Genomic DNA, 57,671 nt, shown 5'->3' with positions numbered 1-57,671 from the left:
TACGTGAAACTTTACTGAAGTGACGGCACTCCGGCAGCTTCTGCTTTCGCGGATCCGGGTCTAGAGTGAAGTCGCACTATGTGTCCGGTTTTCACAAGAGGCCGGCCTGAGGTCCCGAACAAGAGATGCAGCATGGAATGCGCACAACCTACGCCAGCTGAAGGCAACTCAATCCTTTTAATTGTTGATGATTACCCCGAAAACCTGATCAGCATGCGCGCGTTGTTGCAGCGCCAGGACTGGCAGGTCATCACCGCGGCTTCCGGCTTTGAAGCGCTCAACCTGTTGCTCGAACACGACGTCGACCTGGTGCTGCTGGATGTGCAGATGCCGGGTATGGACGGTTTCGAAGTGGCGCGCTTGATGCGTGGCAGCCAGCGAACCCGCCTCACGCCGATCATTTTCCTTACCGCCAACGAACAATCCCAGGACGCCGTAATCAAGGGCTACGCCAGTGGCGCGGTGGATTACCTGTTCAAACCGTTCGACCCGCAAATTCTCAAACCCAAAGTCCAGGCCCTGCTCGAGCATCAGCGTAATCGCCGTGACTTGCAGCGGTTGAGCCATGACCTGGAAGTCGCCCGGGCCTTCAATGCCTCGGTGCTGGATAACGCCGCCGAAGGCATTCTGGTGGTGGGCGAGGACGGACTGATTCGCTTTGCCAACCCGGCGATGTCCCGCCTGCTCAATGCCCCGGTGCATGAGCTGCAAGGCAAAGAGTTTCTGGATTTTCTGCAAAAACCGCACATCCCGATCTGGGCCGACTCCGAATTGCTTACCGGCTACAAACGCGGAGAAACCCTGCGCCTGCACGATGCATTGCTGCGTACCGCGCCTGGTCAGCAAGTGCCAGTGGCGTTGTCCTGCGCGCCTTTGCCCGCCGAGCAACAGGCCATGGTGGTGACAGTGCTGGACATGTCGGTGGTGCGCCATCTGCATCAGCAGCTGGAATTCCAGGCGGTGACCGATCCGCTGACCGGGCTGCTCAATCGCCGGGGTTTCTACCAGACCGTTGAAAACCTGCTGTTGCGCGGCGAACGCTCCGACAGCACCTGGGTGCTGTTGTACCTGGACCTCGACGGCTTCAAGCGGGTCAATGATTCCCTCGGCCACGATGCCGGCGACCGGGTGCTGCGTTGGGTGTCCGAGCAGTTGAAGGCGTGTCTGCGGCCCTTCGATATTCTGGCGCGGATGGGTGGCGATGAGTTCACCGCGCTGCTGGATCTTGAGCTCCCCGAGCAAGCGGCAAAGATTGCCGAGAAGCTCATCGAGCGGGTGTCGATCTGTCAGCAAATCGAAGGCATGGACATCGCCTTGGGCGCCAGCATTGGCATTGCCACTTACCCCGACTGCGGGGCTAATCTCGACGGGTTAATGCGCGCGTCCGACATCGCCATGTACGAAGCCAAGCGTGCCGGGCGTCAGCAATATCGCTTCTACGATCACGAAATGAATGGTCGGGCGCGCTCGCGGCTGATGCTCGAAGAGAGCGTGCGCACGGCCATCGAGAACCGCGATTTCAACCTGGTGTATCAACCTCAGGTGGCCATTGCCGACGGGCAGATTCGCGGGTTCGAGGCGTTGCTGCGCTGGCAGCATCCGAGTGTCGGCGATGTACCACCGGGGCTGTTTTTACCATTGCTGGAAGAGGCGCGGTTGATCAGTCGCCTTGGTAGCTGGATTTACCATCGTGGGGCCAAGCAGCGAAAAGCCTGGGAAACCTTGTTTGCCGAAGACCTGGTGCTGGGCGTCAGTTTGAGCAGCACGCAGTTCGGTTTGCCCAACCTGGTCACCGAGCTGCGCCAGGTGCTGGAGCGCCATGGTTTGAAGCCGCGGCAGCTGGAGGTCGAGGTCACGGAAGAGGCCTTGATGCTTAACCCCGACGAAACCCGCAAGCAACTGCGTTTGCTGCGCAATCTGGGGGTGCGGGTGGCGCTGGACGATTTTGGCTCCGGGGCTTGTTCGCTGGCGCACTTGCGAGACCTGGAGCTGGACACGCTCAAACTCGACCGGCATTTGATCGCCCGGTTGCCGGGATCCGAACGGGATGCGGCGCTGGCTCGCAGCGTCATCGATTTGTGCAAACAGTTTGGTCTGTTAGTCATCGCTGAAGGGGTGGAGACGGTGGCGCAATATGAATGGCTGCAAGCCAACGGTTGCCAGTATGTGCAGGGGTTTCTGGTGGCGCGGCCATTGATGGCCGAGGACACCCCTCACTTTGTTGAACCGTTCGACTGGAGCGCGCTGACGAGTTGAATTCGTTACACTGGTGACCTTTTCGTGACTCGTGTTGCCGCCCCAATGACCGCGTTGAAATACCTCCAGGCCTATCCCGCTACGTTGCAGGACCAGGTGCGCCAGTTGATCGCCGAAGGTCGGCTGGGCGACTACCTGAGCCAGCGATATCCGGAAAAGCACGGGGTGCAGAGCGACAAGGCGCTATACACCTATGCCTTGGACCTCAAGCAGGAATACCTGCGTAACGCCCCGGCGATCGACAAGGTGTTATTCGACAACCGTCTGGACCTGACCCACCGCGCGCTTGGCTTGCACACTGCGATTTCCCGGGTGCAGGGCGGCAAGCTCAAGGCCAAGAAAGAAATTCGTGTGGCCTCGTTGTTCAAGGAAGCGCCCTCCGAGTTTCTGAAAATGATCGTGGTGCATGAGCTGGCGCACTTCAAGGAGTCGGATCACAACAAGGCGTTCTACAAACTGTGCGAACACATGTTGCCGGGGTATCACCAGGTGGAGTTCGATTTACGGGTGTACCTGACGTGGCGGGATATGCAATAGAAGAAGGAAGCATGGATGGACGTGAGCAAGACCAAAAGCAGCTTCTACCGCCGGTTATACGTGGCGTACCTGATCGATAGCGGGCTGGCCAGCAGCGTCCCGGCGTTGACCGAAGTCACCGGCATGCCCCGGCGCACGGCGCAGGACACCATCGCGGCATTGGCAGATCTGGATATCGTTTGTGAATTCGAGCAGGAAGAGGGCGCGCGCAACCATGCGGGGCGCTATCGGATTCGCGAGTGGGGGGCGATTGATCGGGGGTGGATCGAGCGTAATCTGCGGCAGATTAAAGCGGTGTTGGAATATCCCTGAATTCCCGACTCCGATCGTTCCCACGTNCTATCGGATTCGCGAGTGGGGGGCGATTGATCGGGGGTGGATCGAGCGTAATCTGCGGCAGATTAAAGCGGTGTTGGAATATCCCTGAATTCCCGACTCCGATCGTTCCCACGTTCTGCGTGGGAATGCAGCCCGGGACGCTCCGCGTCCCAAGAGCGGACGCAGAGTGTCCATTGAGGCATTCCCACGCAGAGCGTGGGAACGATCATTGCGGACGACGCATCCCGATATGCGGAATGTCATCCTCCAGATATTCCTCACCCACCACCACAAACCCGTACCGCCCGTAGTACCCCTGCAAATGCGCCTGAGCCGAGAGGTAGATCGGTACATCAGGCCAGCGTTTGGCGGCCTGTTTCAACGCCTGGCTCATCATTTCATGCCCAAGCCCGGTGCCGCGTGCAGCGGGAGCAATGACCACCCGGCCAATCACCACGTCACCGCCCTGTAGCTCCGGATCGAGCAAGCGCAGATAGGCCACCAGACGGTCTCCGTCCCAGCCCATCAAATGACAGGTGTCACCTTCCAGGTCCTGGCCATCGATGTCCTGATAAGCGCATTTCTGCTCGACAACGAACACCTCGGCGCGCAGCTGCAGAATGGCATACAGCTGCTCTTTACCCAGATCGCTGTGGTGTTTGCAGACCCAATCAATTGTCATCTTTCAGATTCCTTGAACAACGTTGCTCCGATACTAGGCGTCCTGACGCGGGATGTCTTTATGGCAGGTAAATCTGTGACAAAGTCCAAAATGCCATCATTCATTTCTCGCGAGATTGTCTTCTTTGTGTAATCTGCGATGAAGCGCTGTGCAATGTCGTCGATAAGCTAATGTTAGGACCTGGGTTTCGCCGGTAAAGGGGCCTTGGAGTTTTGGCTGAAAAACACGTCGGGCAGCCCGCCCGCTAAGGATTTTCTGGCATGCCGCGATTGTATCGAGCGTTTGCTTTGATTGTATTGCTGTTGCTGACACAGAGTGCGGCAGCGCAAAAGCTGCGCCTGGTAGCCGATGCATGGCCACCCTTTACCGACGCCACGCTGGTCAATGGTGGATTGGCCACGGACATCGTCAGCACTGCGCTGGCCCGGGCTGGTTATGCCAGTGATTTCGAACAGGTGCCGTGGGCGCGAGCCTTGTTTGGGGTAGGCGAGGGGCGTTACGACGTGCTGGTCAACGCCTGGTACACCGACGAGCGCATGAAACTGGGGCAGTTTTCCGGCGAGTACCTGCTCAACCGCGTGCGTTTTCTCAAGCGCAAAGACACGCCGATCGAATTCAAAAACCTGCAACAACTGCACACTTACCCGATAGCGGTGGTACGCGGTTACGCCTATTCGCAAGCATTCGACGACGATGTGTCGCTACAGAAGGTCCCCGTGCATAGTTTTGCCATGGCGGTGCGCATGGTCGCGGCCGATCGGGTCAAGCTGACCCTGGAAGACGAGTTCGTCGCCCGGTATTACCTCGCTCGGGAATCATCCAAGGTACGCAATGCCGTGGAGTTTTTGCCCAAGCCGTTGAGCGAGAACAGTCTGCATATTCTGGTGAGCCTGAAGAACCCGCAGCATGAACAGATCGTTGCCGGTTTCGACCGTGAGATTGCGGCGATGAAGGCTGATGGGAGTTATGAGAAGTTGCTCAAGCAGCATGGGATGTAATGGGATTGATCCGGGTTTTGTGGTGAAGCGGATGGCCTCTTCGCGAGCAAGCCCACTCCCACAAAACCTCAAGCCTCGCTCGTACCCTTGATCAAATGCGCCGCCAACGTCCGCAACGGCCCCAGCTGCCGGCAGATCAACGCCAGTTGCGTCTGCACCAACCGCTGCCCTTCATCGATTTCATCCGGCATCTGCTCAAGCCCATTGGCCAGCGCTTCTTCCTCATCACTCTGAATCGCAATCGGCTGTTTGCTCGCCAGGCCTTGGGCGATTTCGTCGAGGCTGGTGGCCAGGCTCTCGCCGGCTCCATCGATCAAATGCTCGCGTACGTCCGACGGTAGTTGGGTTTCGCGGTGTGCCCCCAGCCCCGACAAATAGCTGAGCAAGGTGTGCGACAGCACCAGGAAGCGGAACCCGACATCCGCTTCCTTACGGAAGTGCCCCGGCTCCATCAGCATGTTGGCCAGCGTGGTCGACAGCGCGGCATCGGCGTTGTGCGCATTGCGTCGGGCCAGGCGATAAGCCAGGTCGTCGCTTTTGCCGGCGGCGTATTGCTGCATGATCTGGCGCAGGTAAATGCTGTTGCAGGTGAGGGTGTTGGCCAGCACTTTGTTCAGGCGTCGACCCTGCCAGTCCGGCAGGAACAGGAATACCGCCAGCCCGGCGATCAGACTGCCGAGCAACGTATCGAACAGTCGCGGCAGAAGCAGCCCATAACCATCACCCACCTGGTTGAAGCAGAACAGCACCAGAAGCGTGATCGCGGCAGTCGCCAGTGTGTAGCGAGTGGTGCGGTTGGTAAAGAACACCACCCCGGCAAGGATGGCGAAGCTCGACTGGATCAACGGGTTCGGGAACAGATCGAACAACGCCCAGGCCACAGTCAGGCCGATGGCGGTGCCGATGATCCGTTGCCCGAGTTTGCGGCGAGTGGCGCCGTAGTTAGGCTGACAGACAAACAGCGTGGTGAGGATGATCCAGTAACCTTGCGACGGGTGGATCAAATGCACCATGCCGTAGCCGATGCTCAATGCCAAGGGCAGGCGCAGGGCGTGGCGGAACAGCAATGAGGTCGGCGTCAGCTGCGTGCGCAAGCGTATCCAGACATCCTTGAGGCTGCGTGGCGAACGGTCGAGCAGGCTGCTGTCGGTGGCGTCTGCCAGCGCATCGGGGTTGCTGGCGTCGCTGAGCAAACGGTCGAGGGTGCCGAGGTTGGCGGCCAGCGCGCGCAACGAACGCAGCAGCCCACGCCAGGCCGGGTTGCTTTGGATACGCAAGTGTTCGAGGGAGGCGTGCAGGTCGTTCAGGGCTTCGGCGAAGCTTGCGTCATAGGTGAACGGCTGGCGCATCTGGATCGACTCGGCCAGCGCGCGGCAAGCCTTGCCTTGCTGGCGCAGCAGGCGCTGACAGCGGAACAGCACGTCGCTGTGGAAGAACGCTTCGGCCAGTGCGTTGTAGGGGTAGTGTGAGGAACTGGCGCGCTCGTGGATGTCCTGGGCGAGGAAGTACAGCTTCAGATAACGGCTGACTTTCACGCCCGGCCGACCGTCGCCGACCCGATGCAGAATGATTTCCTTGGCAGCGTTCAGGGCCGCCACCACCCGACCGTTCTGTTGCGCCAGTTCCAGCCGCTGCGCTTCCACGTCCAGCTGCCGGATTGGTTCGAACAGCGACGATTTCAGCTTCAGGTAATAACCCAGTTCACGGAAGAGCCGCGCCAGGCTTTGCTGCACCGGCTGGTTGGAAAACAGCGCCTGCCACAGCACCGAGAGCAAGCCATACCAGGCCGCACCGGCCACCAGCAGCACCGGTTCATGCCAGAAATCAGTAACCGCGCCACCGCGCTGGTCTACGCCGATCATGGTGTAGACCGACAGAATCAGTGTTGCTGAAGCAATCGCGCCATACCGTTCGCCCAGCGCGCCGAGCATGGTCAGGCAAAAGCTGGCCAGTGCAAAGGCGATAATGAAGAGGATGGGGTAGGGGAAGAGGAGTTCGACGGAGAGGGCGGCGACCATAAAACACACTAGCGTCACCGCGAGCGCGTTGAGGCGACCCTGCCAACTGTCGTCGGTTTCGGCCAGGGCGCTGGCGATGATCCCCAGGAACAACGGGATCAGCAGCCCCATCTCATCCAGGTACCAACACAGCGCCATGCTGCCGGTCAGGGCGATGAATACCCGCACGCTATAACTGAATTTATCCAGCGCCCAGAGGCGACGCAGAGACTGCCGAAATGTGGTCGATGACATGAAGTGCGAAGGCCTTCCGAGGCAATGACGCTAAATTGAGCCACTAATGACGTCGACGCAATGGCGCCGATCACATCTGACAGCAAAATCTGTTCCTGCTGCGTTTTGTGTTGCCTGTCGGGACGCCTTCGCGGTTGATCAGACGAATTGCGCGGCGGCGTAACCTGAGGCCCAGGCCCACTGGAAATTGAAGCCGCCCAGATGCCCGGTGACATCGAGCACTTCGCCGATGAAATACAGGCCGGGGCTTTTCAGCGATTCCATGGTCTTGGACGACACTTCGCGCGTGTCGACGCCGCCGAGGGTCACTTCGGCAGTGCGGTAGCCTTCAGTGCCGGCCGGCACGACTTTCCAGCTCGCCAGTTTTTCGGCGATGTCCGCCAGTTCGGCGTGGGTGTACTGCTTCATCGGTTTGGAGACGAACCAGTTGTCCGCCAGCAGATTGGCCATCTTCTTGGTGAAGATTTCACCGAGCAGAGTTTTCAACTCGCTATTCGGGCGTTCGGCCTGCTGCTGTTGCAGCCAGCTAGGCACGTCGTGATCTGGCATCAGGTTGATTTCCACCGTGTCGCCGGATTCCCAGAACGACGAAATCTGCAAGATTGCCGGCCCGCTGAGGCCGCGGTGGGTGAACAGGATGTTCTCGCGGAAACTCTGATCGTTGCAGCTCACCAGGCAATCCACCGACGTGCCCGACAGTTCGGTGCAAAGCTCCTTGAGCTGATCGGTGATGGTGAACGGCACGAGACCGGCGCGGGTTGGCAGCAGGTCGTGACCGAACTGCCTGGCCACTTGATAACCGAAACCGGTGGCGCCGAGGGTCGGAATCGACAGGCCGCCGGTGGCGATCACCAGGGATTCACATGTGATCTGGTCGAGGGTGGTTTGCAGCAGATAGCCGCTTTCCATTTTTTCGATGTGCTGGATCGAGGTGTCCAGGTGCAGGCTGACGCCGACCTGATCGCACTCGTCGAGCAGCATTTGGAGGATGTCGCTGGATTTGTTATCGCAGAACAGCTGACCGAGTTTCTTCTCGTGGTACGGCACGCCATGTTTGGCGACCATGCCGATGAAGTCCCACTGGGTGTAACGCGCCAGTGCGGATTTGCAGAAGTGTTCGTTCTGCGAGAGGAAATTGCCCGGTTCGGTGTACATGTTGGTGAAGTTGCAGCGGCCACCGCCCGACATCAGGATTTTCTTGCCGGCCTTGTTCGCATGGTCGAGCAACATCACTTTGCGCCCGCGCCCGGCGGCGGTCAGCGCACACATCAACCCTGCGGCGCCAGCGCCAATGATCACGACTTCGGTAGAGCGCAAAACGGTGTCCTCACACAATGATCGTTCCCACGCTCTGCGTGGGAATGCCGCCATGGACGCTCTGCGTCCGCCGTTATGTGACGCAGAGCGTCACGGGATGCATTCCCACGCAGAGCGTGGGAACGATCAGGTTCAGAGGATGCGCACGCGCAACGAACGGCCTTTGATTTTACCGTCGTTCAGGCGCTGCAAGGCTTGCTTGGCGATCCCGCGTTCCACGGCCACATAGGCCTGGAAGTCGAAAATCGCAATCTTGCCGACCTGGGCGCCCGGGATGCCGGCATCGCCAGTCAGTGCACCGAGAATGTCACCCGGACGTACTTTGTCTTTACGGCCCGCACCAATGCACAACGTGCTCATCACCGGCAGCAGCGGTGCACCACCCTGGGATTTGAGGTTGTCCAGCTGATCCCAGCTCAACGGCGACTTCTGCAGTTGCTCGATGGCCTGGGCGCGGTGGGCTTCGGACGGGGCGACCAGGCTGATCGCAATGCCTTTCTCGCCCGCACGGCCGGTACGCCCGACACGGTGAATGTGGATTTCCGAGTCACGGGCCAGTTCGACGTTGATCACCATGTCCAGCGCATCGATGTCCAGACCGCGCGCGGCGACGTCGGTGGCAACCAGCACCGAAGTGCTGCGGTTGGCGAACATGGCCAATACCTGATCTCGGTCACGCTGTTCCAGATCACCCTGCAGACCGACGGCGGAGATGCCTTTGGAGGTCAGGTGATCAACGGTTTCCTGAACCTGCTGCTTGGTGAAGCAGAAGGCCACGCAGGATGCCGGACGGAAATGCGCGAGGACTTTGACCACCGCGTCCATACGCTCTTCCGGAGAGATTTCGTAGAAGCGCTGCTCGATCTGCGTATCGTCGTGGAACGCCTCGGCCTTCACGATCTGAGGGGTGCGCATGAATTTCGACGCCAGTTGCTTGATGCCCACCGGGTACGTGGCGGAGAACAGCAGGGTCTGGCGGCGCTCCGGGGTCTGGGCGATGATTTCTTCGATGGAATCGTAGAAACCCATGTCGAGCATGCGGTCGGCTTCGTCGAGGATCAGCGTGTTCAGGCCATGAAGCACCAGCGAACCCTTGCGCAGGTGCTGCTGGATACGCCCCGGGGTACCGACGATGATGTGCGCGCCGTGCTCCAGAGAGCCGATCTGCGGGCCGAAGGACACGCCGCCACACAGGGTCAACACTTTGATGTTGTCTTCGGCACGGGCCAGACGACGGATTTCCTTGGCAACCTGGTCAGCCAGCTCGCGAGTCGGGCAAATGACCAGCGCTTGGCAACCGAAGAAGCGCGGATTGATCGGGTTCAGCAGGCCGATACCGAAGGCGGCGGTTTTGCCGCTGCCGGTCTTGGCCTGGGCGATCAGGTCCATCCCCTTGAGGATCACCGGCAAGCTTTGCGCCTGGATCGGCGTCATCTGGGCATAACCGAGGGAGTCGAGGTTAGCCAGCATGGCGGCGGACAGCGGCAAAGTATTAAAAGCGGTGGCGATGGTGGTCACGGGACTGGCCTGCAAAACAAAATGTCGCGCAGTGTATCAGTCCCATGGCCATTCGCCCTAAGGCTCTATGTGCTCTTCCGGATGCCTGACGCGCCGTCCGTCAGTTCTGGACAGCTGCGAGAAGATCGTTGCCGCCAGCATCGCCATGATTCCCACCGTCACAAACGTCAGCTGGAACGCGCCCAGAACCGTGCTCACGCCGTCATTGCCGATCTCTGCCGTGAAGCCGCCGAGCAGGGCGCCGGCGCAGGCTACACCGAGGCTCAGGGACAATTGCGCGACCACCGACAGCAAACTGTTGCCGCTGCTGGCGCTGGCGTCGTCGAGGTCGATCAGCGTGACGGTGTTCATCGCGGTGAACTGCAAGGAGTTGATCGCCCCCAGAACCGCCAACTGAGCCAGCAGCAGCCAATACGGCGTCTGCTCGCTGACCAGGCCCATGCTTGCCAGCATGATCCCCAGCGCCAGTGTGTTGCCGGTCAGCACGGTGCGGTAGCCGAACCGTTCGATCAACGGTCGCGCCACCGACTTGGCAACCATCGCGGCCGCGGCCAGGGGCAGCATGCTCATCCCGGCCTGTGATGGCGAATAACCCAGTGCCACTTGCAGCAGCAACGGCACCAGGAACGGTAACGCGCCGCTGCCGAGGCGAGCGAACAGGTTGCCGAGGATGCCCACGGCAAACGTTCGGGTTTTGAACAACGACGGTGCAAACAGCGGATTGTCGATGTGCCCGGCCCGCAGCCAATACGCCGCCAGACAGGCCATGCCGCCAAACAGCAGCAACATCACCCGCAAGTGCGGCAGATGCAGTTCGCCGAGGCCTTCCATGGCGATGGTGATCAGCACCATCGCCGCACCGAACAGCAAGAAGCCCAGGCTATCGAAGCGGGTGCGCTCGCTGCCGCGCAGGTCGGGAATGAATTTCCATACCGCGTAGCAACCGAGGACACCCACCGGCAGGTTGATCAGGAAGATCCAGTGCCAAGTCAGGTATTGCACCATCCAGCCGCCCATGGTCGGGCCGATCAGCGGGCCGAGCAGGCCGGGAATGGTAATGAACCCCATGATCCGCACCAGCTCCGAGCGCGGATACGCGCGCAGCACCACCAATCGACCGACCGGCAACATCAGCGCGCCACCGAGGCCCTGAATCACCCGGGCGCCGATGAGCATGCTCAGGGTGTTGGACAAGGCGCAGAGCAATGAGCCGAAGCTGAACAGGAGGATCGCGCCAAAGAAGATTTTCCGGGTGCCGAAACGGTCGGCGATCCAGCCGGAGGCGGGGATCAGTAAGGCGACGGTGAGCATGTAGGCAATGATTACGCCTTGCATGCGCAACGGGTCTTCGGCCAGGTCTCGGGCCATGGCGGGGAGGGCGGTGTTGAGGATCGTCCCGTCGAGGGACTGCATGAAGAAGGCAATGGCCACAACCCACGGTACCCAGCGGGCGGTGACAGCGTCGAGAGGTGGGCGGTTGGGCATGGGACCTCTTGTGGGTTGGTCAGGTAACCGTTGATCGTTCCCACGCTCCGCGTGGGAATGCATCCTGTGACGCTCTGCGTCACGCCTGCAATGGGGCGCGGAGCGTCCCGGGCGGCGTTCCCACGCAGAGCGTGGGAACGATCTGTGTCAGAGCGTCAACGTAAGTCGGCTGACGAGCGCACCCGGCAATAACGCCGAAGCAGTTGCCCGCTGACTGTAGGTACTGGCTGACAACAACAGTTCGCGTTCCTCGGTCAACGCTTCGAGCTGCGAACCCAGCAGGCTGTAGACGCTGTCATCGAAACGCATGGTGCTGACCGGCGCTTGAATCTCGCCGTTCTCGACCCAAAAGGTCGCAAACCGCGTCATGCCGGTCAGGCGCGCCGCCGGTTGGTCCGAGTAGTTCAGGTACCACAGGTTGCTGATGTAGAGCCCGGTGCCGAGGCGCTTGAGGATGTCCGCCTGTTCCAGATTGCCGCCTTGCATGACCAGCGCCGTCGGGTATTCATGGCTGCTGGCGCCGTTGGCAGTGAGGTCGTATTCAGCGGCGCTGCGGGAATTGATCAGTCGGGCATTGGCCATGCCTTTGGCGATCAACCCCAGATCATCGCGAGGATAACCTTCGTCGGAAAACGCCGGGCTCAACGAGCCGCTGACCTGCTCACTCAACCATACGTCGGGGCTGAAGCAGGTTTCGCTGGCGTAGAACTTCTGCAACGGGCTCTGTTTGCTGGCAATCGCCTGGGCCGAAAACCCGCCCCAGCTCAACATGCCCATGATTTCTTCCAGCGCTGCCGGCGCCAGATAGGCGCGGTATTCGCCGGGCGGCAACGTGCGCAATGGCCGACCCAGAAATGCCAACTGCTCGCGGGCTTGCGCAAAGCGCCTGGCAAACCCTTCGCTGTTCCAGTCGTGCCCGGCATAGCTGGCTTTCACCGCCTGACCGTTTTCATGGAACAGGCTGAAATCGAAGTTGAAGCTGTTGGCCTGATGCCAGCCGAACGCGCCCGAAGAGCTGGCGAAACCGCGACTGATCGGCCCGGCGGCATAGAAACCGACCAGGTCCAGACCCTCGGCAGCTTGAGTGATTTCAGCGACCACTTGTTCGGTGTCTGGTAACGGATGCTCCTGCACGTTGTTGCTCTGCCAGTCGTTCTGGTTAAGCAGCAGGTACGGGTCCTGCGGCAGCAGCGGCAGGGTTTCGCGCAACTGTTGCAGGCCTTCGGCCAGACGCTGAAGATCGCCTTCGGGGTCGCCCGACAGCGTGATATTCAGATCGGCATGACGGCCATCGTTAATCAGTTTGAAGCCGACACTCGCTTGCTGCACCTGCCCGGCCTGACGGACTTTGGCATGGTTGAAGCGCACGAAAGCCGACGACTCGGCGGCGTAGCTGAGGGTGAATTGCTCCGGCCCACCAATTGCGTCGCGCAGCCAATTGACCAGCTCCTTGAATGACTCGGCCTGGCTATTTGAAGTGCTCGTGGCAGTACTCATCAGGCATCTCCCCCAAACACATCAACGTTGCTGAACACACAGGCCGGCGACGCATGGCCGACGCGGATCACCTGGTTCGGTTCGCCCTTGCCGCAGTTCGGCGTGCCTAGCACTTTGACGGTGTTGGCATCGCCGACAGCGCTGAGGCTTTTCCAGAATTGTGCGGAAATCGCCCGGTAGTTCGGGTTCTTCACCACACCCTTGAGCTCGCCGTTTTCGATCAACTGGCCCCATTCGCAGCCGAACTGGAACTTGTTGCGCGCATCGTCGATGGACCACGAACGGTTGGTGCTCATCAAAATGCCGTGCTCGATGTTGCCGATCAGTTGCTCCAGCGGCTGATCGCCGGGCTCGATGTTGAGGTTGGCCATGCGGTCGATCGGCGGACGGTTCCAGCCGCAGGCGCGGCTGTTGGCGACGCCGTCGAGTCCGGCGCGAAATTGCGACAGCGCACCACCGAGCGGGCGCAGCAGCAAACCTTCTTTAATCAGAAACTGTTTGCTGGCAGCGCTGCCGTCGTCGTCATGCCCGTAGCTGGCGAGCTGTTCGGGAATGTCCGGGTCGAACGTTACGTTGAGCAGTTCGGAACCGTATTGCAGGCTGCCGAAATCTTCTGCCTTGACGAAACTGGTGCCGGCGTAATTGCGCTCATCGCCGAGGATGCGGTCCAACTCCAGCGGGTGACCGATGGACTCGTGGATTTGCAGCATCATCTGATCAGGCATCAGCAACAAATCGCGCGGGCCTTGCGGAGTGTTCGGCGCCAGCAGCAATTGCAGCGCCTGGTCGGCGACTTTCGGGCCGGCACCGATCAGGCCGCAACGGCTGATCACATCAAAGCCGCCCTGCTGGCCGAAGTTCTCGCGGCCAAGACTGCGAGTCTGGCTGTCGCTGCCGTCGTAGGCGGTGACGTCCACGCTCGGGTAGACGAAGCGCTGGGCCTGACGCAGTTCGGCGCCGGCGCTGTTGAGGTAGATTTGCTCGACGTTGGTGATGCCGATGCTCGCCTGCCAGTTCACCAGTCGCTCGTCCTTGGGCACGGCGGCGGATTCGGCGCCGAGCAGTTGGTAGCAATCGCTCAGGGACGGGAAGGGCTGGTCGAAGTTGGGCGAGAAATAGTCGGCGCGATCGCTGGAGACGGCTTGCTCACGCAGGTCGAGCAGGGCGTGAGGCTTGAGTCTACGGGCGTGTTGCTCGGCTTTCTCCAGCGCGGCTTGCAGGCCGGATTGGGACAGGTCGTTGGTGGCGGCATAGGCTTCAACGCCGTTGACCCGAACGGTCAGCATCGCGCCTTCGTCGCGGCTCAGGCTCGGCGGTTCGGCGACGTTCTTGCGCACCGACAGGTACTGGCCGGACTCGCGCACATAACGCAGCGAAAAGAATTCAGCGCCCGTGCGCAAGGCAGCGAAGCGCTGCTTGAGCTGGGGGTGGAAATCGAACATTCGGGAACCTCCTTGGTATGGAGTTGCGATGTGTCGGTATTGCGAGGGGGTGAAGCGTTTGCGTGGCGCTAGATTAGGCCTGGGCGGGGGGTAGATCAAGGGCGGAGCGGTGTAGGAAGGGATTGCCAGGATGTGTCAGATCGAGATGTGTCGGTTGGTCGGGCCCCTTCGCGGGCAAGCCTCGCTCCTACAGGGGGAATGCGGTTCCCTGTAGGAGCGAGGCTTGCCCGCGAAGGTCGCGCCTCGGTATTACGACTTACTGAGCAGTCAGGCTCACATCCCGCAACGGCTTGCCACGCACCGGTGCATCACCGGCCACATAGTATTTGGCCGTGCTACGCGGCAATGGCTTGCGACCGCGGATCTTGTCGGCGATTTTCTCGGCCATCATGATCGTCGGTGCGTTCAGGTTGCCGGTGGTGATGATCGGCATGATCGAGGCATCGACCACGCGCAGGGCTTGCATGCCGTGCACACGACCTTCGCCATCGACCACGGCCATCTCGTCGGTGCCCATCTTGCACGAGCAGGATGGGTGGAACGCGGTTTCGGCGTGCTCGCGGATGAACTTATCGAGCTGCTCATCGGTTTGCACGTCGATGCCCGGGCTGATTTCGCGGCCACGGAAGGCGTCCAGCGCAGGCTGTTGCATGATTTCACGGGTCAGGCGGATGCCGTCGCGGAATTCCTGCCAGTCCTGCTCGGTGGCCATGTAGTTGAACAGGATGCTCGGGTACTCGCGCGGATCCTTCGACTTGGCCTGGATGCGACCACGGCTTGGCGAACGCATGGAGCCCATGTGCGCCTGGAAACCGTGCTCTTTCACACCGTTGCTGCCGTTGTAGTTAATCGCCACCGGCAGGAAGTGGTACTGAATGTTCGGCCAATCGAATTCCGGACGGGTGCGGATGAAACCACCTGCCTCGAACTGGTTGCTGGCGCCGATGCCGGTGCCGTTGAACAGCCACTCGGCACCAATGGCCGGCTGGTTGTGCAGCAGCAGCGAGGGGTACAGCGAGACCGGTTGGGTGCAGGCGTATTGCAGGTACAGCTCAAGGTGATCCTGCAGGTTTTCACCCACGCCCGGCAGGTCGTGGACCACCGGGATGTCGAGCTTCTTCAGCAGTTCGGCCGGGCCGACACCGGAGCGTTGCAGAATCTGTGGCGAAGCGATGGCGCCGGAGCACAGCAGCACTTCCTTGCGGGCGCGGGCTTCAACGCGCTCTTCAGCGGCGCCGATCAGATAACGCACGCCGACCGCACGCTTGCCTTCGAACAGAATCTTGTCGGTCAGGGCGTGGGTGACGATGGTCAGGGTCGAGCGCTTCTTGGCGATATCCAGGTAACCGCGAGCGGTGCTGGCGCGACGGCCGTTCGGCGTCACCGTGCGGTCCATCGGGCCGAAACCTTCCTGCTGATAACCATTCAGGTCTTCGGTCCGTGGGTAACCGGCCTGCACTCCTGCTTCAACCATCGCGTGGAACAGCGGGTTGTTGCCGGCTTTCGGCGTGGTCACGCTGACCGGGCCGTCGCCACCGTGGTAGTCGTTCGGGCCGATGTCGCGGGTTTCCGCCTTGCGGAAGTACGGCAGGCAGTCGAGGTAGGTCCAGTCTTCCAGACCTGGCAGCTTCGACCAGTTGTCGTAATCCATCGCGTTGCCGCGGATGTAGCACATGCCGTTGATCAGCGAAGAACCACCCAGGCCCTTGCCGCGACCGCATTCCATCCGGCGACCGTCCATGTGTGGCTCTGGATCGGTTTCGTACGCCCAGTTATAGCGACGGCCTTGCAGCGGGAACGCCAAAGCGGCCGGCATTTGCGTGCGGAAGTCGAGACGGTAATCCGGGCCGCCCGCTTCGAGCAGCAGGACGGTGACGCCTTCGTCTTCAGTCAGACGGGTCGCCAGGGTGTTACCGGCCGAGCCGGCACCGATGATGATGTAATCGAATTCTTGGGACATTGAATGCACCCTCTTTGAAGTTGGTCAGGTCGGCGAGTGCTTCGCACTCGATCGCGGGCAAGCCACGCTCCCACAGGGATCGGGGTTACCGCAGATTTGGCGAGCGACGCCAAACCTGTGGGAGCGGGCTTGCCTGCGATAGCGATCTCGCAGGCGAAGCAAATACCGCCTTAGAAAACCGAGGCGTAATCGCCCAGTTCGACCTGTACCGATTTGATGCGTGTGAAGTTGTTCAGCGAGCTGATGCCGTTCTCACGACCCACGCCCGACTGCTTGTAGCCGCCGACCGGCATCTTGGCGTCGGACTCGCCCCAGGCGTTGATCCAGCAGATACCGGCTTCCAGTTGATGGATCACACGGTGAGCGCGGTTCAGGTCTTTGGTGACAACGCCAGCCGCCAAACCGAACTCGGTGTCGTTGGCACGACGGATCACTTCTTCTTCGGTTTCGTAGGTCAGGATGCTCATCACCGGGCCGAAGATTTCTTCGCGAACGATGGTCATCTCGTCGGTGCAATCGGTGAACACGGTCGGTGCCACGAATGCGCCTTTGGCGAATTCGCCGTCGGTCAGACGATCGCCGCCGCACAGGACGCGAGCGCCTTCTTCCTTACCTTTGGCGATGTAACCCAGCACGCTTTCCATGTGGGCGAAGCTGACCAGCGGGCCGAAGTTGGTGTTTTCGTCTTCCGGGTTGCCGACGCGAATGCGCGCAACGCGCTCAACGATCTTGGCTTCGAACGCGGCTTTCAGGTGGCTCGGTACGAACACGCGAGTGCCGTTGGTGCAGACCTGACCGGAGCTGTAGAAGTTGGCCATCATCGCGGTGTCGGCGGCGCGATCCAGGTCGGCGTCGTCGAAAATGATCAGCGGGGATTTGCCGCCCAGTTCCATGGTCACGTCTTTCAGCGACGAGGCGGAAGCGCTGGCCATGACCTTCTTGCCGGTGTCGGTGCCGCCGGTGAAGGAGATTTTTTCGATGCGTGGGTGTTCGGTCAGCCAGGTGCCGACTTCACGGCCACTGCCGGTCAGAACGTTGAACACGCCAGCCGGAACGCCAGCTTCGGTGTAGATCTCGGCCAGTTTCAGGGTGGTCAGGGAGGTGACTTCGCTTGGCTTGAAGATCATCGCGTTACCGGCCGCCAGGGCCGGTGCGGACTTCCACAAAGCGATCTGGATCGGGTAGTTCCACGCGCCGATACCAGCCACGACGCCCAATGGCTCGCGACGGGTGTAAACGAAAGACGTGGTGCGCAGCGGGATCTGCTCGCCTTCGATGGCCGGCACCAGGCCTGCGTAGTATTCCAGCACGTCAGCACCGGTGACGATGTCGACGTAACGGGTTTCGGAGTACGCCTTGCCGGTGTCCAGGGTTTCCAGGGCGGCCAGTTCATCGTTGCGCTCGCGCAGGATGTCGACGGCACGACGCAGGATGCGCGAACGCTCCATGGCCGTCATCGCAGCCCAGATTTTCTGGCCCTTTTCGGCGCTGACTACCGCGCGCTCAACGTCTTCCTTGGTCGCACGCTGTACGGTTGCGAGGACTTCACCGTTAGCCGGGTTGATGGCTTCGAAAGTGGCGTCGCTGCTGGCGTCACTGTAGCCGCCATCGATGTAGAGTTTTTGCAGTTCGAAACGGGCCATAAAGTCCTCGCAAGAGCATTAAGTTGGTTGGCGTTAACCACTGGAGCGTGCCGTGTAGCGTTGGCGACGCTGATCAGTAGCGGTTCAGGGGTTGAGCGATTATGTGTGCTCTAACTCACCTGCTTGGCCAGTTGGAAATCCATGTATTCGTAAGCGATCTGGTGCGCCTGCTCGGTGTCGAAAGCATCTCCCGACAGCGCGCCGCGCAACCACAAACCGTCAATGAGGGCTGCCAGGCCGCGGGCGGCGCTGCGCGCTTGATCAAGCGGCAACACACGGCGGAACTGGCAGCACAGGTTGGAATACAGACGGTGATCGTTGATCCGCTGCAACCTGTGCAATGACGGGTGGTGCATGCTGGTGGCCCAGAAGGCCAGCCAGGTTTTCATTGCCGGGCCATTAACCTGGCTGGCGTCGAAGTTGCCTTCGATAATCACCTGGAGGTGAGCCCGTGGGCTGGTGTCCTCCAACGCCTGACGGCGCGCGGTGACGTTCTCGCTGAGGACACTCATCAGGTACTGCGCCGTGGCGGCGATCAGGCCGTTCTTGTCCTTAAAGTAGTGACTGATGATGCCATTCGAGACACCGGCCAAACGGGCGATCAGCGCAATGCTGGCGTCCCCCATGCCGACCTGATCGACGGCCTGCATCGTGGCATCGATCAACTGCTGACGGCGGATGGGTTGCATACCGACCTTGGGCATCTTGCACATCTCCTTAGGCCTTCCGGTGGACGAAATACGGCTACCGGATTGAGGGCCAGTCTATTTTGTTTTGATTGAACGTTCAATCAACAAAGAATAAGATCTGCGACAAATCGTCGCTGTTTACAGATTTTTCCTACGTGTAAATGGCGATAAACCGACATCCAAAAACGCTCGAAACCCATACGCGCAGGCGTTCCAAGGGTTTCGGGCTTTTTTCGGGGTGTCTTTATATCACCCGCCGGTCGGCTGCCAACTAACCGATTGGTCGGGTACCGCGTTGCCTTGTGTTCTTCTCTCGCACTGCCTGGAGCATCTGTGCCATGAGTTCTGCCTCTCTAATAAAGACCCCACCCGAGAAGGTGACGGTCAACGGTTGGGTGTTCTACACCTCTACCGCGCTGATCCTGCTGTTGACCGCCATTCTGATCATCGCCCCGCAAGAGGCCGGCAAAATGCTCGGCATTGCCCAGGCCTGGTTGTCCCGCAGCTTCGGCTGGTACTACATGGTGGTGATCGCCGCTTATCTGGTTTTTGTGGTTGGCCTGGCGTTTTCGTCTTACGGCAAACTCAAACTGGGCAGCAAGGACGACACCCCGGATTTCAGCTACGGCGCCTGGGCGGGGATGCTGTTCTCGTCGGGTATCGGCATCTCGTTGCTGTACTTCGGTGCTTCCGAACCACTGGACCATTACTTCAATCCGCCGGAAGGCGTGGCCGGCAGCAACCTTGCGGCCCGTCAGGCGGTACAACTGACATTCCTGCATTGGGGCCTGCATGGCTGGGCGATCTACGCACTGGTCGGCCTGGCCGTGGCGTACTTTGCCTACCGTCATAACCAGCCGCTGGCGTTGCGTTCAGCGCTGTATCCGCTGGTCGGCGAGCGTTGGGTCAAAGGTGCGGCCGGTCATGCGGTGGACGGCTTCGGCATGTTCGTGACCCTGCTGGGGCTGGTGACGAACCTGGGGATCGGTTCGCTGCAAGTGTCGTCGGGGCTGGAAAACCTGTTCGGCATGGAACACAGCAACACCAACCTGCTGATCGTGATCATTGTGATGAGCACCGTGGCGACCATCGCCGCTGTGTCCGGCGTGGAAAACGGTATTCGCCGTCTGTCCAACCTGAACATCGTGCTGTTCAGCGGTCTGCTGATTTTCGTGCTGCTGTTCGGTCCGACCCTGCACCTGCTAAACGGCTTTGTGCAGAACATCGGTGATTACCTGAACGGTGTGGTGCTGAAGACCTTCGACCTCTATGTGTATGAAGGCGACAGTGAGAAGTCCGACCGCTGGTTGGGCCTGTGGACCCTGTTCTACTGGGCCTGGTGGATTTCCTGGGCGCCATTCGTAGGCATGTTCATCGCGCGTATTTCCCGTGGTCGTACGGTGCGTGAACTGGTGGCCGGCGTGCTGCTGATTCCGCTGGGCTTCACCCTGGCGTGGCTGTCGATCTTCGGCAACTCGGCCCTGGACCTGGTGATGAACCATGGAGCGGTGGAGCTCGGGAAGACGGCGCTGGAACAGCCGTCGATGGCGATCTACCAGTTGCTTGAGCATTACCCGGCGTCGAAGATCGTGATCGGCGTGTCGATTTTTGTCGGCTTCGTGCTGTTCCTGACCCCGGCGGATTCCGGCGCGGTGATGATGGCCAACCTTTCCTGCAAGGGCGGCAACGTTGACGAAGATGCGCCGCACTGGCTGCGGATCTTCTGGTCGGTGGTGATCACCCTGGTGACTATCGGTCTGCTGTTTGCCGGTAACTTCGAAGCCATGCAAACCATGGTGGTGCTGGCGGGGCTGCCGTTCTCGGTGGTGCTGGTGTTCTTCATGTTCGGCTTGCACAAGGCCATGCGCCAGGACGTGCAAATCGAACAGGAGCAAGCGGAACTGGCGGCGCGTGGTCGTCGTGGTTTCAGCGAGCGTCTGACTCAGCTGGACCTGCAACCGAACCAGTCGATCGTTCAGCGTTTCATGGACAAGCGCGTCAGCCCGGCGCTGGAAGATGCAGCTGTGCAATTGCGGGCTCAGGGCCTGGATGTGCAGACGTTGCTAGGCAAGGCCAAGCGTTGCATGGGCGTGCGGATCGAGATGGAAGAGGGCAACCCTTTTGTCTACGAAGTGAGCCTGGACGGCTATCTGGCGGCGGCGAGTGACACGGTGTCGGCTGAAAGCGCCGATGAACCGCGCGCACGTTACTACCGCGCCGAGGTGTACCTGCACAACGGCAGCCAGGACTACGACCTGATGGGTTTCACTCAGGATCAGATCACCCGTGACGTGCTCGATCAGTTTGAAAGCCATCGCCAGCTTCTTGGCCGGGTTTATAGCTGAGTAGCGATATGATCGTTCCTGCGCTCTGCGTGGGAACGCCAAGGGGCTCAAGTTGAGCCCCTTTTTTGTGCCTGATCGTTCCCACGCTCTGCGTGGGAATGCCTCAACGGACGCTCCGCGTTCGGCCTTTTGGGACGCGGAGCGTCCCGGGCTGCATTCCCACGCGGAGCGTGGGAACGATCAACAAAAACGCCGCGATCATCTCGCGGCGTTTTTGTGTCTGCTGCCTTGCTTACCCCAGGTTCTTGCCGAGCAGCGCGTGGTACAGCTCGCTGTCACCAAGAATCCCGACAACCTTGTTGTTGTCATGCAGCACCAGCTTATTGCCGGTCTGGTAACGAATCTGCAGCGCATCGCGCATGCCGATGTTGGAGTCCACCAGCGTTGGCCGACGCCCCAGACCTTCAACCGCTTGCCCCGGTATCCAGTTCTGCAAGTCCAGGCTCGAGCCGTTCTGGCGCGCGCCTTTGATGGTGTTGCCTTCGGCCAGATCCAGCCACGAATCGCCACCCGGATCCAGGCACACCGAACCGTTGATGCGTTTGCAGTTGTCCAGCGTGCGCATCAGGCTGCGACCGCACAATACGTTCAGCGGGTTGGTGTGGGCGACGAAGGTGCGCACGTAATCGTCCGCAGGGTTCAGGACGATTTCTTCAGGCTTGCTGTACTGGATGATCCGGCCGTCTTTCATGATGGCGATACGGCTGCCGAGCTTCAGGGCTTCATCGAGGTCGTGGCTCACGAAGACGATGGTCTTGCTCAGTTTGCGTTGCAGTTCCAGCAGTTCGTCTTGCAGGCCTTGACGGATCAGCGGGTCGAGGGCCGAGAACGGTTCGTCCATCAGCAGAATGTCGGCATCCATCGCCAGTGCGCGGGCCAGGCCCACACGCTGTTGCATACCGCCGGAAAGCTCATCGGGTTTCTTGTTGCGCCATTGGGTCAGGCCTACCAGTTCGAGTTTTTCATCGACCAGTTTTTTCCGTTCCTTCTCCGGGCGCCCCTGCATTTCCAGACCGAAGCTGATGTTTTCGCGCACCGTCAGCCAAGGCATCAGGGCGAACTTCTGGAACACCATCGCGATGCGCTTGGTGCGCATCATTTTCAGTTCCGCCGGGGTGCAGGAGGCGATGTCGATCTGCTTGCCTTCGTGCTCGACGAACAACTTGCCACGGCTGACGGTGTTGAGGCCGTTGATGCAGCGCAACAGGCTGGATTTGCCGGAGCCGGACAGGCCCATCAGCACGCAGATTTCACCTTTTTCGATATCCAGGCTGGCTTTTTCGACACCGACGATTTGCCCGGTCTTTTTCAGGATCTGATCACGGGTCATGCCCTGGTCGAGAAGTTTTAGCGCCTCGCGCGGGTCTTTGGAGAAGATCACGTCCACGTCTTCGAAGCGAATAATGCTCATGCGTCACCCCCTACTTTAGCGTCGGGTTGTTTGCAGATACGGTCGAGCATGATCGCCAGCAGTACGATCGCCAGGCCTGCTTCGAAGCCCAGTGCGATATCAGCAGTGTTCAGTGCGTTGACCACGGGTTTGCCCAGGCCGTCGGCGCCCACCAGTGCCGCAATCACCACCATCGACAACGACAGCATGATGCACTGGGTGATACCGGCCGCGATGCTTGGCATGGCGTGGGGCAGTTCAATCCGTGAAAGCAGTTGACGGCGCGAGCAGCCGAAGGCTTTGCCGGCGTCCATCAATTCCTGCGGAACATCGCGAATACCCAGGTAGGTCAGGCGGATAGGCGCGGCAATCGCGAACACTACCGTCGAGATCAGACCCGGGACCACACCCAGACCGAAGAGGGTCAGGGTAGGAATGAGGTACACGAAGGTCGGCACGGTCTGCATCAGATCGAGCACCGGCCGCATCACTGTGTAGAACATCGGTTTGTGCGCGGCGACGATGCCCAATGGCACGCCGATCAGCACGCACACCAGGGTGGCGAACAACACCTGGGCGAGGGTTTCCATGGTTTCCTGCCAGTACCCCAGGTTGAGGATCAGCAGAAAGGAGGCAATGACGAAAACGGTCAGGCCCCATTTGCGTTGGATGAAGTGTGCCAGTAGCGCGATGAGGCCGATCAATGCCAGCGGGTTGAACCAGGTCAGCGCAAAAGTCACGCCGTGGATCATCGTTTCCAGCGACACGGCGATTGCGTCGAAGGTGTTGGCGCCGTGTTGCGTCAACCATTCAACGAAGCCCGCGATGTACTGGCCTAAGGGTATTTTCTGATCAATCAGCATGGTAGTGAACGTCCGCATGCAAGGAAATAAACAGCCCGGGCGAGCGAACTCGCCCGGCGTAAGCGATGCTTCCTAAATCAAGGCTGCGCCAATTTGGCTTTCACGGCCTCCAGGCCTGGTTTACCGTCAATGGTGGTCACGCCAGCGAGCCAGGTATCGAGCACCTGTGGATTCTTTTTAAGCCAGGCCTTGGCGGCCGCGTCAGGCTTCATTTTGTCGTCCAGGACGTTGCCCATCAGCGTGCTTTCCATGTCGAGGGTAAACACCAGGTTTTTCAGCAACTGACCCACGTTGCTGCATTCCTGCGCGTAACCCTTGCGGGTGTTCGTATAGATGGTCGCCTGGCCGAAGTTCGGGCCGAAGTATTCGTCGCCGCCGGTCAGGTACTTCATCTTGAATCGAGTGTTCATCGGGTGCGGTTCCCAGCCCAGGAACACCACGGCGGTGTTGCGGCGCTGGGCGCGATCGACTTGCGAGAGCATGCCTGCCTCGCTGGACTCGACCACCTTGAAGCCGGCGTCTTTCAGGCCAAAGGCGTTCTTGTCGATCATGCTCTGGATCAGGCGGTTGCCGTCGTTACCCGGTTCAATGCCATAGATCTTGCCGTCGAGTTCTTTCTTGAACTTGGCGATGTCGGCGAAATCTTTCAGACCTTTGTTATACAACTCTTCGGGGACCGCGAGTGTGTATTTTGCGTTTTCCAGATTAGCGCGCACCGTGTCAACGGTGCCGGCATCGCGGTAGGCCTTGATGTCGTTTTCCATGGTCGGCATCCAGTTGCCGAGGAACACGTCCATGTTCTTGCCGTCGGCGAGGGACTTGTAGGTCACCGGCACGGAAATCATTGTGGTCTTGGTCTTGTAGCCCAGGGCGTCGAGAACGACGCTGGTGGTGGCGGTGGTGACGGTAATGTCCGTCCAGCCGACATCGGAGAAGTTTACGGTGCTGCATTGGGCCGGTTCTGCGGCTTGAGCCAGAAACGGCAGACTCAGCATGGCGGCCAACAACAACGACGGGGAACCTTTCATAAGGGGGGACTCCTTGGTGTTTTTTTTGGCAGTGTTCCGACTGGACCACCGCACTTATCTGTTGCGGTTGGATGGCGTTTTGGAGACAGCTCTACCACGGCGCCTTGCAATCGAGTCGATACGATCATGTACCAGTGAAAATCTGACGCCTACAGGGTGCGTCGTAACCAGTACAGGGATGGTCGCATCCAGTGTCGGTGACGTCGTTTACAGCTTTTTTCAGCCCGTTTTGCCCTTCTGATCCGCAAAAAAACGGCGAAAACACAGCGTAAGCGGCCTGCGGCGCTAGCGGACATGAGTGCGTCGGTGTGAGACGTTGAACGACATGACAAAAGCCTGATGATGCGGCCATCTCGGCGGATTGCAGCTTGAGCGTAGCAGCTCCGTCACTGGGCGCTTTTGCGCCTGGAGCAGGCACATCCAGGAGTTCAGCAGTAATGGCTATCAGCGTTTTCGACCTGTTCAAAATCGGCATCGGCCCTTCCAGTTCGCACACCGTGGGGCCTATGCGCGCCGCGGCGCTGTTCGTGCAAGGTTTGCGTGAACAGGGACTTTTGGAGCAGGTGCAGCGCGTCGAAGTTCAGCTTTATGGCTCGCTTTCGGCCACCGGCATCGGTCACGGCAGCGACAACGCGGTGATCATGGGGCTGATGGGCGAGTGGCCGGACGCGATCGATCCGTCGCAAATCGGCATCCGCATCGAAGCCCTGCGTGAAACCAACACGCTATTGCTCGACGGTCGCTTGTCGGTTCCGTTCATCTGGGCCCGGGACATGCGCCTGATCGACGAGAACCTGCCGTTCCATCCCAACGCCATGACCCTGGTTGCCGAAGGCGATCACGGTGAACTGCATCGCGACACCTACTATTCCATCGGTGGCGGTTTTGTCGTCGATGAAGCACAGGCTTCCAGCGGCGTGGTGGATCTGGATCGCACCGTGCTGCCTTACGACTTCTCCAGTGCCGTCGAGTTACTCAGTCTGTGCAAGCAGCACAACCTGCGCGTTGCAGAGCTGATGATGGCCAACGAAAAAGTCTGGCGCAGCGAAGAGGAAATTCGCGCCGGCCTGATGAAGCTCTGGCGCGCGATGCAAGATTGCGTGGAGCAAGGCCTCAAGCACGAAGGCATCCTGCCTGGCGGCCTGAATGTGCGTCGTCGAGCTGCCAAACTGCACCGCAGCCTGCAAGAACTGAACAAGCCCAACGTGATTGGCTCGACCTTGAGCGCCATGGAGTGGGTGAACCTGTTCGCCTTGGCGGTCAACGAGGAAAACGCTGCCGGCGGGCGCATGGTTACGGCACCGACCAACGGCGCGGCGGGGATCATTCCGGCGGTACTGCACTACTTCATGAAGTTCAGCGAGGCGGTGACCGACGCCAATGTGGTTGATTACTTCCTCAGTGCCGCGGCGGTGGGGATTCTGTGCAAGAAGAACGCCTCGATCTCCGGTGCTGAAGTCGGTTGCCAGGGTGAAGTCGGTTCGGCCTGCGCCATGGCGGCGGCCGGGTTGGCGGAGATTCTCGGGGCCACGCCGGAGCAGCTGTGTAACGCGGCGGAAATCGGCCTGGAACACAACCTCGGCCTGACCTGCGATCCCGTGGGCGGACTGGTGCAAGTGCCGTGCATCGAGCGCAATGCGATTGCCGCGGTGAAAGCGATTAACGCGGCGCAGATGGCTCTGCGGGGCGACGGTCAGCACTTTATCTCGCTGGACCGGGTGATCCGCACCATGCGTGATACCGGCGCTGACATGCATGACAAATATAAAGAGACATCGCGTGGTGGATTGGCTGTCAGTGCAGTTGAGTGTTGAGACCGGGTTGACCCTATCGCGGGCTTGCCCGCGATAGGGCCAGACCAGTCAAAACTGCGCACCAAGTGAGCATCCGATTCAAAACGCGCCACCTTTTAGCGCGTCGTAAACAGACAAGCCTGTCTTCCCCAGTCAGGGATCCAATTCGAGCCTGACCGTCCGTCACCTGTGCTTGCGGTGACACTCTCCTCTGGAGCGTCGCAGCCCTGTTCCCACAAGTGCTACCGATTTGCTCACACGCAACGGGGTAGCGGGTTTGCGGCCTCTAATGGCACTTATGACCTCTTATCTCTGCGCGCCATATCTAGACGCATCGCGACGTCGTTTTCAGGAGTTATTGAACGCGTATTCAATTTAGGCATGGCAATTGCTCTGTCATTACAAAGCCCGTCTCCCGCGCGAGAACGATGGCAATAAAAAGAGCCTCCGCCTGAGGCCATCACCCGCTTTGTGTGAGGAGATACCGCGATGACGACGTTCAACTCCGGGGCCCAACCCCAGAACCGTGCGCCTCAATCCATCGGCTTTTTGCTGCTGGACAATTTCACGCTTATTTCTCTGGCCTCCGCAGTAGAGCCTCTGCGCATGGCCAACCAATTGTCCGGCCGCGAGCTGTATCGCTGGAGCACACTCACCGTCGATGGGGGTCAGGTCTGGGCCAGTGACGGTCTGCAGATCACCCCCGACGCCTCCATGCACAAAGCGCCTCCCATGGACACCATCATCGTCTGCGGCGGTATCGGCATTCAGCGCACCGTAACCCGCGAGCACGTGTCGTGGCTGCAAAGCCAGGCGCGTCAATCCCGTCGTCTCGGCGCGGTCTGCACCGGCAGCTGGGCCCTGGCGTGCGCCGGTCTGCTGGACGGTTTCGATTGCAGCGTGCACTGGGAATGCCTGGCGGCGATGCAGGAAGCTTTCCCGCGGGTAGCCATGAGCACCCGGCTGTTCACCCTCGACCGCAACCGTTTCACCAGCTCCGGCGGCACCGCGCCGCTGGACATGATGCTGCACCTGATCAGCCGCGATCATGGCCGTGAGCTGTCGGCCGCGATCTCGGAAATGTTCGTCTACGAGCGTATCCGCAACGAGCAGGATCACCAGCGCGTGCCGCTCAAGCACATGCTCGGCACCAACCAGCCGAAGTTGCAGGAAATCGTGGCACTGATGGAAGCCAACCTCGAAGAGCCGATCGACCTCGACGAACTGGCGGTGTACGTCGCTGTTTCGCGTCGTCAGCTGGAGCGGTTGTTCCAGAAATACCTGCACTGCTCGCCGTCGCGTTACTACCTGAAACTGCGCCTGATCCGCGCTCGGCAGCTGCTCAAGCAAACGCCGATGTCGATCATCGAAGTGGCGTCGGTATGTGGTTTCGTGTCTACGCCGCACTTCTCCAAGTGCTACCGCGAATACTTCGGCATTCCGCCACGCGACGAGCGCGTGGGTTCCAACACCACACAGCAAGTGGCAATGATGCCGCTGCCGCAAGCGCTGGTGCTGTCGCCGTTGTCCGGACCGCTGTCGGCGTTGAGTCAGGCGCGCAATGAGTCGACTTTTGCCAGCGTAAGGCTCTAATGCTCTGATCGTTCCCACGCTCTGCGTGGGAATGCCTCAATGGACGCTCTGCGTCCGCTTCGGCAGGGACGCGGAGCGTCCCGGGCTGCATTCCCACGCAGAGCGTGGGAACGATCATGGCGAGGCGGTACTCAGGCGCTACGGCTTTGCTGATACTCCGCCAACGCGGGCAGCAATTGTTTGTCGATCGCCTGGCGCACGGCCGGCAGGATGGTCGCGCTGCTAGTGTACATCTGCTTGACCATGGTCCGCAGCGTCATCGCCCGCTCATCGTTCAAGCCTCGCACTGCACACTCGCAAGCCTGCTCGGCTGTAGAGCCATTCGGTACTTGAAAACCCAACGATTTCAGCTGGCCCAACAGGTCTTCCTGGTCAATCAAATCGGCGTGCATCATGACGCAATCCTTCTTCAGGGAACGGTGTCGTGGATCGATTCTGGTAGGGGCTGTGGATGTCGGCAAGGACGATTTGTCGCAATGGCCGCTATACCTATGAACAGGTCGTTTTCGGCTAACTTGCGAACGATGGGAGTGGGCACACTGGACTCAGCTGGCTTCACGAAGGTTTGGTCACCCTCGCGCAACGGCTCCTCAACAGTACCCACCTCTGCCCCGATCCTGTCACGGCTTGATCGGGGTTTTTTTTGGCTGTGAATCAGTGGATTTTGTGTTGCCTGTGCGGACGCCATCGCGGTCTAGCGTTGCAACACCAAAATCCGCGACAACAACTCATCCCGATCAACATAACAACCCTGGAAATGCCGGGCACCCGTAGCGGGATCGAAAGCGTTGCGGGCGTGCAGGGTGCGACGGTTATCAAAGCACCACAGCTCGCCGGGATTGAGCCTTTGCATCAGCCTGAACCGCCCCTCGCGGGTCATCGCAATGAAGCGACGGTAAGCGCGATACAGCCTGGGCATTTGCTCGACTGAAGCATCGAACGGCCCCCGCAAAAAGTTCGCCATGCGGATTTCCGACACTTGCCCGAACGCATCCAGGGCGATGATTGGCGCCAGACAGCGGTAGTCGCTGTGGCGGTCCTTGTTGCGGAACTCCACGGGGATTTCACACAAGGCCTGAAACGCCTCGGGATCTTCCCGACGCAAGGCTTCAGCGATGGCAAAACCGTCGACGAAAATACTCTCGCCACCGTCGGCGTCATTGACCAGGCAATGCAGAAATTGCAGCCCCGGTTGCAACTCTCGGGTCGGCAGGTCGCTGTGCAGCGGCAGGTTGAAGGCGGTGTAGGCATTGCTGTCGGCGTCGGCCTTGGATTGCACGTTGAACAGCACACCGAAATTGCTCTCGCGGATGAAGGAGATCCGCTGTGCGATCAGCTTCAGCGAGCCCGGCTCCGTCGGTACGCCGCGAACCTGGGTCAGGCCGATGTCGCGCACGGCCAGCAGCCATTGCAGCAAGGCATCGTTGTCGTCCATCAACGCCTGATAGTCGAACACCGGCAACTTCAGCTGGGCGCCCCACAGCTTGCTTTTCGGTTTGGTGGCCCGGCGTTCGGCGCGGGATTCGTCGTCATAGGCGTGGGCTCGCAGCCATCCCGGGTCGAAGCGGCTGCGGTGGCCGTCCTGCCAATCGACACACAGGCAACCATCGGCATCGATTCGCGCACTGTCGGGGATCAGATTCTCCGCGACATCGACGATTTCCAGTACTTGCTCGCGGGTCACCGTGTAGACGCACTGCGGGCACGGGCAGTTGTCCCGTAGCCATTGATGATGAAAAGGGCTGACCCGACCGTCCGCCCACTGCACTTGAATTCGGTCCGCCAGGGTGTGCGCGGCGGTCAACGCGCTGATCAACGGGTAGGTGCGGAAATCGGCAAAAGCGGCGGCAGTGTTCATGGCGAGCTCCTTGTTATTTTTCGGGCGGTAAGGCGATTACCCGGCCGATGAAGGCGGGGGCGGGCAGGTCGGCTTGCTCGGCGACAATGGCTTGCAGCTTGCTCAAGGTTTCTTCGCCGAACGGAGCGGATCGCGGTCCGGCGAGGTCGACGTGCAGCAGCATTTGTTCATTGCCCGCCAGCTCTTTGTCACCGCCCACCAGATGCAGGCTGTGGTAGAGGTGCAGGCGCTTGCGGTCATGGCCGATGATCTGGGTGTGCACTTCGACATCGGCATCGAGCTTCACTTCGTGCAGGTAGTTGAGGTGCAGCTCGAGGGTGAACAGCGAGTTACCGCTGGCTTCGCGGTTGCTGCTGTCCATGCCCAGCCGATCCATCAGCGCGTCGGTGGCGTAGCTGAAAATCAGCAGATAGAAGGCATCGCGCAGGTGGCCGTTGTAGTCGACCCAGTCGGGGATGATTTTGGTTTGGTAGGTGGTGAGGGTGGGCATGATTGGTGCTCCAAGCAGGTGGATGATCGTTCCCACGCAGAGCGTGGGAACGACCAGTGGGAAGGGTTACTCGCAAAACGCCATCCCATGCTTCTCTTTGGTGGTCTTCACCGCCTCCAGCACTGCCAGCAAGCAATCATCACGATAGCGCTCCAGCGCCGAGATGCTGTGCTTGCCCAATTGCTCGCTGGTGCCGTCCACCACGTCATCGATCAATTTGTCGGTCAGCTCCGGTGCCGGCAGATACGTCCAGGGCAGCTGCAACGCCGGCCCGAATTGCGCCATGAAGTGCCGCATGCCTGCGTCGCCGCCCGCCAGGGTGTAAGTCAGGAAGGTGCCCATGAACGACCAGCGCAGGCCCGCGCCAAATCGAATCGCGTCGTCGATTTCGCCAGTGGTCGCCACGCCATCGTTGACCAGATGCAGCGCCTCACGCCACAGCGCTTCGAGCAGCCGGTCGGCGATAAACCCGGGTACTTCCTTGCGCACATGCAGCGGGCGCATGCCTAAGGATTCATAGACTTTCATTGCCGCTTGCACCGCTTCTGGCGCAGTGTTTTTGCCGCCGACCACTTCCACCAATGGCAGCAGGTAAACCGGGTTGAACGGGTGCCCGACCACGCAGCGTTCCGGGTGGGTCGAACCCTCGTAGAACTCGCTCGGCAACAGCCCCGAGGTACTGGAGCCGATCAAGGCATCGGGCTTGGCCGCCGCGCTGATTTTGCTGTGCAATTCCAGTTTCAGGTCCAGTCGTTCTGGAGCACTTTCCTGAATGAAATCCGCGTCGCGAACGCATTCTTCGATGGTGGCGACAAAGCGCAGCCGATCCTGCGACGCGCCGGGTGCCAGGCCTTGTTTTTCCAGCGCGCCCCAGGCATTGGCAACGCGTTTGCGCAGCGTCGCTTCGGCACCGGGCGCCGGGTCCCAGGCCACCACGTCGAGGCCGTGGGCGAGGGCGCGGGACACCCAGCCGCTGCCGATGACACCGCTGCCTAGCGCGGCGAAGGTTTTGATTTCAGTGATAAAGCTCATGGCGACGTCCTGAAGAATTCGATGATCCCTGTGGGAGAGGGCAAGCCCGCTCCCACAGGGTTAGGTGTACGTTTGGTTAACCGCGTTTGGTCAGGCCCATTTTTGCCCGGCCCTCGGCCGGCGTCAGAACGCGGGCGCCGAGGCGGCTGAGGATTTCCGAGGCGCGCTCGACCAGTTGGCCGTTGGTCGCCAAAACACCCTTGTCCAGCCACAAATTGTCTTCCAGACCGACCCGCACATTGCCGCCGAGCAGCACCGCTTGCGCCGCCATTGGCATCTGCATGCGACCGATGCCGAACCCGGCCCAGACCGCATCGGCCGGCAGGTTGTCGACCATGGCTTTCATGGTGGTGGTGTCGGCCGGCGCGCCCCACGGGATGCCCAGGCACAACTGGAACAACGGGTTGTCCAGCAAGCCTTCCTTGATCATCTGCTTGGCGAACCACAGGTGGCCGGTGTCGAAGATTTCCAGCTCAGGCTTAACGCCCAGCTCTTGAATGCGTTTGGCGCCAGCACGTAGCTGCGCCGGGGTAGACACGTAAATGGTGTCGCCGTCGCCGAAGTTCAGGGTGCCGCAATCCAGGGTGCAGATCTCCGGCAGCAGTTCTTCGACGTGGGCCAGACGGGTCAGCGGGCCGACCAGGTCGGTGTTCGGGCCAAACTCCATCGGATTCTCGCCCGCGCCGATTTCCAGGTCGCCCCCCATACCGGCCGTGAGGTTGACGATGATGTCGACGTCAGCCTCGCGGATGCGCTCCATCACTTCGCGATACAGCGCCACGTCACGGCTGAACTTGCCGGTTTGCGGGTCGCGAACGTGGCAGTGGACCACGGTGGCGCCAGCCTTGGCGGCTTCCACGGCGGCCGCGGCGATTTGTTTCGGGGTGACCGGCACGTGTGGGCTTCTGGCGGTCGTGTCGCCAGCACCGGTGAGTGCGCAGGTGATGATGACGTCGTGGTTCATGAGGCGGTTCCTTCAGGCGTGATTTTTAGGTGTGGCTCAGGGCGTGACGATGCCGTTCGCAGCCCGCATCGGGCTGCGAATCGGTGGTTCATTTCGGTTCTATTTACTGGTCAGTTTCAGGTTTTCAGCCGCCGGTTTGCCATCGAAGGTGGTCACGCCTTCGAGCCAGCGTTGCTTGTCTTGCGGGTGATCCTTGAGCCATTGCTTGGCCGATTCGAAAGCGTCTTTGTGATCGAGCAGCGGCTGCATCATCCGGCTCTCGTCTTCGGCGGTGTAGGTCAGGTTGCTCAGCAAACGACCAATGTTCGGGCATTGCTCGGCGTATTTCGGCGCGGTGACCGTCCACACGGTGGCCATGCCTTCGTTCGGGCCGAGAGCGTCTTCGCTGCCGGTGAGGTAAGTCATTTGCACGTTGACATTCATCGGGTGCGGCGCCCAGCCGAAGAACACCACGGCCTCCTTGCGCCGCACGGCGCGATCCACCGCCGCAAGCATGCCGGCTTCGCTGGACTCGACCAGCTGGAACTTGCCCAGGCCAAACTGGTTCTTGGCGATCATCGCCTTGATCTGGGTGTTGGCGCCCGAACCTGGCTCGATGCCATAGATTTTGCCGCCCAGTTCTTTTTCGAATTTGGCGATGTCGGCGAAGGTTTTCAGGCCTTTGTCGGCGAGATAAGTCGGCACGGCGAGGGTGGCGCGAGCATCCTTGAGGCTCGGCGCTTCAAGCACTTCGACCTGCTTGGCCTCGACAAACGGCGTGATGGTCTGCGTCATCAGCGGGTTCCAGTAACCGAGGAACAAGTCCAGGCGCTGGTCGCGAATCCCGGCGAAGATTATTTGCTGGGAGGCGCTGGTCTGTTTGGTGTTGTAGCCGAGGCCGTCGAGCAATACTTGGGTCATGGCGCTGGTGGCGATCACATCGGTCCAGTTCACTACACCCATGCGCACGTTCTGGCACGACGCGGGTTCGGCCGCCATGACGCTGGCGCTCAAGAAAGCGGTACCGCTGAGTGCAAGAACACAGCTGCTGATCAGTCGTTTCATGTCGGGTTCCTCGGCAGGTCGTTGTTGTGGGTTCCGGTGTCTGATGCGCCGGTGATCTCAAGTTACGCAGCAAAGCCCCCGTAAAAACGCACTGCGGCGACCAGCTCTTGCACTGCAGCGACCTGCGCGCTTGAATGCCGGTTGCAAGTGGCGTATCAACGTCCACACGCTTCCCGCCCTCTCGTTACCTGCCAGTCGAGTGCGCTCCATGTCCCAGGATTTCTACTTCTTGTTGATGCCGGGTTTTTCGGCGATCGGTTTCATCTCGGCCATCGAGCCGTTGCGGGTCGCCAATCGCTTTCGCGGCGAGCTGTACCGCTGGCATGTGTTGAGCGCCGATGGTGGGGCGGTGTTGGCCAGTAACGGCATGTCGGTCAACGCCGATGCGGCGCTGGAACCCCTGAAGAAAGGCGCGACCTTGTTGGTGGTCGCCGGTTTCGAGCCGTTGAAATTCACCACCCCGGCGCTGGAGCACTGGCTGCGCCGCTTGGACAACGAAGGCGTGACCCTTGGCGCCATCGACACCGGCAGCTTTGTCCTCGCCGAAGCCGGCCTGCTCGACGGCCATCGCCTGACCCTGCATTGGGAAGCCATCGACGCCTTCAAGGAGTCTTATCCACAGCTGAGCGTCACTCAGGAGTTGTTCGAGATCGACCGCCGCCGCATCACCTCCGCCGGCGGCACGGCCTCTATCGATTTGATGCTCGACCTCATCGGCCAGGCCCACGGCCCGGAACTGGCGATTCAGGTCAGCGAACAGTTCGTACTCGGGCGCATCCGCCCGCGCAAAGACCACCAGCGCATGGAAGTCGCCACGCGGTATGGCATCAGCAACAAGAAACTGGTGCAGGTGATCGGGGAGATGGAGCAGCACAGCGAACCGCCGCTGAGTACGTTGGAATTGGCGGAATCGATCAAGGTGACGCGACGGCAACTGGAGCGATTGTTTCGGCTCCACTTGAACGACACGCCGAGCAATTTCTACCTGAGATTACGGCTGGAAAAGGCGCGGCAGTTGCTGCGGCAGACGAACATGAGTGTGCTGGAAGTGAGCATCGCGTGCGGGTTCGAATCTCCGTCGTATTTCACTCGCAGCTATCGGGCGCGGTTTGAACGGTGCCCGCGGGAAGACCGGCGTACCGCCCAGGCATGATCATTCCCACGCTCTGCGTGGGAATGCCGCCATGGACGCTCCGCGTCCGCTTCGAAGTGGCGCGGAGCGTCACCGGATGCGTTCCCACGCAGAGCGTGAGAACGATCAATGGAGGATGTTACTTTTTCATTAAGGCCGAACACGCTGTTTTGTAGGCTTCATGCTGATACTTGTTCAGCGTCGCCGGCAGTTCGAAATTGTGTTTTTTTGCCTGCGCATTAATCGTCTGCGGCGACAGCAACGTCACCTCGCAACTCTCCAGCAACTGAAAAATGCCCTCGATCTTGAACGTGGTCGGCCCACCGGCAAACTCACCTTTCTTGCTGCGCTTCTTGATCGCGATCCGGTCGATGGAATTCTCACGCACAAACGACGCGACCTGAGCGGCAAAGACTTTGACGTTTGCGGCTTCGTCGTCATCGTCGAGGGCGATTTTTTTGGTGGCCAGAGCGACGTGGCTAAGCGTCTGTCCGTCCAGGGAGGCCACGGCGATGATCGCTTCGCTGCCTTTGATTTCGATGCCGCAGATATTCATGAATTTATGCCCCTATGGGCGAACCGGATAGCGTTGATGTTGACGTAATTGAGGCGTGAAGTCATCTCGTCGAGTGGCGGCAGGCAGACCTCGACCGTTGGTCGGCAAACCGCTTTTACCTGTTATTTCTGACAGTAGACGTCGATCGGTGCCATGCCTATGTTTATCCCACATCCGGCCTGTTGAGGGCCGTCAGCTCTGTTAATCACTCAAGGACCGGGTCAGATGAAACTTCGGAAAAATGTTCGTTCGTTGACCGTTGCTGAGAAACAGAAATTTGTCGCCGCTTGTCTCCAGCTCAAGGCGACAGGCCGATACGATCAGTATGTGCATCAGCATCATCACGTGATGGTGCCCACTGTTCTACCTCACGAACCGCGCGATCCCAACTACCGAAACGGCGCGCATCGGGGACCTTCATTCCTGCCCTGGCATCGAGAGTTCCTGCTTCAGTTTGAAGCTGATCTGCAAGCCATTGACCCGTCGATCACCATCCCCTACTGGAACTGGACAGAAGACGCTGCCGATCCGCAGAACTCGCCGGTGTGGGCAGATAACTTCATGGGCGGCAATGGCGTGGAGAACGACGAATGGCGAGTGGCGAGCGGTCCTTTTGCCTTCAAGTTCGGGAAGTGGCCCGTTCCGTCATACCCTGATGATGGTCTGCCGGGGGCGGGATTGAAGCGTCAGTTCGCTCTAGTGGTGAACTCACTGCCAACCCCTGAAGATCTGCAGATGGCAATGCGCGAAAGTTTGTATGACACACCGCCATATGACTCCAGTCATTGCGTACGCGGTTTCAGAAACCGTCTGGAGGGCTGGATCACCCAACGCGGTGACCCTCAGGTGAAGACCTCGAGTTCCCAGTTACATAATCGGGTGCATCTTTGGGTGGGTGGCAACATGCTGCCGATGACTTCTCCCGATGACCCGGTGTTCTTTCTTCATCACTGTTTCATCGACAAAGTCTGGGCTGACTGGCAGGCCCGGATGGCGCAAGACAACGGTCAATGGGGGCCGCACTACGCGCCACTGACAAACGGCCCCGAGGGCCACAACTACAATGACGTACTCAGACCCTGGACGCGGCAGATCAGCGAGGTAATGGACATTGCAGCGTTGGGTTATGAGTACGAGCAGGTACCAAGCTTGATGGCAGAGCCTCAGCGATTTAATAAATCGCCATTCCTGGAGTGATGGGGGCTAAGTCAGTAAATCGATGGAAAGATCGCAGCCTGCGGCAGCTCCTCGGTGAATATTCCGGTGGAGCTGCCCAGGCTGCGATCTTGTTGGTTGTTTCTTACAGCTCAAGCTGGTTGGCATTGATGCCAAATGCCGCGGCAATTTTCTCCCGTGTCGCCTTGCGGGGCTTGGCGACAGTCTCCTGCTGGGCGAAAGCCGGTTGCGAAATGCCCATGCGCTTGGCAACTTCATCCTGCGTAAGGTTCAGGTGTTCGCGCCAGGCGCGAATAGGGAGGCTCCATCGACGATGCGGCTCACTACTTCATGGGGGATCAAATAATTCTCCATTCTTATGTTTTTACTCCTGCCCAATCGACTCCAAAAACTCCGACCGCTCGTCACTCATGCGCGCCATGCAATCGTTCTGCGCAATGGTGAACGCCTTGCTACCGCTCGTCGCCGGGAACGCTTCCACCGCGCAATCGGCATCTCGGGTTTTCAGCCATTGCTGCTGTGCGGTTTTGATTTTGGCGGTGATGTCGGTCAGTTGCGCCTTGTTGTTGCCGTAAAGCGTTTGCATGCGCTCGGTCAGGCTTTGGTAGTTGTCGCTCAGCAGCTGTTCGGCGGTGGTTCTGCTATAGGCCGAGCATTCCAGGGTCTGGATTTCGTTTTCGACGGCGTCGCAGGGGTTGTCGTCGGCCTCTTCAGCTGCTTGTACGCCAGTCGCTATCAGTGCCAAAGCCAGGAAGATCGATTTCATTGCGCCGCCGCCCCTTAATCCAGTCATGCATTCAGTAGAACATCCAGTGATGCGGCGAATTCTGGCCCAAGCGGGCGACGTTGGATAGGTAGGCAATGACGCCTGTTGACGACCCTTTGTCGCGGATTGACGCTTTCGGCAATTCCCCTGTCGTTTTTGCACCCGGCTGCCCCGGCCCTCAGGCATATGCTGGCCCCAAAGCGCCGGCACACGATTCGGCGCATGAATCGCTAATAGGGGACAGCCTGATGAGCCCAGCCGAATTGCACGCCGACAGCATCGTTATCGACGGGCTGATTATTGCCAAGTGGAACCGCGAGCTGTTTGAAGACATGCGCAAGGGCGGTCTGACTGCGGCCAACTGCACCGTGTCGGTGTGGGAGGGCTTCCAGGCCACTGTCAACAACATTGCCGCCAGCCAGAAGCTGATCCGCGAGAACAGCGACCTGGTGATTCCGGTGCGCACCACCGCCGATATCCGCAAGGCCAAGGAGCAGGGCAAGACCGGCATCCTCTTTGGCTTCCAGAATGCTCACGCGTTTGAAGACCAGATCGGCTACGTCGAGGTCTTCAAGCAGCTGGGCGTCGGCATCGTGCAGATGTGCTACAACACCCAGAACCTGGTGGGTACCGGTTGCTACGAGCGCGATGGCGGCCTGTCGGGTTTCGGTCGTGAAATCGTCGCCGAGATGAACCGTGTCGGCGTCATGTGCGACCTGTCCCACGTCGGCTCGAAAACATCCGAAGAAGTCATCCTCGAATCCAAGAAGCCGGTCTGCTACTCCCACTGCCTGCCGTCGGGTCTGAAAGTTCACCCGCGCAACAAATCCGACGAAGAGCTGAAGTTCATCGCCGATCACGGCGGTTTCGTGGGTGTGACCATGTTCGCGCCGTTCCTGGCCAAGGGCATCGATTCGACCATCGACGACTACGCCGAAGCGATCGAATACACCATGAACATCGTCGGCGAAGACGCCATCGGCATCGGCACCGACTTCACCCAGGGCCATGGCCAGGATTTCTTCGAATACCTGACCCATGACAAGGGCTATGCCCGCCGTCTGACCAGCTTCGGCAAGATCATCAACCCACTGGGCATCCGCACCGTGGGCGAGTTCCCGAACCTGACCGAGACCCTGCTCAAACGCGGCCATTCCGAGCGGGTGGTGCGCAAGATCATGGGCGAGAACTGGGTGAACGTCCTCAAAGACGTTTGGGGCGAATAAGCCACCGCACCTCTGAATCCTTTCCCCCGGCCGTCCGTGCCGGGGGCAACACAACGAATTTTCTGGAGTTAAGTTTCCATGGCCAAGATCGCCCCGCAATTGCCAATCGAAGTCGACAGTGAAACCGGTGTCTGGACCTCCGACGCCCTGCCGATGCTGTACGTGCCGCGCCATTTCTTCGTCAACAACCACATGGGCATCGAGGAAGTGCTGGGCGCCGACGCCTACGCCGAAATCCTCTACAAGGCCGGCTACAAGTCCGCCTGGCACTGGTGTGAAAAAGAAGCTGAGTGCCACGGCCTGGAAGGCGTTGCAGTGTTCGAGCATTACATGAAGCGCCTGTCGCAACGCGGCTGGGGCCTGTTCAAGATCCAGGACATCGACCTCGACAAAGGCACCGCCAGCGTCAAGCTCGAACACTCCGCATTTGTCTACGTGTACGGCAAGGTCGGGCGCAAGGTCGACTACATGTTCACTGGCTGGTTCGCCGGCGCCATGGACCAGATCCTGGCTGCTCGCGGCAGCAAGATCCGCACGGTCGCCGAACAAGTCTACGGTGGCTCCGAAGAAGGCCACGACGACGGTTTGTTCACCGTCAAGCCGTTGTAAGTCGAGGACCCCGCCATGGCTTTCGAAGCAATGTTCCAGCCGATCCAGATCGGCAAACTGACCATCCGCAACCGCGTGCTCAGCACCGCGCACGCCGAGGTCTACGCCACCGACGGCGGCATGACCACCGACCGGTACGTCAAGTATTACGAAGAGAAAGCCAAGGGCGGGATCGGCCTGGCGATTTGCGGCGGTTCCTCCAGCGTGGCCATCGACAGCCCGCAAGGCTGGTGGAAGTCGGTCAACCTGGCCGACGACCGGATCATTCCGCACTTCCAGAACCTGGCCGACGCCATGCACAAGCATGGCGCCAAGATCATGATCCAGATTACCCACATGGGCCGTCGTTCCCGCTGGGACGGCGAGCATTGGCCAACCCTGCTGTCGCCGTCGGGCATCCGTGAGCCGGTGCACCGCGCGACCTGCAAAACCATCGAGCCGGAAGAAATCTGGCGGGTGATCGGCAACTATGCCAGCGCCGCGGCACGGGCCAAGGCCGGTGGCCTGGATGGCGTCGAGCTGTCTGCCGTGCACCAGCACATGATCGACCAGTTCTGGAGCCCGCGGGTTAACAAACGTACCGACGAATGGGGCGGCAGCTTCGAAAACCGCATGCGTTTCGGCCTGGAAGTAATCAAGGCTGTGCGCAAGGAAGTTGGTCCGGATTTCTGCGTCGGCATCCGTCTGTGCGGTGATGAGTTCCACCCGGATGGCTTGTCCCACGAGGACATGAAACAGATCGCCAAGTACTACGACGACACCGGCATGATCGACTTCATCGGTGTCGTGGGCTCGGGTTGCGACACCCACAACACCCTGGCCAACGTTATTCCGAACATGAGTTATCCACCGGAGCCCTTCCTGCACCTGGCCGCCGGTATCAAGGAAGTGGTGAAGGCCCCGGTTTTGCACGCGCAGAACATCAAGGACCCGAACCAGGCAACCCGTATTCTGGAAGGCGGTTACGTGGACATGGTCGGCATGACCCGCGCCCACATCGCCGACCCGCACCTGATTGCCAAAATCAAAATGGGCCAGGTCGACCAGATCAAACAATGCGTCGGCGCCAACTACTGCATCGACCGTCAGTACCAGGGCCTGGACGTCTTGTGCATCCAGAACGCCGCGACTTCCCGTGAATACATGGGCGTGCCGCACATCATCGAGAAATCGACCGGTGTAAAGCGCAAGGTCGTGGTAGTCGGTGCCGGTCCTGCCGGGATGGAAGCGGCTCGTGTGTCGGCCGAACGTGGCCACGACGTGACCCTGTTCGAGAAGAAAGAATTCATCGGCGGGCAGATCACTACCGCGTCGAAAGCGCCACAACGGGACCAGATCGCCGGTATCACTCGTTGGTTCCAACTGGAACTGGCGCGTTTGAAAGTCGATCTGCGCCTGGGCGTGGCGGCGGATGCAGCGACCATTCTCGACCTGCGTCCAGACGTGGTGGTGCTCGCCGTTGGCGGTCATCCGTTCCTGGAGCAGAACGAGCATTGGGGCGCGGCTGAAGGCCTTGTGGTCAGCAGCTGGGACATCCTCGACGGCAAGGTTGCACCGGGCAAGAACGTGCTGGTCTACGACACCATATGCGAGTTCACCGGAATGTCGACGGCCGACTTCCTCGCTGACAAGGGCAGCCAGGTCGAGATCGTCACCGACGACATCAAACCGGGCGTGGCCATTGGCGGTACGTCGTTCCCGACTTACTACCGCAGCATGTACCCGAAAGAAGTGATCATGACCGGTGACATGATGCTGGAGAAGGTCTACCGCGAAGGCGACAAGCTGGTGGCGGTGCTGGAAAACGAATACACCGGCGCCAAAGAGGAGCGGGTGGTGGACCAGGTGGTCGTCGAGAACGGCGTGCGTCCGGACGAAGAAATCTACTACGCCATGAAGGAAGGCTCGCGCAACAAAGGCCAGATGGACATCGAAGCTTTGTTCGCGATCAAGCCGCAACCTTCGCTGAGCCAACCAGGTGACGGCTACTTGCTGTTCCGCATCGGCGACTGCGTGGCCCAGCGCAACACCCACGCGGCGATCTATGACGCGTTGCGGTTGTGCAAGGATTTCTAAGCCATGAACTGATCGTTCCCACGCTCCGCGTGGGAATGCCTCAATGGACGCTCTGCGTCCGCTTTTGATGTGACGCGGAGCGTCACGGGCTGCATTCCCACGCGGAGCGTGGGAACGATCATAGACCCCGAGGTCTTTGGGAGCTCCACATGTTGAACACCCTTCTTCCAATCCTGTTGTTCGCTGCCCTGGGCCTGGCTGTCCTGGGCGCGTTGCGGCGGGTGGCTATGTGGCGCCGAGGCCGGGCTTCGAAAGTCGACCTGATCGGTGGCCTGTTCGCCATGCCCAAGCGCTACATGGTCGACTTGCACCATGTCGTGGCGCGGGACAAATACATTGCCAACACCCACGTTGCCACGGCCGGTGGTGCAGTGGCGTCCATTGTGCTGGCGATTCTGGTGCATGGTTTTGGCCTGCATAACCGCATCCTCGGCTATGCACTGCTGCTGATGTCGGCGGTGATGTTTGTCGGCGCGATCTTTATGTTCCTGCGCCGTCGCAACCCACCGGCCCGCTTGTCCAAAGGCCCGTGGATGCGCCTGCCGAAAAGCCTGATGGCGTTCTCGGCATCGTTCTTCCTGCTGACCCTGCCGGTCGCCGGCATCCTTCCGGAAAACTTCGGTGGTTGGGTGGTGGCTGCGATCCTCGGCGTCGGCGTGCTCTGGGGCGTGTCGGAACTGTTCTTCGGCATGACCTGGGGCGGGCCGATGAAGCACGCCTTCGCCGGTGCCTTGCACCTGGCCTGGCACCGTCGCGCCGAGCGTTTTGGTGGCGGTCGTTCCACCGGTTTGAAGCCGCTGGATCTGAATGACCCGAACGCGCCACTGGGCGTGGAAAAACCCAAGGATTTCACCTGGAACCAACTGCTCGGCTTCGACGCCTGCGTGCAGTGCGGTAAATGCGAAGCCGCGTGCCCGGCGTTCGCCGCCGGCCAGCCGCTGAACCCGAAAAAACTGATTCAGGATATGGTCGTTGGCCTGGCTGGCGGTACCGATGCCAAATTCGCTGGCAGCCCGTATCCGGGTAAAGCCATCGGCGAACACGGTGGCAACCCGCATCAACCGATCGTCAACGGTTTGGTGGACGCTGAAACCCTGTGGTCCTGCACCACTTGCCGTGCCTGCGTCGAGGAATGCCCGATGATGATCGAGCACGTCGACGCCATCGTCGACATGCGTCGCCATCTGACCCTGGAAAAAGGCGCGACCCCGAACAAGGGCGCCGAAGTCCTGGAAAACCTGATCGCCACCGACAACCCTGGCGGTTTCGCGCCGGGCGGGCGGATGAACTGGGCGGCGGATTTGAACCTGAACCTGCTCAGCGAGAAGAAATCCACCGACGTGCTGTTCTGGGTCGGCGACGGTGCCTTCGACATGCGCAACCAGCGCACCCTGCGTGCCTTCGTCAAAGTGCTGAAAGCGGCCAAGGTCGACTTCGCGGTGCTGGGGCTTGAAGAGCGTGACAGTGGTGACGTGGCTCGGCGTCTGGGCGACGAAGCGACCTTCCAGCTGTTGGCCAAACGCAACATCCAGACCCTGGCCAAGTACAGCTTCAACCGCATCGTCACCTGCGACCCGCACAGTTTCCACGTGCTGAAAAACGAGTACGGCGCCTTCGACGGCAACTACCTCGTGCAGCACCACAGCACTTACATGGCGGAGATCATTGGCGACGGCGCCCTGAACCTCGGCCAGCACAAAGGCAGCAGCGTGACTTATCACGACCCGTGCTACCTCGGTCGCTACAACGGCGAATACGAGGCGCCGCGCGAAGTGCTGCGCGCCCTGGGCATCGAGATCAAGGAAATGCAACGCTCCGGTTTCCGTTCGCGCTGCTGCGGCGGCGGTGGCGGTGCGCCGATCACCGACATTCCGGGCAAGCAACGGATCCCTGACATGCGCATGGAAGACATCCGCGAAACCGGCGCCGAACTGGTGGCCGTGGGTTGTCCACAGTGCACTGCGATGCTCGAAGGCGTGGTCGAACCGCGTCCAATGATCAAGGACATCGCCGAACTGGTGGCTGATGCGTTGCTCGAAGACGCAACGCCGGGAAAGCCATCGGCACCGGCCAAACGTGAACCAGCGGAGGTGCATTGATGAGCGACATTATCCGCCGCGACCCACGTGCCGAATGGATCGCCCGCAACCGTCTGCACCCGCTGCACGCGGCGATGCAACCGGCGCAACACAGCTGGATGGGACCGAACGGCGTCATCCGCAAGAATCCTCACGGGATCGGTTTTATCGGCCCCAACGGCATCAAACGGATCGACCGCAGCGGCGCTCAGCAAGGCGGGGCGACCAAACGTTCAGCCGCGGTTGAAGTGCAATTACCGCTGCATCAAGTGGCTGTACCTGCGTTCTACATCAGCGTGGTGCCGGACATGGTCGGCGGCCGCTTGAGCAGCCACGACCGCGACTTGCTCGGCCTGGCCCATCAGTTGGCCGGCGAGGACGGCGCGGTACTGGCCGTGGTCTTCGGTGAGCACAAGGAAAACGCCTTCGCCACGGCTGGCGTGGATCGCTTGCTGGTGCTTGAGGGCGAAGAATTCAGCGGTTATGCACCGGAACAACGCGTCCAGGGCCTGCGGGCTGTGGATAACCAGTTCAGCCCGCGTCACTGGTTGCTGCCGGACAGCCGCAGCGGTGGTGGTGAACTCGGCCGGCGCTTTGCCGCCGCACTGGGCGAACGCCCGGCCACGCGGGTCTGGCAGGTCAAGGATCAGGAGTGCATCGGCCGCGCCGGTGCTGGTTTGCAGGATCTTGCACGTCCGGTCGCCCGCTTGATTCTGGCCGCCGCCGAATGCGCCGAACCGGTCAGCGAAACCCGTCACGAAGCGTTGCCGGTGGAGTTATCCACAGCGGTCGCTCGCAGCCTGTCGCGGATCGAAGATCTGGGCGCGGTGGCGGTGGACCCGGCGGCGATTCCGATGGCCGAAGCCGAGTTCATCTTCTCCGGCGGCAACGGGGTCAAGGACTGGGGACTTTTCCACAGGACCGCCGAAGCGCTGGGCGCGACCGAAGGCGCCTCCCGGGTGGCGGTGGACGATGGTTTCATGGCCCGCGACCGTCAGGTCGGTGCGTCCGGTACCTGGGTTACCGCGCGGGTTTACGTGGCGGTGGGGATTTCCGGGGCGATCCAGCACCTGCAAGGCATCGGTGCCTGCGACAAGGTGGTGGCGATCAACCTCGATCCGGGTTGCGACATGATCAAACGGGCCGACCTGTCGGTGATCGGTGAGAGCGCCGAGATTCTTCAAGCCTTGATCGATGCGGTAGAGGCTTACCGCAATGAAGCCAAGCGCGATGCGGCTTAAGGAAAGGAAAGGGTTATGAGCACGAAAATCATCAGCCTGGTGTCCATCGGCGCCCACCCGACCTCCGGCCGGCCACGCCGCGCCGAGCAGGATGCGCGGGCGGTTGAACTGGGTTTGCAACTGGCTGGGGATAACCTGCAAGTGCTGCATGCCGGCGACGTTGCGGAACCGGCACTGCGTGCTTATCTGGGCATGGGCCTGGAACAGTTGCACGTGCTGGAACAACCGGAAGGTGCTGACGCGCTGCCGGCGTTGACCGCGTATTTGCGCGATGCCGGGGCGCAAGTGGTGCTGACCGGCAGCCAGGCGGAAACCGGTGAAGGCTCGGGCATGTTGCCGTTCCTGCTGGCCGAAAGCCTTGGCTGGCCGCTGGTGGTGGGTTTGGCGCAAGTCGAATCCATCGACGGTGGTTCGGCGCTGGTGCTGCAGGCCTTGCCTCGCGGCCAGCGTCGGCGCTTGAAAGTACGCCTGCCGTTTCTGGCAACTGTGGATAACGCGGCGCCCAAGCCTCGGCAGAGCGCCTACGGTCCGGCGCGGCGCGGGGTGTTGCAGGCGGATGAAGTGGAAGTGATCGACGATGAACTTCTGGCGGTGGCCACGCTGCAACCGGCCAAGCCACGGCCCAAACGCTTGAAAGTGATCAAGGCCAAGAGCGGTGCAGACCGCATGAAGGCCGCGACGGCCAAGGCCAGTGGCGGCGGCGGGCAAGTGCTCAAGGGCGTCACCGCGCAGGCGGGCGCAGAAGCCATTCTCAAGTTGCTGATTGAAGAAGGCGTGGTTCGCTAACGGTCCTGTGGAGCCCGGTAAATGGCAGTTGAGTTTCGTTCGGCCCTGCGCGCGGATGCGCGTGAGATTGCTCGCTTGTTTCAGATTTCATCAGAAGGTGCGGCGGATTACATCTGGAGCCAACTGGCGCAGCCCGGCCAGGACCTGCTGGAGGTCGGTGCCAGTCGTTACGCGCGTGAAGACGTCGATTTCTCCTATCAGAACTGCCTGATCGCGCAGGCCGAGGGAAAGGTCATCGGCATGCTGCACAGCTACGCGATGCGCCACGATCCTCAGGCCGCTCCCGTGACCGATCCGGTCCTGGCGCCGTATGCCACGATGGAAATCCCCGACACCCTTTATATTTCGAGCCTGGCCCTGCATGAGGGCTGGCGCAATCAGGGGTTGGGTAAACAATTCCTCGCCTATGCCTACGACCGTGCCAACCGGTTGGGGCTCAACGGCTTGAGCCTGATCGACTACGCGGTGAACACCGGCGCCCGGCGGTTTTATGAGCGCCATGGCTTCCGGATTGTCGATACCTGCCAAATCACGCCGCATCCGATGATTCGGGTTACGGGTGAGGCTTATTTGATGTATCGGCCTTGAGGCCATGAACCCGCTCCCACAGGGGTTCAGTGTCGAACACTGATTATGTGCACATCAACGTTACCCACAATCCCTGTTAGTGCTTCTGTGGATAACATGTTCACCCCTCGCTACACCCCATGCCCCTCAAGCCCTCCAGCCCTTCGTACAAAAAACAACCAGCCTAAGCCCCGGTTTTTTCGAGCTTTTTCCACAGAACAACGTCGCTCGCAAGCCGATACTTGCCCCCAATCTCTGTTGGCGCTTCTGTGGATAAGATGTTCGCTGTCCGCTACAGGCTATATAAACCGTGGCTTTCAGTGGGTTGATCAAATAATACTCAATTGACTCTTTTCTTTCCCTGATTCTCCCGTAAACCCCGAATCCTCGCGGCTTTCAGCGGTTTTCCACAGAACCTGCAAAGTTGCCCCCAAAGTCTGTTGGCGCTTCTGTGGATAAGGTGTTCGCCATCCTCTGTACATCATATAAACCGTGCCCTGCAGACTTCTGATCAAAAAACGATCAATGCTTGCGTAAAACCCTGCTTCTGGATAAGTCACGGTTTTTCTTGGTTTTTTGTGAATAAATTTGCCCCGTCATCCACAGTTGTCCCCAATAGCTGTGGGTGGAGATGTGGATAACTTGTTCGCTAAACCCTGCAAGCCACGGCCCATATAGGCCACAACGCGATAGATCAGATTTCATACAGTTCTAAGGCGCTTCCTTGACTTCGATCTGTCGCCTGTCTTCACTCTCATGGCACAAGGACAACCGTCACTTATCCACATCTGGTTCAGGGAGAACGCGTGATGGATAGCCAGCCACATCGCTTGCACCCCAACCCTTGCGTGACCTGTGTACCGACCCCCGCCACCTTGCTACGTAAACGGATCCATCGTCGTGCCGCTAATCAGCGTGCTCGCCTATAGCGACCTTTATCCCTATGCCATAACGCCGCTGCCATTAAGGCCCGACCGTGCCCGGTGACCAGGCGTTTGTTCGTCTATCGATTGCAGGCAACCACAGAGTTGCCCATCTGCCTGAGAGGAAATGACCCATGACACGGATCGCCACGCCCATCAGCGACATCAAGGAACACTACGACGTGATCGTCATCGGCTCCGGCTACGGCGGCGGGATCGCGGCGTCGCGCCTGTCCCGCGCCGGCAAGCGGGTGTGCCTGCTGGAGCGAGGTCGGGAAATCCAGCCCGGCGAATATCCCAATACGATGTTGGCGGCCACGGAGGAGCTGCAAGTCCATGACCCGGACGGGCACATCGGTTCGCGCACCGGGTTGTTCGACCTGCACGTCAACGCCCAGCAGAACGTGGTGGTCGGTTGCGGCCTGGGCGGCACGTCGCTGATCAACGCCAACGTCGCGCTGGAACCAGAGCCCGGCGTGTTCGACGACCCGCGTTGGCCGCTAGCGGTGCGTGAACACCGCGACACGCTGCTCAAGGATGGATATGCCCGGGCCCGGGAGATGCTCAAGCCCAATCCGTACCCGAACACCGCGCCGAACCTGCCCAAACTCGACGCGAACAAAAAGTCCGCTGAGTACCTGAAGCAAGACGCACATTTCTACAAGCCGCCGATCAACGTGACCTTCGACAAGCTGCCGAACAACCTCAACCACGTCGGCGTCGAGCAATTGCCATGCAACCACTGCGGCGACTGCGTGTCGGGCTGTAACAACAAGGCCAAGAACACCACGCTGATGAATTACCTGCCGGACGCCTGGAACCACGGCGCGGAGATTTTCTGCCAGGCCGAGGTGCGGCATCTGGAGCGCGACGGCGATGGCTGGATCGTGCACTTCCAGTATCTGGACAGCGGCCGGGAGAAATTCTCCGCGCCGACGCTGTTCGTCAAGGCGGACATTGTCGTGGTGTCGGCCGGCACCCTGGGCTCCACCGAAATCCTCCTGCGTTCTCGGGACAAAGGCCTGTCGACGTCCAATCAGCTTGGCGAAAACATGAGCGGCAACGGCGACATCCTCGGTTTTGGCCACAACTGCGATGAAACGATCAACGGCATCGGTTTCGGCGCCCATCCGGCCAAGGAAATGAAACCGGTCGGCCCGTGCATCACCTCGATCATCGACATGCGTACCGAAGGTGACTGGCGCAGCCGCATGGTCATTGAAGAAGGCTCGATCCCCGGTGCGCTCGGCCGACCCATGGTGCCAAGCATGGCCGCGTTTGCCGGGTTGATCGGCAAGCCCACCGATGACAGTTTCAGTGGCAAGCTCAAATACGCTGCGCGCGAATCCGAGAGTTTTCTGCGCGGCCCGTATCACGGCGCCCTGCACAACATGCAGACCTACCTGATCATGAGCCATGACGATGGCAAGGGGCGCATGGTGCTCGACAGCAACGATCAGTTGCGCATCGACTGGCCGGGTGTTGGCGAGCAGGAAAACGTGAAGCTTGGCAACGAGCGGCTGCACCAGAGCACCAAGGCATTGGGCGGGATCTGGGTCGAGAACCCGATCTGGACCGAGCTGCTCAAACACAGCATCGTTTCCGTCCACCCATTGGGCGGTTGCGTGATGGGCGAGGATGCGGCGCAGGGCGTGGTCAACCACAAGGGCCAAGTGTTCAGTGGCGCCACCGGCACCGATGTCTATGCCGGGTTGTACGTGGCCGACGGCGCGGTGATCCCGACTTCCCTGGCGGTCAATCCGCTGCTGACCATCTCTGCTGTGAGCGAGCGCAACATGGGCCTGCTGGCCGCCGATCGTGGTTGGCACATCGACTACACGCTGCCCTCGGCACCGCGTAAACCGGTGGCGGCGCCTACCCTCGGCGTGCAGTTCACCGAAACCATGAAAGGCTATTTCTCCAAAGCTTTCACCCAGCCCCAGGGCACCGATCTGAAACTCTACGAGGCAGCGGCCAAACGCGGCGAGTCGGACAACTCGCCGATCGAGTTCACCCTGACCATCACCGCTAACGACCTCAACCGCATGATCAAGGAACCTGAACACGCCGCGACACTGGTCGGCACCCTGGATGCTCCAGGCTTGTCGCCAGAACCGCTGACCGCCAGCAACGGCGTGTTCAACCTGTTCGAGGAGTATCAGGAACAGGTCGGTGTGCGGCACATGAATTACGACATGAAACTGACCGCCGAGGACGGCAGCGATTATTACTTCAGTGCGTTCAAGACCGTGCCCGAAGACAATGGCGTGTTGAACGTCTGGCACGACACCAGCACCCTCTACGTGACGCTGTATCGCGGATCGGACAAGACCGGTGAGGTGATTGGCTCGGGTGTAATGCACATCCATCCAGCCGATTTCGCCAAGCAGATGACCACCATGAAGGTGCTCAATGCGCGCAACGAACGCGAGCGCATCGATGGGCTGGCAAGGTTCGGCAAGTTCTTCGCCGGCATCTTGTGGGAGAGCTACGGCGGGGTGTTCGCGGGTGACATCTACTTCAATCCCGATGCCCCACCCCGGCAGAAACGTCCTCTGGATGCGCCGATCCCGAGCGTGCAGTTCTTCCAGACCGAAGACAACGTCCAGCTGCGCCTGACCCGCTATCAGGCCGGCAGCAAAGGGCCGGTGATGCTGGTGCACGGCTTGGGCGTGGGCTCGAATATTTTCTCCACCGACACCATCCAGACCAACCTGCTGGAGTTCCTGTGCAAGCACGAGTACGACGTCTGGCTGCTGGATCTGCGGGTGAGCATTCTGTTGCCCGCGAGCAAGAAGGAATGGAACGGCGACCAGATTGCGCAGTACGACTTCAAGGCCGCCATCGCGCAGATCCAGCAAGCAACCAAGGCGGCGGACGTGCAATGCGTGGTGCATTGCTATGGCGCGACGACTTTCTTCATGTCGCTGTTGGCCGGATTGCAGGGCGTGCGTTCGGTGGTGTGTTCGCAGATTGCGGCAGACACGGTGGTCGCCACGGCAACGGGGCTCAAGGCCGGTCTGCACCTTCCGGGGATGCTCGACGCCATCGGCATCAAATCCCTCACCGCGTATGCCGACAACAAGGAGAGCTGGTTCAATAAACTCTACGACAAGGCCCTCAACGGCTATGCCCGCATCGAGGCCCAGGGCTACTGCACCAATCCGGTGTGCCATCGCATCACCTTCATGTACGCGTCGCTGTACCGACATGACACCCTCAACGACACCCTGCACGACAACCTGCATGAGCTGTTCGGCGAGTCGAACATGCAGACCTTCGAGCACTTGGCGTTGATCCTGCGCAAAGGCCATCTGGTGGACTTCAAGGGCCAGGACGTCTACATGCCGCACTTCGACCGGCTGACCATGCCGATCTGCTTCATCAGCGGCGAAGACAACCAGTGCTACCTGCCGGAAAGCACGCTCAAGACTTATGAACGCGTGTGTAAAGCCCATGGACCGGAGCGCTACAGCCGCCATGTGGTGCCGGGTTATGGGCATATCGACTGCATGTTCGGCAAGAATGCGGTGCTTGATGTGTACCCGATCATCCTGCAACACCTGGAGAAAACGGCCCTCGGCTAGCACTGATCGTTCCCACGCTCTGCGTGGGAATGCATCCCGTGACGCTCTGCGTCACAAACGCGGACGCAGAGCGTCCATGGCGGCATTCCCACGCTGAGCGTGGGAACGATCTGGGGAAAAACATGGACAGTTACATCCGCTGGTTTCAACGCTTCATCTGGATAGGCATCGTGATGAACATGGTCTTCGCGATTCCGGCGCTGTTCGCGCCGGCATTGCTGACCTCGATGCTCGGGATGCCACCGCAACTCTCCGATCCTTGGCTGGAGAACGCCGGCATGTTGCTGGTGGGGATCAGCCTTTTTTACATGCCGTCAGGCTTCAACGCACCCAAATACGTAGTGCATTCGTGGCTGTGCGTGTTGTCGCGCCTGGTGGCCGTGGCGTTCTGGATCTACCTGATCAACACCAGCAACCAGGCCCAGGTGTTCGTGCCGATGCTGCTAGGTGATCTGAGCATGTTCCTGATCCTCGGGGTTCTGTTGTACCGGGGCAGCGCTCCGGCCAATCGGCCCTTGGCGTTGCTTCGCGACGGCTGGCATGAGTGGCGCGCAGCGTGGGCGCGACGCTGGCAGCGACACAGCTTCAAAGTCGCCACGCTGGTCGTGGTGCTGGCGCTGGGGTTTATCGGCTACGAAACCTGGTACCAGATGCTGCGGGTTGTGCCGGAAGAGCAATACGCCTCCGATGAGGAGCACTACAAGTACGGCGCCATCGGCCTGGGCATCGAGGCGCGGATTCCCTATTACCTGTTCGCCGTGTTACCGCAGATGTGCCCGGATAAACTGCCAAAACCCGGGGGGTACGAAGTCTTCGGTTTCCTCTACGAGAACGGCAAGGACCTGCCGATCGGCATGGCCAAGCGGCAGATCGGCTATCCGACCGTGGAGCCCAACTGCGCTCTATGCCACACCGGTTCCTATCGGGCCAATACCAGCGACGTCGCCATCCCGGTGGCCACTGCGCCGGCCAATACCCTGCAACTGCAGGCCTTCCAGTGGTTCGCCTACAATTGCGCCAGCGACCCGACATTCACCCCTGACGCGGTGATGACCGCGATCAACAGCAAGTTCCAGCTCGGGTTTTTCGAGCGCTTGTACAACCGCTACGTGATCATTCCGATGGCCACGAGCGCGCTGGTCAAGCAGAAACAGGCCTATGCCTGGCAACGCCTGCGCGCACCGCAAGGGCCGGGTCGCACCGACACCTTCAACCCGACGAAAATGGTGGTGTTCGGCTTCCCGGATGACTCGACCATCGGCACCGTCGACTTGCCGCAAGTCTGGAACCAGAAACCTCGGGAGTCGCTGTACCTGCATTGGGACGGCAACAACAACGACATCCATGAGCGCAACTACGCGGCGGCCATGGCCGTGGGCGCGACGCCGGAATCAGTGTTGCCGGCCAGTTTCAACCGGGTGACCAACTGGTTGCTGGGCCACAAGGCGCCGGCATGGCCGTTCGCGCTGGATCAAGCCAAAGTCGCACGGGGCAAACCGGTGTGGGAAAACAACTGCGCCGGTTGCCATGATTTCGGCCGCACCGACACCGGTCAGGTCACCACCAGCATTGATGAACTGGGCACCGATCCCCATCGGCTGAACTCGTTCACCAATGGTTTAGTGACGGCTTTCCATGGCTTCAAGAAATCGCCGTTCGACTTTGGCGCCTATCGCAAGACCCAGAGCTACAGCAACACGCCCACCGACGGCGTCTGGTTGCGTGCACCGTACCTGCATAACGGTTCGGTGCCGACCCTGTGGGACTTGCTGCAACCACCGGAAAAGAGACCGCTGGTGTTCTTCACCGGCTCCGACGTGTACGACCAGGACAAGGTCGGCTTCGTCACCAGTGGCCAGCAGATGAAGGCTTCGGCGGACTTCAAATACGACACCCGTCTGGAGGGCAACCACAACGGCGGCCATCTGTACGGCACGCAACTGTCGGAACTCGATAAGCGGGCGCTCATCGAGTTCATGAAAACCCTGTGATTCCACTACGGATGGAGGTAAGCGACATGTCATTGGTCAGTCATTGGGAACACGAGTTCGACAAGGTCAAGCTACGGCTGCACGGCGTGGTCACCCGCCTGGAAATGGCCTGGAAGAAGCTCGTCAGCGAGCTTGAGCCCGAGGAATACCAGGCCATCGTCGCGCTGCTGCAACGGGGCCATGATCAGGCGCACTACGTGCTCAAGAACGGCGATTTGCCCGACGATCAGCCGAGTGTGCCGTGGGAACTGGCCCACGGCTTGTCGATCCTGCACATCGGCAATGCCACTCCCTTGCCGCAATCGGCAGACGAGCTGCAAACCCGGGTGCTCAAGGACGGCAGCCTGCTCGGTTGTCGCAAATGGGAGCTGCTGGACCTGTTGTGGAGCGAGGCGCTGCTCAAATGGATCGAGAACCTGCGGCATCACGCGCCGTTTGCCACCAACCCGGCGATGATGCGCATGGACAGTGACGTGACCCTGGCCATCGCCGGCGATTGGGGCACCGGACCGTTCGACAGCCATGCCCCGGCGGTGGCGGTGGCCAACCAGATGCAACTGGCCCAGGCCGACTTCACCATTCACTTGGGGGACGTGTATTACGCCGGCACCCATTCCCAGGAAGACGTCGATATGGTCGGCTGGCCCATGGGCAAGCACGGCTCGTTCACCCTCAACTCCAATCACGAGATGTACAGCGGCGCCCATGGCTACTTCAAGGAACTGGCCAAGCGTTTCCCGGCGCAGCAGGGCACCAGTTATTTTGCGTTATACAACGATGACTGGCTGGTGATTGGACTCGACACGGCTTATGCCTCTGATCCAATCAATCTGTATATGGATGGTGCGCTGAACAAGCAGCAGATCGACTGGATGAAAGACCTGCCTCAACGCAAGAAAATCATGGTGCTCAGCCATCACCAGGGCTTCGACATTTCCGGGCATAACAAGACAGCGTTGTACCAACCGGTATGCGATGCCTTGGGGCGCGAGCCGGATTACTGGTATTGGGGGCATTTGCACAATGGCATCTGCTACGCCGCTCAAGGTGGCTTGCATGCGCGTTGCGCCGGGCACGGGGCGATTCCCTACGGCAATGCCAGCGAGCTGAACGGGCATTCGCGGGTGCTGTGGTCGGAAACGCAAAATGCGCGGGATGAGGCGTACCCGGATCGGGTGTTGAACGGTTATGTGAAAGTGCGGCTGGTGGGGGAGAACATCGAAGAGACGTTTATTGGGGAGGATGGCAGTGTGCGGTGGTCTTCGTCAGCCCATTGATCGTTCCCACGCTCTGCGTGGGAATGCAGCCCGGGACGCTCTGCGTCCCAGGAGCCGAACGCAGAGCGTCCGTTGAGGCATCCCTTTGCTGCGCGTGGGAACGATCAGAGTGACAGGTCAGCCTTGAACCGGCACGCCTTTGAGGTAAGGCGCAGGCTCGGCCCCCAGGTTGTTCAGCATCCGCTCGCTGTACCAGTCCACGAAGTTCACCACACCAAACTCATAGGTCTTGGAGTAAGGCCCTGGCTGGTACGCGGTGGAGTTGATCCCGCGCTGGTTCTCTTCGGCCAGGCGACGGTCCTGGTCGTTGGTGGCATCCCAGACCTGGCGCATGCGCTCCACGTCGTAGTCCACGCCTTCGACTGCGTCCTTGTGCACGATCCACTTGGTGGTGACCATGGTTTCCTGGGCGCTGATCGGCCACACGGTGAACACGATGATGTGATCGCCCATGCAGTGGTTCCATGAGTGCGGCAGGTGCAGGATGCGCATCGAGCCCAGGTCGGGGTTCTTGATGCGGCCCATGAGTTTGGCGCAGCCCTGTTTGCCGTCCATGGTCATCGACACGGTGCCCTTGAGCAGCGGCATGCGCACGATGCGGTTACGCAGGCCGAAACTGGCGTGGGCGTAAGGGATCTTCTCGGCTTCCCAGGCAGCGGCGGAAGCGGCTACGTGGTCCTTGAAGGCCTGGTCGGCGCGCGGGTCGGTGACGTCGTCCCATTCCAGCAGGGTTTTCAGCAGTTCCGGGTGCGATGCGTTGCAGTGGTAGCACTCGCGGTTGTTTTCCAGCACCAGTTTCCAGTTGGCTTTTTCCATCAAGGTGGTTTGCACCGCCACCTTGGTGTTCTCCATGTCGTACGGTTCCATGTAATGGCTCAGCGTCGACAGGAAGTCGTCAATGGCCGGCGGGTTTTCCGCCAGGCTGATGAAGATGTAACCGCCAGCGGTCTTCACGTTCACAGGCTTCAAACCGTACTGCTTCATGTCGAAGTCGGCGCCCATTTCGGTGCCGGCGAACAACAGGCGACCGTCCAGCTCATACGTCCACTGGTGGTAGTGGCAGACCAGTTTGGCGACTTTGCCTTTTTCACTGGTGCACAGCCGTGAACCGCGGTGACGGCAGACGTTGTGGAACGCATGGACTACGCCGTCGGCGCCGCGAATCACGATGATCGGGTTCTTGCCGACTTGCAGAGTCAGGTAATTGCCCTTGGCCGGGATTTCGCAGGTCATGCCGGCGATCAACCACTCTTTCTGAAAGATTTCCTGCATGTCGATATCAAACAGCCGTTCGTCAGAGTAAAACGGCTGCGGCAGCGAGAAAGTGCGCTCGCGTTCTTGCAGCATCTGCGCGGTGGCCTTGCGTGCGGGTTCCAGTGGATCGCCCAGGCTCAGGGTAGTGGTGACGTCCATCGTGTGTTTCCTCAAGGCCATCTGCGTGGCCGCGAAAGTGGCTGATCAGGTTTGCTACGCAAGGTGTAAAGGTTGTGTCTTGGTATGGGGCGAGTGTGGGGCCGGCGCTCGCCAGAACCTTATCCATGGGCGACATGGCCCAATCTGTTCCCGACGCGCAACCCCCGGTAATTGGGGGCTGGTCGCGATAAGTATGTGAATGTCGCAGATAGGTAAATGGAGGGGCTGCGCTATACGCAGAATCGCCAATATGAAGGCCGGTAGTCGGCCGTGGAGATCAGCATGTCCAACAGCTTCCTGAACCCGGTAACCACCCAGACCTGGGCCAATGGTCGACATATAGTCCGTTGCGTCAAAGTCATCCAGGAAACCTGGGATGTGCGCACCTTCTGCTTTATGGCCGACCAGCCGATCCTGTTCTTCTTCAAGCCCGGGCAGTTCGTCACCCTGGAGCTGGAGATCGACGGCGTGCCGATCATGCGCTCCTACACCATTTCCAGTTCGCCGTCGGTGCCGTACAGCTTTTCGGTGACCATCAAGCGCGTGCCGGGGGGCAAGGTGTCCAACTGGCTGCACGACACCCTGCACGAAGGCCAGGAGCTGGCGGTACACGGCCCGGTCGGGCTGTTCAACGCCATGGACTTCACCGCGCCGAAAGTGCTCTACCTCAGCGGCGGTGTCGGCATTACGCCGGTCATGTCCATGGCGCGCTGGTTCTACGACACCAACGGCAATGTCGACATGGTGTTTATCCACAGCGCCCGTTCGCCCAAAGACATCATTTACCACCGCGAGCTGGAGCACATGGCATCGCGGATCGACAACTTCAGCCTGCACCTGATTTGCGAGAAGCACGGTCTGGGCGAGCCGTGGGCCGGTTATCGCGGTTACCTGAACCACAAGATGCTCGAATTGATGGCGCCGGACTTCCTTGAGCGTGAAGTTTTCTGCTGCGGCCCGACCCCGTACATGAACGCGGTCAAGCGCATGCTCGAGGCGGCGGGTTTCGACATGAAGCGTTATCACGAGGAATCCTTTGGCGCGACGCCGCCGGAAGCCCGTGCCGATGCGGTGGAGCAAGCCGAAATCGCAGCAGACGCACCGGAAATCGACGTAGCGGATCTGCATCAAGTGGAATTCACAGCCTCCGGCAAGAGCATTCGTGTGGCGCCGGGCGAGACCGTGCATGCGGCGGCGGCCAAGCTTGGCTTGCTGATCCCTAAAGCTTGCGGGATGGGGATCTGCGGGACCTGCAAGGTGATGAAGCTGGGCGGCGAGGTCGAAATGGACCACAACGGCGGGATTACCGAGGAAGACGAGGCCGAAGGGTACATTCTGTCCTGCTGCAGCGTGCCGAAGGGGGATGTGCGGATCGAGTTTTGAGCCTGTGGGAGCGAGCCTGCTCGCGATAGCGGTGGATCAGTCAATATCAATATCCATGTTGAATGTTCCGACCTCATCGCGAGCAGGTTCGCTCCCACATCTAATGGTTGGAATTTCAGTCCACAAACAAGTCTGGCATCAGTTTGTCTTGGGTGCCGGGCTCAAAGCGGTAATGATCGAATTCGGTCACGCCATGCTCCCGCAGAATCTCCTCATCAATCAGCAAGCGCCCGGTAATGCTGCGACCACTGCTGTCCAGAATGATGTGGGCGGCGTCGGCCATGATCGCCGGCGTGCGCGCATGCTTGAACGACTCGCGCGACCCCAGCTGAAACTCAATGGCGGCAGTGGCGATCATGGTCTGCGGCCACAGGGAATTGACGCTGATGCCGTAGGAGGCGAACTCCTCGCTCATGCCCAGGGTCAGCATGCTCATGCCGTATTTGGTCACCGTGTAGGGGCTGTACTGGGCGAACCACTTGGTGGCCAGGTTCAGCGGTGGTGACAGGTTGAGGATGTGGCCGGCGGTTTTTTTCAGATAGGGCAGGGCGGCCTGACTGCACAGCAGTACAGCGCGGGTGTTGATCTGATGCATCAGGTCGAAGCGCTTGAGTTCGATGTGTTGCACGCCGGTCAGCTTGATCGCCCCGGCATTGTTGACCAAGGCATCAATCGCGCCGAAGTGGTCGCTGGCCTGGGCCAACGCCTCACGCACCGCCTCTTCATCGCGCACATCCACCTGCAAGGCCAACGCCTTGCCGCCCGCGGCTTCAACTTCCGCCGCCACGCTGAAGATGGTGCCAGGCAGTTTGGGGTGAGGGGTGGCGCTTTTGGCGGCAATCACGATGTTGGCCCCGTCGCGCGCAGCCCGCAGCGCAATCTCACGACCGATCCCGCGACTGGCGCCGGTGATGAACAGGGTTTTGCCTTGTAATGACATGCATACGCTCCCGATGGGGGGATCCGAGCGGATCGAAAGGCTCGCCAGTCAATGTAGACCAACTGTGGCGAGGGGACTTGCCCCCGTTCTGATCGTTCCCACGCTCCGCGTGGGAATGCCTCTCGGGACGCTCCGCGTTCCTGCCTCATCATTGGTGTAACATCTGAAACCGTCGTGACGCAGAGCGTCACGGGCTGCATTCCCACGCAGAGCGTGGGAACGATCAGTGGGGCACCCTCAGTACCAACGCTGGATCTCGATCAATCCCTCCATCCCTGCATAATTCCTCGCACTGGAATAGCGCCAGTGCTCAGGTAAATCCACGTACCCACGCTTCACCGGGTTGTAGTGGATGTAATCCAGCTTCTGGCGCATCACCGTTTCGCTGTACACCATTTCCGCGTGCGAACCTTCCTGCCACAACTGATAAACCCGATCCTGCTTATGTGCCCGTTTGCTGAAGCGCAGTCGTTGCAATGTACGTTCGGCACCTTTGCTTTGCAGATCATCAATGATCTGGCGCGCGGTGAAGGATTTGAACTGGCGGAGGCATTTGCTCAGGTCTGGAGCCCCGGCAACGAAATGCAGATGGTTTTCCAGGATTACGTAGCCGTACAGCTGCAGGTTTTGGTGGGTTTGTTGGTGGCGCCAGCAATTGAGCAGGTGATCGACAATGTAGGGGCGGATAAACAGTGGAAGCCATTCCATGAGGGTGCAGGTCAGGAAATGAGGTTTGTCGGGTTCGGTAATGGTGTAGCGGCTTCGGCCCATGGATGCATTCCTTTGCGAGGGAATGACTAGCGTGAACGGGGTGATGTAGTGGTGCTAGCGGATAGCACCGCAGAGAGAGTGGGAAATTGCGACGCGCCTCTAATGATCGTTCCCACGCTCCGCGTGGAAATGCAGCCCGTGACGCTCTGCGTCACAACGGTGCTTGGCATTGCATCAGC

General features: G+C 60.1%; 45 protein-coding genes and 1 pseudogene. 20 read left to right on the top strand and 26 right to left on the bottom strand.

Features of this window, described 5'->3' with window-relative positions:
- Positions 1-132: 132 nt before the first annotated feature.
- The 3 genes from MMG91_RS27265 to MMG91_RS27255 are packed head-to-tail and all read left to right on the top strand — an operon-like array spanning position 133 to position 3,105.
- A complete protein-coding gene (locus MMG91_RS27265) occupies positions 133-2,256 on the top strand; it encodes an EAL domain-containing protein (protein ID WP_310661282.1) in 2,124 nt (707 codons plus the stop codon).
- 45 nt (positions 2,257-2,301) lie between these two features.
- Complete coding sequence (locus tag MMG91_RS27260) at positions 2,302-2,793, top strand: M48 family metallopeptidase (protein WP_305449871.1); 492 nt, start codon at positions 2,302-2,304, stop codon at positions 2,791-2,793.
- Between the two features lie 15 nt (positions 2,794-2,808).
- Positions 2,809-3,105: a helix-turn-helix domain-containing protein gene (locus tag MMG91_RS27255; protein ID WP_007894945.1), complete on the top strand. Its 297-nt coding sequence runs from the start codon at positions 2,809-2,811 to the stop codon at positions 3,103-3,105.
- A gap of 232 nt (positions 3,106-3,337) precedes the next feature.
- On the opposite strand, the gene MMG91_RS27245 is transcribed toward MMG91_RS27255, so the two are convergent.
- A complete protein-coding gene (locus tag MMG91_RS27245) occupies positions 3,338-3,793 on the bottom strand; it encodes a GNAT family N-acetyltransferase (protein WP_310661281.1) in 456 nt (151 codons plus the stop codon).
- 260 nt (positions 3,794-4,053) lie between these two features.
- Between MMG91_RS27245 and MMG91_RS27240 the strand changes: the two genes are divergently transcribed.
- Complete coding sequence (locus MMG91_RS27240) at positions 4,054-4,791, top strand: transporter substrate-binding domain-containing protein (protein WP_310661280.1); 738 nt, start codon at positions 4,054-4,056, stop codon at positions 4,789-4,791.
- 68 nt (positions 4,792-4,859) lie between these two features.
- Here the strand turns inward: MMG91_RS27240 and yccS are convergent, their stop codons facing one another.
- The 9 genes from yccS to betI form a co-directional block, all read right to left on the bottom strand.
- A complete protein-coding gene (gene yccS, locus MMG91_RS27235; protein WP_310661279.1) occupies positions 4,860-7,043 on the bottom strand; it encodes a YccS family putative transporter in 2,184 nt (727 codons plus the stop codon).
- Positions 7,044-7,181: 138 nt separating this feature from the next.
- A complete protein-coding gene (locus MMG91_RS27230; RefSeq protein WP_310661278.1) occupies positions 7,182-8,360 on the bottom strand; it encodes an NAD(P)/FAD-dependent oxidoreductase in 1,179 nt (392 codons plus the stop codon).
- A gap of 132 nt (positions 8,361-8,492) precedes the next feature.
- Entirely contained in the window at positions 8,493-9,830 is a 1,338-nt protein-coding gene (gene dbpA / locus MMG91_RS27225) for an ATP-dependent RNA helicase DbpA (RefSeq protein ID WP_305449870.1), read from the bottom strand.
- A 105-nt stretch (positions 9,831-9,935) separates the two neighbouring features.
- Entirely contained in the window at positions 9,936-11,426 is a 1,491-nt protein-coding gene (gene mdtD, locus MMG91_RS27220; protein ID WP_405046565.1) for a multidrug transporter subunit MdtD, read from the bottom strand.
- An 84-nt stretch (positions 11,427-11,510) separates the two neighbouring features.
- Positions 11,511-12,860 carry a TldD/PmbA family protein gene (locus tag MMG91_RS27215; RefSeq protein ID WP_310661276.1) on the bottom strand — a complete coding sequence of 450 codons (1,350 nt, stop codon included), beginning with the start codon at positions 12,858-12,860 and terminating at the stop codon, positions 11,511-11,513.
- On the bottom strand, positions 12,860-14,302 hold the full coding sequence (locus MMG91_RS27210; RefSeq protein WP_310661275.1) for a TldD/PmbA family protein: 1,443 nt from the start codon (positions 14,300-14,302) through the stop codon (positions 12,860-12,862). The genes MMG91_RS27215 and MMG91_RS27210 overlap by 1 nt, the downstream gene beginning before the upstream one ends.
- Positions 14,303-14,558: 256 nt before the next feature.
- The gene (gene betA / locus MMG91_RS27205) at positions 14,559-16,262 is read right to left on the bottom strand and encodes a choline dehydrogenase (protein WP_310661274.1); all 1,704 of its coding nucleotides are present in this window, start codon (positions 16,260-16,262) and stop codon (positions 14,559-14,561) included.
- Between the two features lie 170 nt (positions 16,263-16,432).
- Positions 16,433-17,905, bottom strand: coding sequence for a betaine-aldehyde dehydrogenase (gene betB / locus MMG91_RS27200; protein ID WP_217857415.1), 1,473 nt, complete (start codon positions 17,903-17,905; stop codon positions 16,433-16,435).
- Positions 17,906-18,015: 110 nt separating this feature from the next.
- Positions 18,016-18,609: a transcriptional regulator BetI gene (betI, locus tag MMG91_RS27195; protein WP_305447209.1), complete on the bottom strand. Its 594-nt coding sequence runs from the start codon at positions 18,607-18,609 to the stop codon at positions 18,016-18,018.
- 380 nt (positions 18,610-18,989) lie between these two features.
- On the opposite strand from betI, the gene MMG91_RS27190 reads away from it, so the two are divergent.
- Positions 18,990-20,939, top strand: coding sequence for a BCCT family transporter (locus MMG91_RS27190; protein ID WP_310661285.1), 1,950 nt, complete (start codon positions 18,990-18,992; stop codon positions 20,937-20,939).
- A gap of 232 nt (positions 20,940-21,171) precedes the next feature.
- On the opposite strand, the gene choV is transcribed toward MMG91_RS27190, so the two are convergent.
- From choV to MMG91_RS27175, 3 genes are all read right to left on the bottom strand, one after another.
- Positions 21,172-22,350, bottom strand: coding sequence for a choline ABC transporter ATP-binding protein (choV, locus tag MMG91_RS27185; RefSeq protein WP_305447208.1), 1,179 nt, complete (start codon positions 22,348-22,350; stop codon positions 21,172-21,174).
- Entirely contained in the window at positions 22,347-23,192 is an 846-nt protein-coding gene (choW, locus tag MMG91_RS27180) for a choline ABC transporter permease subunit (RefSeq protein ID WP_310661273.1), read from the bottom strand. Before choW ends, choV begins: the two co-directional genes overlap by 4 nt.
- A 77-nt stretch (positions 23,193-23,269) precedes the next feature.
- Positions 23,270-24,220 carry a choline ABC transporter substrate-binding protein gene (locus tag MMG91_RS27175; protein WP_305447207.1) on the bottom strand — a complete coding sequence of 317 codons (951 nt, stop codon included), beginning with the start codon at positions 24,218-24,220 and terminating at the stop codon, positions 23,270-23,272.
- Between the two features lie 437 nt (positions 24,221-24,657).
- Here MMG91_RS27175 and MMG91_RS27170 point away from each other — a divergent pair, with 437 nt between their 5' ends.
- Positions 24,658-26,034 (top strand): L-serine ammonia-lyase, encoded by a 1,377-nt coding sequence (locus MMG91_RS27170; RefSeq protein WP_310661272.1) that lies wholly within the window; start codon positions 24,658-24,660, stop codon positions 26,032-26,034.
- 468 nt (positions 26,035-26,502) lie between these two features.
- Positions 26,503-27,606 (top strand): GlxA family transcriptional regulator, encoded by a 1,104-nt coding sequence (locus tag MMG91_RS27165; protein ID WP_310661271.1) that lies wholly within the window; start codon positions 26,503-26,505, stop codon positions 27,604-27,606.
- 131 nt (positions 27,607-27,737) lie between these two features.
- On the opposite strand, the gene MMG91_RS27160 is transcribed toward MMG91_RS27165, so the two are convergent.
- From MMG91_RS27160 to MMG91_RS27135, 6 genes are all read right to left on the bottom strand, one after another.
- On the bottom strand, positions 27,738-28,001 hold the full coding sequence (locus tag MMG91_RS27160) for a hypothetical protein (RefSeq protein ID WP_017341203.1): 264 nt from the start codon (positions 27,999-28,001) through the stop codon (positions 27,738-27,740).
- Between the two features lie 299 nt (positions 28,002-28,300).
- A complete protein-coding gene (locus MMG91_RS27155; RefSeq protein ID WP_310661270.1) occupies positions 28,301-29,464 on the bottom strand; it encodes a gamma-butyrobetaine dioxygenase in 1,164 nt (387 codons plus the stop codon).
- 13 nt (positions 29,465-29,477) lie between these two features.
- A complete protein-coding gene (locus tag MMG91_RS27150; RefSeq protein ID WP_310661269.1) occupies positions 29,478-29,954 on the bottom strand; it encodes a thioesterase family protein in 477 nt (158 codons plus the stop codon).
- Positions 29,955-30,020: 66 nt separating this feature from the next.
- Positions 30,021-30,986, bottom strand: a complete 966-nt coding sequence (locus MMG91_RS27145; protein ID WP_310661268.1) for an L-carnitine dehydrogenase — start codon at positions 30,984-30,986, stop codon at positions 30,021-30,023.
- A 76-nt stretch (positions 30,987-31,062) separates the two neighbouring features.
- Entirely contained in the window at positions 31,063-31,950 is an 888-nt protein-coding gene (locus tag MMG91_RS27140; protein WP_007907535.1) for a 3-keto-5-aminohexanoate cleavage protein, read from the bottom strand.
- 99 nt (positions 31,951-32,049) lie between these two features.
- Complete coding sequence (locus tag MMG91_RS27135; RefSeq protein ID WP_305503586.1) at positions 32,050-32,994, bottom strand: choline ABC transporter substrate-binding protein; 945 nt, start codon at positions 32,992-32,994, stop codon at positions 32,050-32,052.
- 208 nt (positions 32,995-33,202) lie between these two features.
- On the opposite strand from MMG91_RS27135, the gene MMG91_RS27130 reads away from it, so the two are divergent.
- Entirely contained in the window at positions 33,203-34,147 is a 945-nt protein-coding gene (locus MMG91_RS27130) for a GlxA family transcriptional regulator (protein WP_305503584.1), read from the top strand.
- Between the two features lie 118 nt (positions 34,148-34,265).
- Here MMG91_RS27130 and MMG91_RS27125 read toward each other — a convergent pair whose 3' ends face one another.
- Positions 34,266-34,682 (bottom strand): DUF3010 family protein, encoded by a 417-nt coding sequence (locus tag MMG91_RS27125; RefSeq protein WP_305503583.1) that lies wholly within the window; start codon positions 34,680-34,682, stop codon positions 34,266-34,268.
- A gap of 225 nt (positions 34,683-34,907) precedes the next feature.
- Between MMG91_RS27125 and MMG91_RS27120 the strand changes: the two genes are divergently transcribed.
- The gene (locus MMG91_RS27120; protein ID WP_310661267.1) at positions 34,908-35,879 is read left to right on the top strand and encodes a tyrosinase family protein; all 972 of its coding nucleotides are present in this window, start codon (positions 34,908-34,910) and stop codon (positions 35,877-35,879) included.
- A gap of 103 nt (positions 35,880-35,982) precedes the next feature.
- Here MMG91_RS27120 and MMG91_RS27115 read toward each other — a convergent pair.
- Positions 35,983-36,215 (bottom strand): annotated as a pseudogene (locus MMG91_RS27115) (helix-turn-helix domain-containing protein); the annotation flags it as partial.
- 7 nt (positions 36,216-36,222) lie between these two features.
- Complete coding sequence (locus tag MMG91_RS27110) at positions 36,223-36,624, bottom strand: lysozyme inhibitor LprI family protein (RefSeq protein WP_310661266.1); 402 nt, start codon at positions 36,622-36,624, stop codon at positions 36,223-36,225.
- Between the two features lie 248 nt (positions 36,625-36,872).
- Here MMG91_RS27110 and MMG91_RS27105 point away from each other — a divergent pair, with 248 nt between their 5' ends.
- The 7 genes from MMG91_RS27105 (at position 36,873) to MMG91_RS27075 (ending at position 45,228) form a co-directional block, all read left to right on the top strand.
- Positions 36,873-37,850: a dipeptidase gene (locus tag MMG91_RS27105; RefSeq protein ID WP_007907542.1), complete on the top strand. Its 978-nt coding sequence runs from the start codon at positions 36,873-36,875 to the stop codon at positions 37,848-37,850.
- A gap of 78 nt (positions 37,851-37,928) precedes the next feature.
- Positions 37,929-38,459: a DUF5943 domain-containing protein gene (locus tag MMG91_RS27100; protein ID WP_007926354.1), complete on the top strand. Its 531-nt coding sequence runs from the start codon at positions 37,929-37,931 to the stop codon at positions 38,457-38,459.
- Between the two features lie 15 nt (positions 38,460-38,474).
- Positions 38,475-40,535 carry a dimethylglycine demethylation protein DgcA gene (gene dgcA / locus MMG91_RS27095; RefSeq protein ID WP_310661265.1) on the top strand — a complete coding sequence of 687 codons (2,061 nt, stop codon included), beginning with the start codon at positions 38,475-38,477 and terminating at the stop codon, positions 40,533-40,535.
- A 149-nt stretch (positions 40,536-40,684) separates the two neighbouring features.
- Entirely contained in the window at positions 40,685-42,634 is a 1,950-nt protein-coding gene (gene dgcB, locus MMG91_RS27090; RefSeq protein WP_305447195.1) for a dimethylglycine demethylation protein DgcB, read from the top strand.
- Positions 42,634-43,854: an electron transfer flavoprotein subunit alpha/FixB family protein gene (locus MMG91_RS27085; protein WP_310661264.1), complete on the top strand. Its 1,221-nt coding sequence runs from the start codon at positions 42,634-42,636 to the stop codon at positions 43,852-43,854. Before dgcB ends, MMG91_RS27085 begins: the two co-directional genes overlap by 1 nt.
- Before the next feature lie 15 nt (positions 43,855-43,869).
- Complete coding sequence (locus MMG91_RS27080) at positions 43,870-44,640, top strand: electron transfer flavoprotein subunit beta (protein ID WP_030128552.1); 771 nt, start codon at positions 43,870-43,872, stop codon at positions 44,638-44,640.
- A gap of 21 nt (positions 44,641-44,661) precedes the next feature.
- Complete coding sequence (locus tag MMG91_RS27075; protein ID WP_030128551.1) at positions 44,662-45,228, top strand: GNAT family N-acetyltransferase; 567 nt, start codon at positions 44,662-44,664, stop codon at positions 45,226-45,228.
- A gap of 308 nt (positions 45,229-45,536) precedes the next feature.
- Here the strand turns inward: MMG91_RS27075 and MMG91_RS27070 are convergent, their stop codons facing one another.
- Positions 45,537-45,767, bottom strand: coding sequence for a hypothetical protein (locus MMG91_RS27070; protein ID WP_310661263.1), 231 nt, complete (start codon positions 45,765-45,767; stop codon positions 45,537-45,539).
- A gap of 497 nt (positions 45,768-46,264) precedes the next feature.
- Between MMG91_RS27070 and MMG91_RS27065 the strand changes: the two genes are divergently transcribed.
- The 3 genes from MMG91_RS27065 (at position 46,265) to MMG91_RS27055 (ending at position 52,985) form a co-directional block, all read left to right on the top strand.
- Entirely contained in the window at positions 46,265-49,717 is a 3,453-nt protein-coding gene (locus tag MMG91_RS27065) for a GMC oxidoreductase (protein WP_310661262.1), read from the top strand.
- 122 nt (positions 49,718-49,839) lie between these two features.
- Positions 49,840-51,708 (top strand): hypothetical protein, encoded by a 1,869-nt coding sequence (locus MMG91_RS27060; protein ID WP_310661261.1) that lies wholly within the window; start codon positions 49,840-49,842, stop codon positions 51,706-51,708.
- A gap of 26 nt (positions 51,709-51,734) precedes the next feature.
- Entirely contained in the window at positions 51,735-52,985 is a 1,251-nt protein-coding gene (locus MMG91_RS27055; protein WP_310661260.1) for a metallophosphoesterase, read from the top strand.
- A gap of 117 nt (positions 52,986-53,102) precedes the next feature.
- Here the strand turns inward: MMG91_RS27055 and gbcA are convergent, their stop codons facing one another.
- On the bottom strand, positions 53,103-54,398 hold the full coding sequence (gbcA, locus tag MMG91_RS27050) for a glycine-betaine demethylase subunit GbcA (protein WP_105340901.1): 1,296 nt from the start codon (positions 54,396-54,398) through the stop codon (positions 53,103-53,105).
- A 282-nt stretch (positions 54,399-54,680) separates the two neighbouring features.
- On the opposite strand from gbcA, the gene gbcB reads away from it, so the two are divergent.
- Complete coding sequence (gene gbcB, locus MMG91_RS27045; protein ID WP_310661259.1) at positions 54,681-55,781, top strand: glycine-betaine demethylase subunit GbcB; 1,101 nt, start codon at positions 54,681-54,683, stop codon at positions 55,779-55,781.
- A gap of 115 nt (positions 55,782-55,896) precedes the next feature.
- On the opposite strand, the gene MMG91_RS27040 is transcribed toward gbcB, so the two are convergent.
- Both MMG91_RS27040 and MMG91_RS27035 read right to left on the bottom strand, forming a co-directional pair.
- Positions 55,897-56,721, bottom strand: a complete 825-nt coding sequence (locus tag MMG91_RS27040; RefSeq protein WP_310661258.1) for an NAD(P)-dependent oxidoreductase — start codon at positions 56,719-56,721, stop codon at positions 55,897-55,899.
- A gap of 237 nt (positions 56,722-56,958) precedes the next feature.
- The gene (locus tag MMG91_RS27035) at positions 56,959-57,492 is read right to left on the bottom strand and encodes an REP-associated tyrosine transposase (RefSeq protein ID WP_305447187.1); all 534 of its coding nucleotides are present in this window, start codon (positions 57,490-57,492) and stop codon (positions 56,959-56,961) included.
- Positions 57,493-57,671: the final 179 nt, after the last annotated feature.

The sequence above is a fragment of the Pseudomonas sp. JL3 genome (genome assembly GCF_031570575.1).
GTDB classification, from domain to species: Bacteria; Pseudomonadota; Gammaproteobacteria; order Pseudomonadales; family Pseudomonadaceae; genus Aquipseudomonas; species Aquipseudomonas cucumis.
The sequence above is the reverse complement of the archived record's forward strand: the minus strand, read 5'-3'. Positions and strand labels throughout refer to the sequence as shown.

What these genes read in the sequence shown, in the direction of transcription:
- MMG91_RS27150 (WP_310661269.1), bottom strand. Translation starts at nt 29,954, where the DNA reads ATGCCCACCCTCACCACCTACCAAACCAAAATCATCCCCGACTGGGTC.
- betB (WP_217857415.1), bottom strand. Translation starts at nt 17,905, where the DNA reads ATGGCCCGTTTCGAACTGCAAAAACTCTACATCGATGGCGGCTACAGT.
- gbcB (WP_310661259.1), top strand. Translation starts at nt 54,681, where the DNA reads ATGTCCAACAGCTTCCTGAACCCGGTAACCACCCAGACCTGGGCCAAT.
- dbpA (WP_305449870.1), bottom strand. Translation starts at nt 9,830, where the DNA reads ATGCTGGCTAACCTCGACTCCCTCGGTTATGCCCAGATGACGCCGATC.
- MMG91_RS27265 (WP_310661282.1), top strand. Translation starts at nt 133, where the DNA reads ATGGAATGCGCACAACCTACGCCAGCTGAAGGCAACTCAATCCTTTTA.
- MMG91_RS27060 (WP_310661261.1), top strand. Translation starts at nt 49,840, where the DNA reads ATGGACAGTTACATCCGCTGGTTTCAACGCTTCATCTGGATAGGCATC.
- mdtD (WP_405046565.1), bottom strand. Translation starts at nt 11,426, where the DNA reads ATGCATTCCCACGCGGAGCGTGGGAACGATCAACGGTTACCTGACCAA.
- MMG91_RS27245 (WP_310661281.1), bottom strand. Translation starts at nt 3,793, where the DNA reads ATGACAATTGATTGGGTCTGCAAACACCACAGCGATCTGGGTAAAGAG.
- MMG91_RS27140 (WP_007907535.1), bottom strand. Translation starts at nt 31,950, where the DNA reads ATGAACCACGACGTCATCATCACCTGCGCACTCACCGGTGCTGGCGAC.
- gbcA (WP_105340901.1), bottom strand. Translation starts at nt 54,398, where the DNA reads ATGGACGTCACCACTACCCTGAGCCTGGGCGATCCACTGGAACCCGCA.
- dgcB (WP_305447195.1), top strand. Translation starts at nt 40,685, where the DNA reads ATGTTGAACACCCTTCTTCCAATCCTGTTGTTCGCTGCCCTGGGCCTG.
- choW (WP_310661273.1), bottom strand. Translation starts at nt 23,192, where the DNA reads ATGCTGATTGATCAGAAAATACCCTTAGGCCAGTACATCGCGGGCTTC.
- MMG91_RS27075 (WP_030128551.1), top strand. Translation starts at nt 44,662, where the DNA reads ATGGCAGTTGAGTTTCGTTCGGCCCTGCGCGCGGATGCGCGTGAGATT.
- MMG91_RS27065 (WP_310661262.1), top strand. Translation starts at nt 46,265, where the DNA reads ATGACACGGATCGCCACGCCCATCAGCGACATCAAGGAACACTACGAC.
- MMG91_RS27160 (WP_017341203.1), bottom strand. Translation starts at nt 28,001, where the DNA reads ATGATGCACGCCGATTTGATTGACCAGGAAGACCTGTTGGGCCAGCTG.
- MMG91_RS27100 (WP_007926354.1), top strand. Translation starts at nt 37,929, where the DNA reads ATGGCCAAGATCGCCCCGCAATTGCCAATCGAAGTCGACAGTGAAACC.
- yccS (WP_310661279.1), bottom strand. Translation starts at nt 7,043, where the DNA reads ATGTCATCGACCACATTTCGGCAGTCTCTGCGTCGCCTCTGGGCGCTG.
- MMG91_RS27260 (WP_305449871.1), top strand. Translation starts at nt 2,302, where the DNA reads ATGACCGCGTTGAAATACCTCCAGGCCTATCCCGCTACGTTGCAGGAC.
- MMG91_RS27110 (WP_310661266.1), bottom strand. Translation starts at nt 36,624, where the DNA reads ATGAAATCGATCTTCCTGGCTTTGGCACTGATAGCGACTGGCGTACAA.
- MMG91_RS27210 (WP_310661275.1), bottom strand. Translation starts at nt 14,302, where the DNA reads ATGTTCGATTTCCACCCCCAGCTCAAGCAGCGCTTCGCTGCCTTGCGC.
- MMG91_RS27135 (WP_305503586.1), bottom strand. Translation starts at nt 32,994, where the DNA reads ATGAAACGACTGATCAGCAGCTGTGTTCTTGCACTCAGCGGTACCGCT.
- MMG91_RS27035 (WP_305447187.1), bottom strand. Translation starts at nt 57,492, where the DNA reads ATGGGCCGAAGCCGCTACACCATTACCGAACCCGACAAACCTCATTTC.
- betI (WP_305447209.1), bottom strand. Translation starts at nt 18,609, where the DNA reads ATGCCCAAGGTCGGTATGCAACCCATCCGCCGTCAGCAGTTGATCGAT.
- choV (WP_305447208.1), bottom strand. Translation starts at nt 22,350, where the DNA reads ATGAGCATTATTCGCTTCGAAGACGTGGACGTGATCTTCTCCAAAGAC.
- MMG91_RS27175 (WP_305447207.1), bottom strand. Translation starts at nt 24,220, where the DNA reads ATGAAAGGTTCCCCGTCGTTGTTGTTGGCCGCCATGCTGAGTCTGCCG.
- dgcA (WP_310661265.1), top strand. Translation starts at nt 38,475, where the DNA reads ATGGCTTTCGAAGCAATGTTCCAGCCGATCCAGATCGGCAAACTGACC.
- MMG91_RS27040 (WP_310661258.1), bottom strand. Translation starts at nt 56,721, where the DNA reads ATGTCATTACAAGGCAAAACCCTGTTCATCACCGGCGCCAGTCGCGGG.
- MMG91_RS27170 (WP_310661272.1), top strand. Translation starts at nt 24,658, where the DNA reads ATGGCTATCAGCGTTTTCGACCTGTTCAAAATCGGCATCGGCCCTTCC.
- MMG91_RS27085 (WP_310661264.1), top strand. Translation starts at nt 42,634, where the DNA reads ATGAGCGACATTATCCGCCGCGACCCACGTGCCGAATGGATCGCCCGC.
- MMG91_RS27105 (WP_007907542.1), top strand. Translation starts at nt 36,873, where the DNA reads ATGAGCCCAGCCGAATTGCACGCCGACAGCATCGTTATCGACGGGCTG.
- MMG91_RS27125 (WP_305503583.1), bottom strand. Translation starts at nt 34,682, where the DNA reads ATGAATATCTGCGGCATCGAAATCAAAGGCAGCGAAGCGATCATCGCC.
- MMG91_RS27080 (WP_030128552.1), top strand. Translation starts at nt 43,870, where the DNA reads ATGAGCACGAAAATCATCAGCCTGGTGTCCATCGGCGCCCACCCGACC.
- MMG91_RS27130 (WP_305503584.1), top strand. Translation starts at nt 33,203, where the DNA reads ATGTCCCAGGATTTCTACTTCTTGTTGATGCCGGGTTTTTCGGCGATC.
- MMG91_RS27215 (WP_310661276.1), bottom strand. Translation starts at nt 12,860, where the DNA reads ATGAGTACTGCCACGAGCACTTCAAATAGCCAGGCCGAGTCATTCAAG.
- MMG91_RS27055 (WP_310661260.1), top strand. Translation starts at nt 51,735, where the DNA reads ATGTCATTGGTCAGTCATTGGGAACACGAGTTCGACAAGGTCAAGCTA.
- MMG91_RS27120 (WP_310661267.1), top strand. Translation starts at nt 34,908, where the DNA reads ATGAAACTTCGGAAAAATGTTCGTTCGTTGACCGTTGCTGAGAAACAG.
- MMG91_RS27145 (WP_310661268.1), bottom strand. Translation starts at nt 30,986, where the DNA reads ATGAGCTTTATCACTGAAATCAAAACCTTCGCCGCGCTAGGCAGCGGT.
- MMG91_RS27240 (WP_310661280.1), top strand. Translation starts at nt 4,054, where the DNA reads ATGCCGCGATTGTATCGAGCGTTTGCTTTGATTGTATTGCTGTTGCTG.
- MMG91_RS27165 (WP_310661271.1), top strand. Translation starts at nt 26,503, where the DNA reads ATGACGACGTTCAACTCCGGGGCCCAACCCCAGAACCGTGCGCCTCAA.
- MMG91_RS27255 (WP_007894945.1), top strand. Translation starts at nt 2,809, where the DNA reads ATGGACGTGAGCAAGACCAAAAGCAGCTTCTACCGCCGGTTATACGTG.
- MMG91_RS27155 (WP_310661270.1), bottom strand. Translation starts at nt 29,464, where the DNA reads ATGAACACTGCCGCCGCTTTTGCCGATTTCCGCACCTACCCGTTGATC.
- betA (WP_310661274.1), bottom strand. Translation starts at nt 16,262, where the DNA reads ATGTCCCAAGAATTCGATTACATCATCATCGGTGCCGGCTCGGCCGGT.